Annotated in this window: 51 protein-coding genes and 2 tRNA genes (1 of these 53 running past the window's edge); 42 read left to right on the forward strand and 11 right to left on the reverse strand. The window is 60.1% G+C overall.

Annotation, left to right across the window (positions count from 1 at the left end):
• Positions 1 to 181: 181 nt before the first annotated feature.
• The 13 genes from DW233_RS00005 to DW233_RS00065 all read left to right on the forward strand — a co-directional run bounded on the left by DW233_RS00005 (position 182) and on the right by DW233_RS00065 (position 15,165).
• Positions 182 to 259 (forward strand) — tRNA-Asp (locus tag DW233_RS00005).
• Positions 260 to 618: 359 nt separating this feature from the next.
• Entirely contained in the window at positions 619 to 1,104 is a 486-nt protein-coding gene (locus DW233_RS00010) for an Rrf2 family transcriptional regulator (protein ID WP_022094514.1), read from the forward strand.
• A 21-nt stretch (positions 1,105 to 1,125) separates the two neighbouring features.
• On the forward strand, positions 1,126 to 2,031 hold the full coding sequence (locus DW233_RS00015) for an adenine glycosylase (RefSeq protein WP_118266109.1): 906 nt from the start codon (positions 1,126 to 1,128) through the stop codon (positions 2,029 to 2,031).
• Positions 2,032 to 2,145: 114 nt separating this feature from the next.
• Positions 2,146 to 2,685, forward strand: coding sequence for a rubrerythrin (gene rbr, locus DW233_RS00020; RefSeq protein WP_117806049.1), 540 nt, complete (start codon positions 2,146 to 2,148; stop codon positions 2,683 to 2,685).
• A 274-nt stretch (positions 2,686 to 2,959) separates the two neighbouring features.
• The gene (locus DW233_RS00025) at positions 2,960 to 3,589 is read left to right on the forward strand and encodes a hypothetical protein (RefSeq protein ID WP_147346251.1); all 630 of its coding nucleotides are present in this window, start codon (positions 2,960 to 2,962) and stop codon (positions 3,587 to 3,589) included.
• A gap of 459 nt (positions 3,590 to 4,048) precedes the next feature.
• Positions 4,049 to 4,483 (forward strand): hypothetical protein, encoded by a 435-nt coding sequence (locus tag DW233_RS00030; RefSeq protein WP_118266110.1) that lies wholly within the window; start codon positions 4,049 to 4,051, stop codon positions 4,481 to 4,483.
• A gap of 123 nt (positions 4,484 to 4,606) precedes the next feature.
• Positions 4,607 to 5,962, forward strand: a complete 1,356-nt coding sequence (locus DW233_RS00035) for a DNA recombination protein RmuC (RefSeq protein WP_118266111.1) — start codon at positions 4,607 to 4,609, stop codon at positions 5,960 to 5,962.
• A gap of 123 nt (positions 5,963 to 6,085) precedes the next feature.
• Positions 6,086 to 7,888, forward strand: coding sequence for an ABC transporter ATP-binding protein (locus DW233_RS00040; protein ID WP_118266112.1), 1,803 nt, complete (start codon positions 6,086 to 6,088; stop codon positions 7,886 to 7,888).
• Positions 7,889 to 7,951: 63 nt separating this feature from the next.
• Entirely contained in the window at positions 7,952 to 8,617 is a 666-nt protein-coding gene (gene nth / locus DW233_RS00045) for an endonuclease III (RefSeq protein WP_117806045.1), read from the forward strand.
• A 157-nt stretch (positions 8,618 to 8,774) separates the two neighbouring features.
• Positions 8,775 to 12,407 (forward strand): transcription-repair coupling factor, encoded by a 3,633-nt coding sequence (gene mfd, locus DW233_RS00050; RefSeq protein ID WP_118266113.1) that lies wholly within the window; start codon positions 8,775 to 8,777, stop codon positions 12,405 to 12,407.
• Positions 12,408 to 12,562: 155 nt separating this feature from the next.
• Positions 12,563 to 13,426 (forward strand): phosphatase PAP2 family protein, encoded by an 864-nt coding sequence (locus tag DW233_RS00055; RefSeq protein ID WP_118266114.1) that lies wholly within the window; start codon positions 12,563 to 12,565, stop codon positions 13,424 to 13,426.
• 45 nt (positions 13,427 to 13,471) lie between these two features.
• On the forward strand, positions 13,472 to 14,497 hold the full coding sequence (locus DW233_RS00060; protein ID WP_118266115.1) for a low specificity L-threonine aldolase: 1,026 nt from the start codon (positions 13,472 to 13,474) through the stop codon (positions 14,495 to 14,497).
• Positions 14,498 to 14,574: 77 nt separating this feature from the next.
• Positions 14,575 to 15,165: a GNAT family N-acetyltransferase gene (locus DW233_RS00065; RefSeq protein ID WP_118266116.1), complete on the forward strand. Its 591-nt coding sequence runs from the start codon at positions 14,575 to 14,577 to the stop codon at positions 15,163 to 15,165.
• 388 nt (positions 15,166 to 15,553) lie between these two features.
• Here the strand turns inward: DW233_RS00065 and DW233_RS00070 are convergent, their stop codons facing one another.
• On the reverse strand, positions 15,554 to 16,276 hold the full coding sequence (locus DW233_RS00070) for a GntR family transcriptional regulator (protein ID WP_118266117.1): 723 nt from the start codon (positions 16,274 to 16,276) through the stop codon (positions 15,554 to 15,556).
• A gap of 205 nt (positions 16,277 to 16,481) precedes the next feature.
• On the opposite strand from DW233_RS00070, the gene DW233_RS00075 reads away from it, so the two are divergent.
• The 12 genes from DW233_RS00075 (at position 16,482) to DW233_RS00130 (ending at position 30,024) form a co-directional block, all read left to right on the forward strand.
• Positions 16,482 to 17,474 (forward strand): SIS domain-containing protein, encoded by a 993-nt coding sequence (locus DW233_RS00075; RefSeq protein WP_118266118.1) that lies wholly within the window; start codon positions 16,482 to 16,484, stop codon positions 17,472 to 17,474.
• Positions 17,475 to 17,761: 287 nt separating this feature from the next.
• Positions 17,762 to 18,844, forward strand: a complete 1,083-nt coding sequence (locus DW233_RS00080; RefSeq protein WP_158567764.1) for a DMT family transporter — start codon at positions 17,762 to 17,764, stop codon at positions 18,842 to 18,844.
• A gap of 183 nt (positions 18,845 to 19,027) precedes the next feature.
• Complete coding sequence (locus DW233_RS00085; RefSeq protein ID WP_118266120.1) at positions 19,028 to 19,951, forward strand: PTS mannose/fructose/sorbose transporter subunit IIAB; 924 nt, start codon at positions 19,028 to 19,030, stop codon at positions 19,949 to 19,951.
• A gap of 36 nt (positions 19,952 to 19,987) precedes the next feature.
• On the forward strand, positions 19,988 to 20,782 hold the full coding sequence (locus tag DW233_RS00090; RefSeq protein WP_118266121.1) for a PTS sugar transporter subunit IIC: 795 nt from the start codon (positions 19,988 to 19,990) through the stop codon (positions 20,780 to 20,782).
• Between the two features lie 13 nt (positions 20,783 to 20,795).
• Positions 20,796 to 21,629 carry a PTS system mannose/fructose/sorbose family transporter subunit IID gene (locus DW233_RS00095; protein ID WP_118266122.1) on the forward strand — a complete coding sequence of 278 codons (834 nt, stop codon included), beginning with the start codon at positions 20,796 to 20,798 and terminating at the stop codon, positions 21,627 to 21,629.
• A gap of 191 nt (positions 21,630 to 21,820) precedes the next feature.
• Entirely contained in the window at positions 21,821 to 22,804 is a 984-nt protein-coding gene (locus DW233_RS00100; RefSeq protein ID WP_233505639.1) for an SIS domain-containing protein, read from the forward strand.
• Between the two features lie 160 nt (positions 22,805 to 22,964).
• Positions 22,965 to 23,594, forward strand: a complete 630-nt coding sequence (locus DW233_RS00105; protein ID WP_158567765.1) for an HAD family phosphatase — start codon at positions 22,965 to 22,967, stop codon at positions 23,592 to 23,594.
• A 362-nt stretch (positions 23,595 to 23,956) separates the two neighbouring features.
• Positions 23,957 to 24,964, forward strand: coding sequence for a YitT family protein (locus tag DW233_RS00110; RefSeq protein WP_118266124.1), 1,008 nt, complete (start codon positions 23,957 to 23,959; stop codon positions 24,962 to 24,964).
• Positions 24,965 to 25,068: 104 nt separating this feature from the next.
• The gene (locus tag DW233_RS00115) at positions 25,069 to 25,788 is read left to right on the forward strand and encodes a GntR family transcriptional regulator (RefSeq protein WP_118266125.1); all 720 of its coding nucleotides are present in this window, start codon (positions 25,069 to 25,071) and stop codon (positions 25,786 to 25,788) included.
• 373 nt (positions 25,789 to 26,161) lie between these two features.
• Positions 26,162 to 28,144 carry an ATP-dependent DNA helicase RecQ gene (locus DW233_RS00120; RefSeq protein ID WP_118266126.1) on the forward strand — a complete coding sequence of 661 codons (1,983 nt, stop codon included), beginning with the start codon at positions 26,162 to 26,164 and terminating at the stop codon, positions 28,142 to 28,144.
• Positions 28,145 to 28,146: 2 nt separating this feature from the next.
• Entirely contained in the window at positions 28,147 to 28,911 is a 765-nt protein-coding gene (locus DW233_RS00125; protein ID WP_118266230.1) for a GntR family transcriptional regulator, read from the forward strand.
• Between the two features lie 144 nt (positions 28,912 to 29,055).
• Positions 29,056 to 30,024, forward strand: coding sequence for an SIS domain-containing protein (locus DW233_RS00130; RefSeq protein ID WP_118266127.1), 969 nt, complete (start codon positions 29,056 to 29,058; stop codon positions 30,022 to 30,024).
• Between the two features lie 133 nt (positions 30,025 to 30,157).
• On the opposite strand, the gene DW233_RS00135 is transcribed toward DW233_RS00130, so the two are convergent.
• Positions 30,158 to 31,135: an L-lactate dehydrogenase gene (locus tag DW233_RS00135; protein ID WP_118266128.1), complete on the reverse strand. Its 978-nt coding sequence runs from the start codon at positions 31,133 to 31,135 to the stop codon at positions 30,158 to 30,160.
• 211 nt (positions 31,136 to 31,346) lie between these two features.
• On the opposite strand from DW233_RS00135, the gene metA reads away from it, so the two are divergent.
• Entirely contained in the window at positions 31,347 to 32,273 is a 927-nt protein-coding gene (gene metA / locus DW233_RS00140) for a homoserine O-succinyltransferase (protein ID WP_006235124.1), read from the forward strand.
• 42 nt (positions 32,274 to 32,315) lie between these two features.
• On the opposite strand, the gene DW233_RS00145 is transcribed toward metA, so the two are convergent.
• From DW233_RS00145 to DW233_RS00160, 4 genes are all read right to left on the reverse strand, one after another.
• A complete protein-coding gene (locus DW233_RS00145) occupies positions 32,316 to 32,912 on the reverse strand; it encodes a 5-formyltetrahydrofolate cyclo-ligase (protein WP_118266129.1) in 597 nt (198 codons plus the stop codon).
• A 109-nt stretch (positions 32,913 to 33,021) separates the two neighbouring features.
• Positions 33,022 to 33,351, reverse strand: coding sequence for a type II toxin-antitoxin system HicB family antitoxin (locus DW233_RS00150; protein WP_118266130.1), 330 nt, complete (start codon positions 33,349 to 33,351; stop codon positions 33,022 to 33,024).
• A complete protein-coding gene (locus DW233_RS10580) occupies positions 33,344 to 33,607 on the reverse strand; it encodes a type II toxin-antitoxin system HicA family toxin (protein ID WP_118266131.1) in 264 nt (87 codons plus the stop codon). Before DW233_RS10580 ends, DW233_RS00150 begins: the two co-directional genes overlap by 8 nt.
• 146 nt (positions 33,608 to 33,753) lie before the next feature.
• Positions 33,754 to 36,792 (reverse strand): insulinase family protein, encoded by a 3,039-nt coding sequence (locus DW233_RS00160; RefSeq protein ID WP_118266132.1) that lies wholly within the window; start codon positions 36,790 to 36,792, stop codon positions 33,754 to 33,756.
• A 481-nt stretch (positions 36,793 to 37,273) separates the two neighbouring features.
• Here DW233_RS00160 and DW233_RS00165 point away from each other — a divergent pair, with 481 nt between their 5' ends.
• The 8 genes from DW233_RS00165 to DW233_RS00200 all read left to right on the forward strand — a co-directional run bounded on the left by DW233_RS00165 (position 37,274) and on the right by DW233_RS00200 (position 44,437).
• Positions 37,274 to 37,978, forward strand: coding sequence for a GntR family transcriptional regulator (locus DW233_RS00165; protein ID WP_117563729.1), 705 nt, complete (start codon positions 37,274 to 37,276; stop codon positions 37,976 to 37,978).
• Between the two features lie 134 nt (positions 37,979 to 38,112).
• Positions 38,113 to 38,532 (forward strand): PTS sugar transporter subunit IIA, encoded by a 420-nt coding sequence (locus DW233_RS00170; RefSeq protein ID WP_117629024.1) that lies wholly within the window; start codon positions 38,113 to 38,115, stop codon positions 38,530 to 38,532.
• Between the two features lie 71 nt (positions 38,533 to 38,603).
• A complete protein-coding gene (locus DW233_RS00175) occupies positions 38,604 to 39,077 on the forward strand; it encodes a PTS sugar transporter subunit IIB (protein ID WP_117634363.1) in 474 nt (157 codons plus the stop codon).
• Between the two features lie 194 nt (positions 39,078 to 39,271).
• Positions 39,272 to 40,306, forward strand: coding sequence for an SIS domain-containing protein (locus tag DW233_RS00180; RefSeq protein WP_117640663.1), 1,035 nt, complete (start codon positions 39,272 to 39,274; stop codon positions 40,304 to 40,306).
• Positions 40,307 to 40,387: 81 nt separating this feature from the next.
• Positions 40,388 to 41,161 carry a PTS sugar transporter subunit IIC gene (locus tag DW233_RS00185; protein WP_118266133.1) on the forward strand — a complete coding sequence of 258 codons (774 nt, stop codon included), beginning with the start codon at positions 40,388 to 40,390 and terminating at the stop codon, positions 41,159 to 41,161.
• Entirely contained in the window at positions 41,161 to 42,009 is an 849-nt protein-coding gene (locus DW233_RS00190; protein ID WP_192924133.1) for a PTS system mannose/fructose/sorbose family transporter subunit IID, read from the forward strand. The genes DW233_RS00185 and DW233_RS00190 overlap by 1 nt, the downstream gene beginning before the upstream one ends.
• A 551-nt stretch (positions 42,010 to 42,560) precedes the next feature.
• Positions 42,561 to 43,226: a PilZ domain-containing protein gene (locus DW233_RS00195; protein WP_158565259.1), complete on the forward strand. Its 666-nt coding sequence runs from the start codon at positions 42,561 to 42,563 to the stop codon at positions 43,224 to 43,226.
• Positions 43,227 to 43,231: 5 nt separating this feature from the next.
• Positions 43,232 to 44,437: a hypothetical protein gene (locus DW233_RS00200; protein WP_118266135.1), complete on the forward strand. Its 1,206-nt coding sequence runs from the start codon at positions 43,232 to 43,234 to the stop codon at positions 44,435 to 44,437.
• A 48-nt stretch (positions 44,438 to 44,485) separates the two neighbouring features.
• On the opposite strand, the gene DW233_RS00205 is transcribed toward DW233_RS00200, so the two are convergent.
• Positions 44,486 to 44,998 (reverse strand): hypothetical protein, encoded by a 513-nt coding sequence (locus tag DW233_RS00205; protein WP_118266136.1) that lies wholly within the window; start codon positions 44,996 to 44,998, stop codon positions 44,486 to 44,488.
• A gap of 400 nt (positions 44,999 to 45,398) precedes the next feature.
• On the opposite strand from DW233_RS00205, the gene DW233_RS00210 reads away from it, so the two are divergent.
• Positions 45,399 to 46,199: a hypothetical protein gene (locus DW233_RS00210; protein WP_118266137.1), complete on the forward strand. Its 801-nt coding sequence runs from the start codon at positions 45,399 to 45,401 to the stop codon at positions 46,197 to 46,199.
• Between the two features lie 84 nt (positions 46,200 to 46,283).
• Positions 46,284 to 47,228, forward strand: a complete 945-nt coding sequence (locus tag DW233_RS00215; protein ID WP_118266138.1) for a hypothetical protein — start codon at positions 46,284 to 46,286, stop codon at positions 47,226 to 47,228.
• Positions 47,229 to 47,316: 88 nt separating this feature from the next.
• Here the strand turns inward: DW233_RS00215 and dcm are convergent, their stop codons facing one another.
• Complete coding sequence (gene dcm, locus DW233_RS00220) at positions 47,317 to 48,579, reverse strand: DNA (cytosine-5-)-methyltransferase (protein WP_233547880.1); 1,263 nt, start codon at positions 48,577 to 48,579, stop codon at positions 47,317 to 47,319.
• Positions 48,580 to 48,720: 141 nt separating this feature from the next.
• On the opposite strand from dcm, the gene DW233_RS00225 reads away from it, so the two are divergent.
• Positions 48,721 to 50,226 carry a Sau3AI family type II restriction endonuclease gene (locus tag DW233_RS00225; protein WP_158567768.1) on the forward strand — a complete coding sequence of 502 codons (1,506 nt, stop codon included), beginning with the start codon at positions 48,721 to 48,723 and terminating at the stop codon, positions 50,224 to 50,226.
• Positions 50,227 to 50,378: 152 nt separating this feature from the next.
• Here DW233_RS00225 and DW233_RS00230 read toward each other — a convergent pair whose 3' ends face one another.
• Positions 50,379 to 51,728 carry an ATP-binding protein gene (locus DW233_RS00230; RefSeq protein ID WP_118266141.1) on the reverse strand — a complete coding sequence of 450 codons (1,350 nt, stop codon included), beginning with the start codon at positions 51,726 to 51,728 and terminating at the stop codon, positions 50,379 to 50,381.
• Positions 51,729 to 51,795: 67 nt separating this feature from the next.
• Entirely contained in the window at positions 51,796 to 52,494 is a 699-nt protein-coding gene (locus DW233_RS00235) for a DUF5710 domain-containing protein (RefSeq protein WP_118266142.1), read from the reverse strand.
• A gap of 317 nt (positions 52,495 to 52,811) precedes the next feature.
• Between DW233_RS00235 and DW233_RS00240 the strand changes: the two genes are divergently transcribed.
• Positions 52,812 to 53,915 (forward strand): hypothetical protein, encoded by a 1,104-nt coding sequence (locus DW233_RS00240; RefSeq protein ID WP_118266143.1) that lies wholly within the window; start codon positions 52,812 to 52,814, stop codon positions 53,913 to 53,915.
• A gap of 417 nt (positions 53,916 to 54,332) precedes the next feature.
• Here DW233_RS00240 and DW233_RS00245 read toward each other — a convergent pair.
• Positions 54,333 to 54,407, reverse strand: a tRNA-Val gene (locus DW233_RS00245).
• A 230-nt stretch (positions 54,408 to 54,637) separates the two neighbouring features.
• Between DW233_RS00245 and DW233_RS00250 the strand changes: the two genes are divergently transcribed.
• The 4 genes in view from DW233_RS00250 to DW233_RS00265 are tightly spaced (at most 13 nt apart) and all read left to right on the forward strand, a layout consistent with a single transcriptional unit that may run on beyond the window.
• Positions 54,638 to 55,522 (forward strand): hypothetical protein, encoded by an 885-nt coding sequence (locus tag DW233_RS00250; protein ID WP_117655668.1) that lies wholly within the window; start codon positions 54,638 to 54,640, stop codon positions 55,520 to 55,522.
• A gap of 11 nt (positions 55,523 to 55,533) precedes the next feature.
• Positions 55,534 to 56,370, forward strand: coding sequence for a hypothetical protein (locus DW233_RS00255; RefSeq protein ID WP_118266144.1), 837 nt, complete (start codon positions 55,534 to 55,536; stop codon positions 56,368 to 56,370).
• A gap of 13 nt (positions 56,371 to 56,383) precedes the next feature.
• Positions 56,384 to 57,370: a hypothetical protein gene (locus DW233_RS00260; protein ID WP_117655670.1), complete on the forward strand. Its 987-nt coding sequence runs from the start codon at positions 56,384 to 56,386 to the stop codon at positions 57,368 to 57,370.
• 2 nt (positions 57,371 to 57,372) lie between these two features.
• Positions 57,373 to 57,671: the 5' portion of a hypothetical protein gene (locus DW233_RS00265; protein WP_118258596.1), read on the forward strand. The gene runs 505 nt beyond the window's last position; only the first 299 of its 804 coding nucleotides appear in the window; the start codon lies at positions 57,373 to 57,375; its stop codon lies off the right edge, out of view.

A 57,671-nucleotide genomic window follows, 5' to 3' on the forward strand; every position in this document is an offset into this window, starting at 1 on the left:
ATGTGCTTTCCGTCTTGCGCAGGACTGTAGAGCAGCAAACTTAACCCCCGCCCTCAGCCCCGGAAGCCCTCCCGGATGGCCCCAAAAAATTTTTCAAAAAAGTTGTTGCGCGCCGGACAGACTTCTGTGTATACTAATCCCCGCAGCGCACGCGAGCGGAAACAAACGCGAACGTCTGCCTGGGGAGTTAGCTCAGTTTGGTTAGAGCGCCGGCCTGTCACGTCGGAGGTCGCGGGTTCGAGCCCCGTACTTCCCGCCAACGCAATTAAAGCCACGTCTTCGGACGTGGCTTTTTGCGTTTGATGCACTTTGTTTCGATAGAACGATCGCCTTGGCGCATCTTCGCCCAGAATCCCCGCGCCTTCGGGAACGCAAGTAAAATCTAATAAGTATATTTGTCTGAACAACAGCTTTGTTGCGCAACACCTGTTCAACGAGACAGGGGGTTAGGCTATACTAAATTGCACTGTAGGCCGCATCTGATGCATTTCGCTCCGAGCGCGGCGTTCAGTGGATATCCGATTTACCATTTGGATGTCCTAGCGGTCATTTAGCGTCTCGACACAAGCTCGGCCCCGGAGCTCGTTCGAGCTGTTCGTATTCCTTGAAAGGGGAAAAATGGACATATCGAGGAAGACTGATTACGCCCTTCGTATGCTGGCGATGCTTGCCGAGGATCCGGAGTGTTTGCTTTCTGTTCGCACCGCTGCCGAAGAGGTTAATGTCCCGTATTCTTTTGCCCGCTCGATTCAGCACGGTTTGGTCCAGGCCGGTATTGTGGAGAGCTTGCGTGGCGTCCACGGTGGCATGCGTCTCAAGGTCAGTCCGGACGACGTCACTATCCGCCAGGTCGTCGAGGCCGTTCAGGGTCCTATGGTTATGAACGATTGCACCGCGCCCGATGGTGACTGTGCGCGCATGGGCGCGTGCTGCTATCATCCCCTGTGGGCCGGAGCTCAGGCGTTGATGCGCGACTACCTCGATTCCGTTTCGCTCGGCGACATCGTCGCTCACCGCCAGTTCCCGGCCGTCGATCCCAAGTTCGCCGACCGCGAAGCGTTTCCCGAGTACGCCACCTGCGCGTGCGCTTACCGGGAGGAATAGCGCCGCATAAGGAGTATAGCCATGATTCAGGACCCCTTTCGTTCGATGATTCGTTCGGAAGGGGTCCTGCGTTATCGCGACCTTCCGTGGCGCCGCACGCGCGATCCGTACATCATTTGGCTTTCTGAGGTCATGCTGCAGCAAACGCAGGTGCCGCGTGTGGAGGCGCGCATGCCGGTGTGGCTCGATCGTTTTCCGACTGTGCAGGCGCTTGCCCAGGCCGCGCCTTCCGATGTTTTGGACGCTTGGCAGGGCATGGGCTACAACCGACGCGCTCTGGCGCTCCACAAGGCCGCTCAGCGCGTTGTGGAGGACTGGGACGGTGAGTTTCCGCGTGAGACGCGTGACTTGGTCGCTCTGCCTGGTATTGGCCCGGCAACGGCGCAAGGTATCCGGTCGTTTGCGTTTGACCTTCCAGGCGTGTATCTGGAGACCAACGTGCGCACGGTCTTTCTGCATCACTTCTTTCCCGATGTACCGGCTGTTCCCGACCGCGAGCTGGTGCCGCTGATTCAGGCGGCCTGTCCGGCGGTCCCCGGTGCGGCGACCGACGAGATCGCTCCCTTTGCCGTGCCGCTCGATGATGCCGACACGCCGCGCGCGTGGTATTACGCGTTGCTGGATTACGGCGCATATCTAAAAAAGACGTTGCCCAATCCGTCCAGGCGCTCGGCGGGCTATAGCCGTCAATCAAAGTTTGAGGGCTCACGTCGCCAAAAGCGCGCGCATATCGTGCGCATGTTGCTGGCAGCGCGCGATGGCCAACCGGCGGGGATTACGCTTGCTGATGCCGTGGTGGGCGTTAACGATATGGAAGCGGCGGCTGGGCGCGGGCCGGTCGAGCGCGAGCTTGTCGCGGGCATTCTGGCCGACCTGGAGCGTGAGGGCTTTTGCCGAGCCGAGGGCGATCGCTGGCTGAGCATCTAGCCCGTGCAAATCTGAAGAACAGGATTGTAAGGTTTAGATTTCCGACATGAGGGCATCCTAAAGACGAGGCCGCTCGAAGCCTACGGGCGGCATGCGTTGAAGGGAAGTACACCTATGGATTTTGAGAATTCCCAAACCAAGAAGAACCTCGAGACCGCTTTTGCCGGTGAGTCCCAGGCACACACCAAGTATCGCTACTATGCCTCCAAGGCAAAGAAGGACGGCTACGTTCAGATCTCGAACATCTTTGCCGAGACGGCTGGCAACGAGTCCGAGCACGCCAAACTGTGGTTTAAGTATCTGCACGATGGCGCCGTTCCCGGCACTCTGGATAACCTGCGCGATGCCGCCGCGGGCGAGAACTACGAGTGGACCGAGATGTACGACGAGTTTGCCAAGACCGCCGATAAGGAGGGCTTTGCCGAGATCGCCGCGAAGTTCCGCGGCGTCGCTGCCGTCGAGAAGGCTCACGAGGAGCGCTACAACAAGCTCGTCGAGCGCATTGAGTCGGGTGAGGTGTTTGAGCGCGAGGGCGTAAAGGTGTGGAAGTGCCTGAACTGCGGGCACCTGCACGTTGGTGCCGAGGCGCCCGAGGTGTGCCCGGTGTGCAACCACCCGAAGGCGTACTTTGAGGAGCAGGTGGTGAACTACTAGCGCTTGGCGCTGGCTGCTGCGGAGCGCAGGGCGGGGAGATACCTTTCCCTCTCGCTCACGGCTCCGCAGGGTCGCGCGAGGGAAAGGTATCTCCCCGCCCCGCGCCCCGGCGTTGGGTCGTCACGTGCTCGCTACTGAAAAGCTGATTAGAAGTTTGTGTGCCGCCCCTTTTGGGGCGGCACGTTTTTGTATGGGGCCAGTTGGGGCGGTGACGTTGCTTAGGGGGTACACTGGGTAGCGTTGGCTATTCGTTTCCTCTTGTGAGGTGTTGGTTATGGGTAAGAAATCTCGGGCTCGGGTGGCTGCTGCTGGGACTCGTAAGGATCCTGAGCGTCGGGTTGTTGAGGGCGGCAAGGCAGAGCGTGCCGATAAGAAGAAAGCCGGCGCGCATGCTCATCCTGAGTGGGCGCCTCATTTGAATACGGCGAGCGAAGACCTGACTGCCAAGCTGTTTACGATGGTCGAGGTCATCTTGGGCGTGGTGCCCGTGGTGGTCATTGGCCTGTTCCTGGCCTCTAAGGATGCCACGAGCGTGGATAAGCTCACCGATGTCTTTTCTCAGGACCCCTCGATGGTGGTCACGTTTATCTCTGCGTGCTTGCAGCCGTTTGTAGCGTACATGCTGTACATGATTTATCGCAAATACTGCGAGGGCGATGCGGGCTTTGCCGCCGGCAACTTGATCGGCCTCTTGTGCTCCGAGATTTTGCTGCTCAATATTCCCGGCGTCATCGGCATGGGCATCTTGTTGTGGCGTGTCTGGCGCAATGTTGCTCCGCACTTTGAGAGCTGGTTGTTTGAGCGCCGTGCAATGGGCGTGCTGGTTGATATCGCGGGTTCGCTCGTGATCCTAGTCCTGGCGTTTATGTGTGCCACCGCAGCTCGAGGTCTCGCGGGCATGTGATCTGCTTTCACCGACTGCGGAGCGCGGGGCAACTGCTGGCTTTACCGCTCCGGGCGTCAGACCCGCGGCGCATCCCTCTCGCTCACGGCTTCGCAGAGTCGCGCGAGGCAAAGGCATACGCCGCGGGTCTGACGGCGCGAGCTTGCCAACGAGTTTTGGCTAATGGATTGGTTTGTGTGCCGCCCCTTTTGGGACGGCACGTTTTTGTGTGGGGTCCCTGTCTTCACAATTTCCGTCAAGCTTTTGGTTAGATTTTGGTCAGTTGGCGTAAGGGTGGAAGGCCAAAAGATTGCTGGCGAAAAAAGCTCAGAGAAAGTGCTGGTAGGGGAGTTGTTGAGCTTTTCGACAGCTTTTGAGCAAAAGAAACTTTGTGGCTATTGCCAGCGATTGCGTTGTCGCGGTCATGGCGGTGCGGGATGCTGGTCGTAAGCGTCGAATGCTCCGATTTTGGAGGCCAGCATGGATCTGTTTCTTGAGACTCCGCAGCGACAAGCTGAGCGCATGCTGCGTCAGCAGCAACGACTCATGGAGATGCAAATGCAAGGGGCGGCAGCCCAGCCCTTTGCGCAAAATGTCGTGCCCGCTGCTGTACCTGCAGCTGTGCCCGGGTGTGAATCGGCGCCAGAGGCCTATTCCGTACAGCAGGATTCATATGCGCAGGAGCTCGCGTTCGATAAACGTCGTGCGCGTCACCGTCGCTGGGCCCAGCGCCTGCGTACGCTGGCGATGATCGTGCTGATCCCGCTGGGGCTCGCGGTAATCTTCTTGGCCTCATATGCCCTCACGTGCATTCTCAACGGCGCCTCGCCCAATGAGGTACTTCAGCACTTGGCAGCTCTCGGTCAGCGCTTGGGGGATGTCGCAGCAACCATCCGCGCCAGCTGGGAGAGCTAGCGGACCAGCACCCATAGCGCAAAGGTAACTTGTCTGCGCTCGATTGGACATGAGCTGCGTTTGACAGGGTAAGATTGATCGCGGTTTTGATTGGTGCTCGATTGGGTTTGTTGGGCGGAGTTTATGTCTGCTATTGATATTGTGCTTGTTGTGATCGCCTTGGTGGCGGTGGGGGTTGCTGTGGCTTGCGCCCTCCAGCTCAAGAGCCTGCGTGCCGAGTTGCGGGAGCGTGGCGACAGTAGCGCGGAAACGCTGGCAGCGCTCGAGCAGGCCAACAGCACGCTCGACACCCTGAACGTCGCGTTGGACGAAACCCGCCGCACGGCAAATGCCATCGCGCAGCAGCAGACGACCGACGCCGCCGTAGAGCAGCAGCGCTACCTGACCATTGTGCGCGAGTTCTCGCAGGCCGGCGACCGTATGGATGACCTGCGCCGCGAGACGGCCCAACAGCTTGGCGCCAACCGCGAAGGCATCGAGCATCGCCTGGACAAGGTGCGCGAGACGGTCGATGCCCAGCTGGGCGCCATCCGCAAAGACAACAACGTGCAGCTCGATCAGATGCGTGCGACGGTGGACGAGAAACTCTCCCGTACGCTCAACGATCGCCTGTCGGCATCGTTTAAGCAGGTGAGCGACCAGCTCGAGGCCGTGTACAAGGGCCTGGGCGACATGCAGTCTATCGCCACCGGCGTGGGCGACCTTAAGCGCGTGCTGGGCAACGTCAAAGCGCGTGGCATTTTGGGCGAGGTGCAGCTGGGCGCGATCCTGGCGGACATCCTCACGCCCGACCAGTATCTGGAAAACGTCGCCACCAAGCCCGGCGCCTCGGAACGCGTTGAGTTTGCCGTCAAGCTGCCGGTGGACGAGGGCGACCCCGTGCTGTTGCCGATTGACTCCAAGTTTCCGGGCGACGCGTACGAGCACCTGCTCGACGCGCAAGAGTCGGGCGACGCGGAGGCCGTTGCCGCTGCGCGCAAGGCGCTCGATATGATGGTGAAGCGCGAGGCAAAGGACATCTGCGAAAAGTACCTGAGCGTACCCGCGACCACCAACTTTGGCATTATGTTCGTGCCGTTTGAGGGCCTGTATGCCGAGGTCGTCAGTCGCCCCGGGCTTATCGAGACCCTGGGCCGCGACTATCACGTCAACGTTGCCGGCCCCAGCACCATGGCCGCCATTCTCAACAGCCTGCAGATGAGCTACCAGACGTTTAGGCTGCAAAAACGTACCGACGACGTACTGCGCGTGCTCTCCGCCGTCAAGGCCGAGCTGCCGCGTTATCAGGCGGCGCTGCGCCGCGCCCAGCAGCAGATCGAGACCGCGGGCAAAACGGTCGAGGGCATCATCACCACGCGCACCAACGTCATGGAGCGCAAACTCAAGGACATCGACGCGCTGGAAGACGCGCGGGAGGCCGACGCGATTTTGGGCTTGGAGTCCGCAGACCTGCCCGCAGACCAAAAAGACGAGGACTAGCTGCATCTGACGGCGGGGCGCCGGCGCAAGCACGGCGCGGGCGCTTTTCGCATCGCGCTTGCCTGAAGTGCGCTTCAATGTGCAACAATGGCGTTTCGCCCTATCAGATGCGAAAGGAAGCCCATGTCTCAGAGAAGCACCAGCCCGCTCAGCCGCTCCACCGTGCGCCGCACGTTGCAGCGGTTTTGGGGTGTCACGCGCACGCAGCCGCTGATTGTCTTTCTCTCGGTGCTCTCGTCGGCGGGCTACATCTTTTTGCTGACGTTTGCCAATACCTATGTGATGGCCCTCATTGTCGACCGCATTCAAGCCGGTCCCGTGGCGGGTGACCAGGTGTTTGAGGTCTTCGGCCCCTATATCCTGGCGCTCGTGCTCGTTAACCTGGTGGGTCAGATCCTCTCCAAGCTGCAGGACTACACCGTCTACAAGCTCGAGATTGCGGGCAACTATCACCTGGCGCGTCTGTGCTTCGACACGCTCTCCAACCAATCCATGACATTCCATACCAGCCGCTTTGGCGGATCGCTTGTGAGCCAGACAAGCCGTTTTATGAGCGGCTACACGGGTCTGGTCGACGTGACGGTGTATTCGCTCATCCCCACCATCACCTCGGTAATCTGCACCGTGGCCGCACTTGCCCCGGTGGTGCCGACGTTTACCGTGATCCTGGTGGGCATCATGGTCGTCTACATCGCGTTTGTCTGGCTTATGTACAAGCGCATCATGCCGCTTTCGGCCGCGACGTCCGCTGCGCAGAACAAGCTCTCGGGCGTGCTCTCCGACGCGGTCACGAACATCTTGGCCGTCAAGACCTGCGGGCGCGAGGACTTCGAACGTGATCTGTTCGACGCCGCCGACCGCGCCGCGCGCGACGCCGAGACGGTCTCGATGCACGCCATGATGCAGCGCAACTTTACGACCTCGGGCCTTATCGTCATCACCATGGCCGTGGTGAGTGTGTTCGTGGCGGGCGGCAATGCGTGGTTTGGCATCTCGGCCGGCTCGCTTGTCATGATCTTTACCTACACCTATAACCTCACCATGCGCCTGAACTACGTGAGTTCCATGATGCAGCGCATCAACCGCGCTTTGGGCGATGCGGCCGAGATGACGCGCGCGCTGGACGAGCCGCGTTTGGTGGCAGACGACCCGGACGCCTCTGAGCTCAAAGTAACCGAGGGCGCGATTGACTTTGAGCACCTGAGCTTTGCGTACCGTGACGCTGCGGCGGGCGAGAACGTGTTCGATGACCTGACACTTCATGTGGCGGCGGGCCAGCGCGTGGGCCTGGTGGGCAAATCGGGCTCGGGCAAGACGACGCTCACCAAGCTGCTGCTGCGCCTGGACGATGTTCAGGGCGGCCGCGTACTCGTGGACGGTCAGGATGTCTCGCGCTGCACACAGCAGAGCCTGCGCCGCCAGGTTGCCTACGTGCCGCAGGAGGCGCTGCTGTTCCACCGCTCCATTCGCGAGAATATCGCCTACGGCCGCCCCGACGCCACCGACGAGCAAATTCGTGAGGCGGCGCGCCTGGCCAATGCCCTGGAGTTTATCGACCGCCTGCCCCATGGCTTTGACACCATGGTGGGCGAGCGCGGCGTCAAGCTTTCGGGCGGCCAGCGCCAGCGCGTGGCCATTGCCCGTGCCATCCTCACCGACGCGCCGATTCTGGTACTCGACGAGGCGACGTCTGCCCTCGATAGCGAGTCCGAGGCGTTGGTGCAGGAAGCTCTCGAGAACCTGATGCGCGGCCGCACCTCCATTGTGGTGGCGCATCGCCTGTCCACCGTGGCGGCGCTCGACCGCATCGTGGTACTGGCGGATGGCGAGATCGTCGAGGACGGCACGCATGTGCAGCTCGTCGAGGCGGGCGGCGAGTACGCGAGCCTGTGGAGCCGTCAGACCGGCGCATTCTTGGAGGCGTAAACGTCTCGGACGTGGGACAATTGTGCCCATAAGTTTATTGTGCCGTTGAGCCGAGGAGTCGTTATGCCACGCGAGACCAATGCCGCCAAGCGCGAGCGCGCCATCGAGGTGTGTGAGCGCCTCAACCGTCGCTATGGCCCGGTCGAGTGCTTTTTGGACCACGAGAATCCCTTCCGCCTGCTGATCGCGGTGCTGCTTTCGGCGCAAACGACCGATGCGCAGGTCAACAAAGTGACGCCGCGGCTGTTTGCCCAGTGGCCCACGCCCGAGGCCATGGCCGGGGCGAGCGTAGCTGACGTGGCAGACACCATCAAGTCGCTCGGCTTCTACAAGAGCAAAGCCAAGCATGCCGTCGAGGCCGCGCAGATGATCGTCGCCGACTACGGCGGCGAGGTACCGGCCGACATGAAGGAGCTTGTAAAGCTGCCGGGCGTGGGGCGCAAGACGGCGAACATCGTGCTCAACGTGGGGTACGGCATCGTGGAAGGCATCGCAGTGGATACGCACGTCAACCGCATTGCGCACCGCCTGATGCTGAGTCCCAAGACGCATGCCAAGGAGCCGCTCAAGACCGAGCAGGATCTGCTTAAGATTTTGCCGCACGAGTATTGGGAGTCGGTCAACCATCAGTGGATCACCTTCGGTCGCGAGATCTGCGATGCCCGCAAACCCAAGTGTGGCGAGTGTCCGCTGGCAGATTTGTGCCCCAGCGTGCGCGTGACGGGGTAGGGCGGAACGCATCTTCGTCTGGCGTTTTTTGCAGGGCCGGGTTTGCCCTTGAGCAGGAGTCCTCTCCATGCGCTACCATGACAGACAATGTATTTGACGTACGACCCGCCGAGCTTGCCCCGGTGGGCTTTTGGCGTTGCGATGCCGGAGGAACAGCATGCTCATTCACCGTATAGCCGCGCAGCTCTACACTGCCGAGGCCTTGCAGACCGTCGAGGCCGGGCTCGATGCCGGCGAAGACGTGACGTTGGCCGTGTCACAGTCGGGTCGCACGCTTATGGCGGCCGCCCAGTTTGCGCGCCGTCCGCGGCCGACAGTCTACATTGTGAGCGGCGAGGACGCGGCCGATCGTGCCGCCCGCAGCCTTGCCGCCTATGTGGGGCTGGCGCACGTGTGCCGCTTCCCCGAGCGCAAGGACTATCCGTGGCGCGAGCAGGCGCCCGACGACGCTGTGGTGGCGCAGCGCTGCGAGGCCCTGGGCCGCATCGTGCGCGGCGACAACTGCATTATGGTCGCCTCGGCCCGCGCACTGCTGCGCTGCGTGCCGCCGGTCGAGAGCCGCTATTGGGAGTCCACCACCTTTGCGGTGGGCGAGGAGATTCCTTTTGACGAGGTGCCGCAGCGCCTGGTGGGCATGGGCTATACCAATGCCGGTGCCGCCGACGCGCCCGGCCTGTTCCGCGTGCACGGTGATACCGTCGAGGTGTTCCCCGCGCAGGAGAAGGCACCCGTGCGCATTGAGTTCTTTGGCGACGAGATTGATCGCATCCGCCGCATGGTGAGTTCCACGGGGCAGACCATCGGCAACGAGGACAGCATCGAAATCTTCCCCTGCCGCGAGCTGGCGCTTACCGACGAGGCCGTTCACAACATGCACGTGGCGCTCTACCGTGCCAGCCAGGACGACAGTAAGCTGGCGGCGCTGCTCGAGATGGTGGATGCACGCATCGTCACGCCCGAGCTCGACCGCTTTTTGCCGGTGATGTACGGCCAGACCGTGAGCCCGCTGGCGCACGTGAGCGGCAAGGCGCTCGTGGTGCTGTCCGAGCCGCGCTCGCTGTTCGACGATTGCCTGCGTGCCTACGAGGATATCGAGGCGCGTGCCGGCGAGGCGGGGATCGACCGTCTGGATGGCCTGTACGTGCGTGCCCAGCAGCTCGATTTTGGTGCCCAGCAGCGCCTGAACTACGTAAGCCTCATCCGTGCCGGCGGTGCGGTGACGGCAGAGCTCAAGATTGAGCAGCCTGCCATCGCGGGCTCGGACAATCGCTTTATGACGCGCATTCAGGAAGTCGTGGGCAAGCGCTATGCCTGCGTGTTTGCCATTCCCGACCGCGGTGCGCGCGAGTCGATGGAGCTCACCTTTGGCGACGAGGGCATTACCTTTGAGGAGTCGTTGACGGCCGCGCCCGAAAACGCCGGCGTTATCGGCGATCGTGTGCGCGTGGCGGCGGCGGATTCTGCCGGCCGTGCCGCCCGCCAGGAGGCCCATGCTTCCATTCGCGAGCGCCGCGTCGACGCGCTCAACGACCGCTCGCTCGAGGCGGGTGCTGCCCAAGCTGCCGCCGGTGCCGCCGTGCCCACCATCTCGCGCGGACGCGTGACCTTTGTGGATGCCGCTCTGCCGCAGGGCGTGGTGGTGCCCGATGCCAACCTGGCCGTGTTCTCGATCGCCGACCTTAACGCCCGCATGGACGCCAACCGCGCGCGCAGCCGCCGCAAGGTGGACATTACGCAGATCACGTTCCCGTTTAAGCCGGGCGACTACGTGGTGCACGCCACTCACGGCATCGCGCTCTTTAGCGAGATCGCGCGCCAGGAAGTGGGCGGCAAGGAGCGCGACTACTTTTTGCTGGAATATGCCGACGGCGACAAGCTCTACGTGCCGCTGGAGCAGGTTGACCGCATTACGCGCTACGTTGGTCCCGACGGCGACAAGCCGCGCCTGACCAGGCTCAACACCGCCGACTGGACGCGTGCCACCAACAAGGCGCGCAAGAACGCCAAAAAGCTGGCGTTTGACCTGGTCGATCTGTATACGCGCCGCTCTTCGATTACCGGTATCGCTTGCCCGCCCGACACGCCCGAGCAGATCGAGATGGAGCAGAGCTTCCCCTACGACGAGACGCGCGATCAGCTGGAGGCCATCGCCGATATTAAGGCCGATATGGAGGCGCCCAAGCCCATGGACCGCCTGCTGTGCGGAGACGTGGGCTTTGGCAAGACCGAGGTCGCCCTGCGCGCGGCGTTTAAGTGCGTGGACTCCGGTCGCCAGGTCATGGTGCTCTGCCCCACGACCATTCTGGCCCAGCAGCACTACGAGACGTTCTTCGAACGCTTTGCCCCGTTTGGCCTTGAGGTCGAGGTGCTCAGCCGCTTTCGCACGCCGGCGCAGCAAAAGCGCGCACTCAAGGCGTTTGCCGAGGGCACGATTGATGTGCTCATCGGCACGCATCGCCTGCTTTCGGCCGATGTGAACCCCAAGAACCTGGGCCTGGTGATCATTGACGAGGAGCAGCGCTTTGGCGTGCAGCACAAGGAGCAGCTCAAGAACCTGCGCGAGCAGATTGACGTGCTCACGCTTTCGGCCACGCCCATCCCGCGTACCATGCAGATGGCCACGAGCGGCGTGCGCGATATGAGCCTGATTACCACGCCGCCGACTGGGCGCCGCCCCGTGATCGTGCACGTGGGGGAGTACGACCCCGACGTGGTGAGCGCGGCGATTCGCCTGGAGGTGGGTCGCGGCGGACAGGTGTACTACGTGTCCAACCGCGTCAAGACCATCGATGACGCTGTGGCGCGCGTGCACGAGGCCGCGCCCGAGGCGCGCGTGGGCGTGGCGCACGGCAAGATGAGCCCGCGCGAGGTCGAGGACGTGATGATCGAGTTCGCGACCAAAAAGATCGATGTGCTCATCGCCACGACTATCGTGGAGAGCGGCATCGACAACGCGTGCGCCAACACGCTCATCATCGAGGACTCGCAGCGCCTGGGTCTGGCACAGCTCTACCAGCTCAAGGGCCGTGTGGGTCGCTCGGCCACGCAGGCCTACGCGTACTTTATGTTCCCGGGCGAGCTGCCGCTCACCGAGGAGGCCACGGCGCGCCTGACTGCACTTTCCGAGTTCCAGGACCTGGGCAGCGGCATGCGTATCGCCATGCGCGATCTGGAGATTCGCGGCGCCGGTTCGCTGATGGGCGCTGAGCAGCACGGCAACCTGTCGAGCGTGGGCTTTGACCTGTTTACGCAGATGTTGGGCCAGGCCGTGGCCGAGGCGCGCGGCGATGACGACGCCGGCGTGGAGGCGGCGAGCGTGGGCATTAACCTGCCGGCCGATTACTTCTTGTCCGAGGAGTACCTGCCGGCGGTGGACCAGCGCGTGCTCGTGTACCGCAAGCTCGCGGCGGCCGAGGACCTGGAGAGCATCGACGAGGTGCAGAAAGAGACCGAGGCCGCGCATGGCGAGCTGCCGTTGGCGGGACTCAATCTGTTCAACCGCGCACGAATTCGCATTCGCGGCGAGCGCCTGGGGCTCGAGAGCGTCACGCTCAGCGGCGGACGCATCACGTTTTTGGGCGTCGACGTGCCCAAGAAAGTGGCCTTTGAACTTAAGACCCGCTATGGCGCGGTGAACTTCCCCAAGAGCCGCAAGCTGTCGGTGCCCTACAAGGCGGGCGCCGGCGCGGGCAGCGGCCTGGGTCGCGGCCTCGACGCCAACGACGGCACCGGCCCCGTGGCCGCGGCGCTCATGCTGCTGCAGCAATTGGGTGCCAGTGACGACGACTAACAAGTAAGTCGGTGGGACAAAGTTATCAGTAGTTTTTGTCCCAGGTGCGATAGTCGCATCGAGCCTGTCAACGCAAGCGACCCTGGGACAAAAACTACTGATAACTTTGTCCCACCACGTTGCGGGTCGACCCTTCACCCCATCGAAAGGAAAGCATGTTCGGATATATCTATAAGAAAGATGTCGCCATTATCGCGGTTGTCCTGTGCCTTTGTCTGGGCGTGGGCAGTTTCTTCGATTATCAGATCTCGAGCGCGCTGTTCAACATCGGCAGTATGTACGGTCGCTTTATCGAGGCCGCCGGCGAGCTGCCGTTTGAGCTGACGGCGAGCGTCGCGGGCGTTATGCTCGTGCGCGCGGTGCGTCCCGACTCCAGGGGGAGCAAATGGCTTGCCGTGCTCGGCATCCTCGTCAACGTTGGCCTGGCCGGCTACGAGATCGTCTCGTCCCTGAAGGTTGGCGGCAAACTCATCGCTGTCCAGTTGGTGCTGACGTTTGTGCTGGTCATCGCCGCCAACCTCATTGTCTATCGCCTCACGCGCGACACCGAGCCCAAAGAGCTCACACGCTGGGCATTGATGGTGCTTGCCGTGTGGGTCGCTCAGGCCATTATCCTCAACGTGATCGTCAAGCCGCTGTGGTCGCGTCCGCGCATGCGCGTGATCGAGGTGACGCAGGGACTCAATTTTCAGCCGTGGTGGGTGATCGGTAACCCCGATAAGTGGTCATATATCGCCGCCGGCGTGATCAAGGACGGCTTCAAGTCGTTTGCGAGCGGACACACGGCGCACGCGGCGATCGGCCTTATGCTCGCCGGGCTTCCTGCGGCGTCCTTTAAGGAAAAGCCGTCGCGACGCCGCGTGGTCTTTTGGGTCGCGGCCGTGGTCGCGGCGCTCGTCGCCTTTGGCCGTATCGTGATCGGTGCACACTTTTTGACTGACGTGAGCTGCGGCTTTGCCCTGGTGTTGGCGCTTGAATGCCTCGCCGCGCGCATTGCCTATCCCAACGGCGTACAATAGCCCCACCTGAATCATCTGGACGATACCTGGTAAGAGAGGATTGTCATGCTCGCGTTTAACAACGACTATTCCCACGGCGCACATCCGGCGGTGCTGCAGGCGCTCGTCGACACCAACATGGAGCCGCAGCCTGGCTACGGCACCGATGCGCACACCGAGCGTGCCAAGCAGCTTATTCGCGAGGCCTGCCAGGCCCCCGATGTCGACGTGTTTTTTCTGGTGGGCGGCACGCAAGCCAACGCGACGGTGATCGACATGCTGCTCGCGCCGTACGAGGGCGTGGTTGCCGCCGAGACTGGCCACGTCGCCTGCCACGAGGCAGGAGCCATCGAGTTTGGCGGCCACAAGGTGCTCACCATCCCCGGCTACGAGGGCAAGATGCACGCCGAGGATCTCGAGAACTATATCCAGGTGTTCTACGAAAACGAGAGCTACGAGCACACGGTGTTCCCGGGCGCCGTGTACGTGAGTCTATCGACCGAGTACGGCACGCTGTACTCCAAGGCCGAGCTCGCGGCGATTCACGCGGTGTGCCAGAAGCGCGAGATTCCGCTGTTTGTGGACGGTGCTCGTCTGGCCTATGCACTGGCGGCCGATGAGTGCGACATTACCCTGCCCGAGCTGGCGCAGCTGTGCGACGTGTTCTACATCGGCGGCACCAAGTGCGGCGCGCTTTGCGGCGAGGCTGTGGTGTTCTGCGGCATGCACGCTCCGGCGCATCCCATTCCGCGTATTAAGCAGCACGGCGCGCTGTTGGCCAAGGGCCGCCTGACGGGCGTGCAGTTTGAGGCGCTCTTTACCGATGGCCTGTATTTTGAGATTGGCCGTCAGGCGATCGAAACCGCGCAGGCGCTTCGTCGCGTGCTGCACGAGCACGGCTACCGGTTCTTCTTGGAGACGCCCACAAACCAGCAGTTCGTGATTCTGCCCAACGAGGACATGGCCCGCATTCGCGAGCATGCGGCGATCGAGTACTGGGAAAAGTACGACGATATCCACACGGTGGTGCGCTTTTGCACCAGCTGGGCCACGACGCAGGAGGACATCGACGCGCTGGCGGCTGTCCTGTAGCCTGATGTAATGACGAGGGGCCGCCTTGCGCTGGGTTTGGCGCAAGGCGGCCTTTGTTATTGAGAGAGAAGGGTTGTATGACCGAGATGTCCGAGCCGACGATTCGCCTGGCGACGCCCGAAGACGCGCCGGCGTTGCTTGCCATCTATGAGCCGTATGTGCGTCAGACGGCGATTACCTGCGAATACGAGGTGCCGAGCGTTGAGGAGTTCGCCGGGCGAATCGAGCGTACGCTCAGGCGCTATCCGTATCTGGTGATGGAGTTGGACGGGCGTCCGGTAGGCTATGCCTATGTGAGTCCGCTTAACAGCCGCGAGGCATACGACTGGTCGGTCGAGACATCGATCTACCTGGCGCGCGACGTGCGCCACGGCGGGCTGGGCCGCAAGCTGCACGATGCGCTCAAGCAGTGCCTGATCGCGATGGGCATCACCAGCATGTGCGCGCTCATCGCCGTGCCGCACGACAAGGACGACGAGTATCTAACGCACAACAGTCAGGACTTCCATGCCCATATGGGATATCGCTTGGTGGGTGCTTTCGACCGCTGTGCCCAAAAGTTCGGCCGCTGGTACGACATGTGCTGGATGGAGTTGGTCCTGGCCGAGCGCACGCCCAACCAACCCAAGCCAACCTGGTTCCCCGACCTTCCTAAACCTACCATTTAGGGACAGGTTTATTTTGGCAGGTTTTTGGCTGTCTTGTGGTATCAAATCGCCGCAAGAAGCGTGGCGTTTGTACGCTATTTTGACCTGGATTGTCCCCTCGGGACGCCTTGCGGGCTAAGTGAGTAGACTTTTTGGCGCAGGCCGAGCACAAAGCGTATCTGCCTTAGTAAAACCGCAGGTCACGGAGGTGGCTGTTTTGAATGTGCTCGGCAGGTCGCGAAAAGTCTACTCACTTAGATTTACGGTGCTGGATATTTTGGGCAGGAACAGTTGAGCTTGGGCGGCGAGTGTTGCCAGGCGATGTTGGCATTTGCGCCATGCCGGCTTGAGATTTAATAAAAACCGCAGGTAAAACGTTTATTAGGTACATTTTGCCTCGTTTGGTGCGCTAGCCGATGGGCTCGGTGTATTTGGCGCGGTCGGTGCGTTGGATGCGCTTGGAGACATGGAGCGGACGGCCGTCGGTGTCGTAGACGTAGTCGGTGATCAGGATCAGCGCCTGCCCGCGCTCGACGTTGAGCAAAAATGCCTCGTTTTGCGACGCATAGCACACCTCAAAGGTCTTATGCCCCTGCGCCGGCGCGCGATGGAACTCCTGGCGCAGCGTGGCGTAGAGCGAACCGTTGATATCGCGATCGATGAGCGACCCAAAGCTTGGCGGCAAATAGGTGGTCTCCAGGCACAGTGGCGCATCGTCCAGGTAACGCAGGCGGACAAGTTTGACAAGCTTGCTGCCCACGCTAGCGTCAAAGAACTTGGCCACGCTGCCCATTGCTTTGGCAAAGCCCGAGTCCACCGTGCGCGTGGTGGGCTTCATACCCTGGCCTTCGACCTGCTTGGTATAGCTCGAAAACACCAGGTTGTTCTCGTGGAGCGCCGGCGTGTCGGCCACAAAGGCACCGCGCCCGCGCTCGGTGCGGACCAGGCCCTCATCGACGAGCACCTTAAGGGCGTGGCGTACGGTGCTGCGCGACAGCCCCGATTCGTCCATGAGCTCCATCTCGGACGGCAGCTTGTCTCCGCGCGCGTAGATGCCGGCGGCGATGCGGTCACGCAGCGTACCCGCCAGACGCTCGTATTGGGCCAAGTTCTTTTTTGACGAAGTGCTCATGCGAACAACCTGTATCTAACCTGTATGATTACTGAACCAAGCATGTATCCAACATGACAACAAAACCGCTGATAATGGATTGCCGATAACTTTACCAGCAAAATATCTAAGACAAATATAGCATACAACTAGTCGACATAACCAAAACATGTATGTAACTTGTATGCCATCAAGAGCATCAAACGAGAAGAAAGACTGATGCACGATGACTACTCAGGAACAGGTTAAGGATGTCGTCTCCCAGGTTTTGGCTGACAAGGCAGACAAGGGCGGCATCAGGCGCGTTGTGTGGATCGGCGCCGGCGGATCTAACGGTGGTAACTATCCTGCCCAGTACTTTATGGAGCACGAGGCCACGCAGGTCGTGAGCTCCAGCTACACCAGCAACGAGTTTGTGCACGCCACCCCGGCCTACGTCAACGAGAACACCCTGGCCGTCGTCGTGTCCATGCGCGGCACCAAGGAGACCATCGTCGCCGCCCAGGTCGCCAAGGATCACGGCGCCAGCACCATCGCCATCTATGTTGACGAGTCCGGCCTCACCGAGGTCTGCGACTACAAGATCCAGTACGACAGCCTTGCCATCGACGAGTCCTGCATGGGCCGCACCAACTCCGCCGTCGTGACCATGATCGCCATGGAGCTCACGCAGCAGACCGAGGGCTATGCCGAGTACGAGACCGCTATGGCCGCGTTCGACTTGGTCGACCCCATCTATCGCAAGGCCGTCGAGTACACCCGTCCGCTCGCTGCTAAGTGGGCCGAGCAGAACGCCGACAAGCCCTGCATCAACGTCATGGCCCAGGGCCCGCTCTTTGGTGCCGCCTACGTCTTTAGCATCTGCAACGTGCAGGAGATGCTGCAGATCGACTCCTGCACCATCAACACCTGCGACTTCTTCCACGGCCCCTTCGAGATTCTGGACAAGCGCACCTCGCTGTTCCAGCTCATCAGTGTCGGCCGCAGCCGCTGCAACGACGAGCGCGGCATTCGCTTTGTCAACCAGTACGGTGGCGAGCGCGTCTATCAGCTCGACGCCAAGGAGCTCGGCCTCAACGACATCAAGGACAGCGTGAGTGAGTACTTCAACCACCTGATCTTTGCCCCGATCCTCAACAACGTCTACATGCGTGCGCTCTCCGCCGTCACCCACAAGGACTACATGACGCGCCGTTACATGTGGAAGCTGGATTACTAAGGGATAGAGCGGCCTAACAGCCCAATACCCCTCATGAGTTGCGGTGGAATAGTTCCTGTTTGGGAGTGTGAAGCCTCTGTTTGAGAACTATTTCACCGCAACTGCTAGAGCGGCACTTGGGGACGTTCCCTTTCTGCCGGCAGTTAGGGACGTTCCTTTTGTGCCGGCAGTTGGGGACACTCCTTGTGTCGAGAGATTTCCCATTCGCCGATTTGTGCCTTGAAAAATGTATATAACGACTATAACGTAGCATGAAACATATTGGAAATAATACTGAGGAGGCTGCGTTGAAGAGGAGCAATCTGGGCTATGTGCTGGTGCTGATCGCCGCGCTTATGTGGGGCAGCATCGGAATCTTTGTAAACGGCATCTCGGCCATGGGCGTTTCGTCCCAGAGCATGGCTGCCTTTCGCTTGTTGGTCGGAGCGCTTATCTTGGCGCCGGTCCTGATGTTTATGGGCTGCCGTCCGGGTGAGGGGTCTACCGTGGCTCAGGGTCCGCTGACCCTGTTCAAGGCAAGCCCTAAAGAGCTTGTTTCCTGCGCGCTTGTCGGTATCGTCGGTTTGGCTGCCGCCAACACCTGCTATTACGAGTGCATGCGCGAGGTGGGCATGTCCACGGCATCGGTGCTGCTCTACACGTCGCCGGTGTTTGGCGTCGCGCTCGGCCGCGTACTCTATCGCGAGGGCGTGACCCTCAACAAACTCATCGCCATTGTCTTTAACATCGTTGGCTGCGTGCTTGCGGTGACCAATGGCGACCTTTCCGGTTTCCATTTTTCGGTTTGGGGCGTCACGTCGGGCGTGATTGCAGGCCTTTGTGGTGCGTCGCTCGCGGTGTTTAGCCGGATAGCAACCAAGACGGTCCACCCGCTGGCTGTCACGTTTTGGGGCTTTGTTTTTGGCGGTGCGGTTATGGCAGCTATCGCGGCTCCGTGGCCGGATGTCGCCGCGGCAATGTCGCCACAGCTGCTGCTGCTGTTCCTTGGCTTTGGACTCATCCCCACAGCTGTGGCTTACATCTTATATATGCAGGGTCTGTCCATGGGGCTCGAGACGTCGAAAGTTCCCGTCGTAATGTCATTCGAGACAGTCGTCACCGTACTGCTGGGCATTGGTGTCTACGCCGAGCCCGCCGGCGCGATCAAAGTTCTGGGCATCGTTTTGGTGCTCGCGTCCATCGTGATTATGAACACCGACTTTTCCAAGCTGCGCAACAGTGTGTTTGTCGGTCATGTCGTTGAGAGCATGACCTTTAAGCCCAACGCGTGGTGGACGGAGAAATCGCAGGACATGGATCTCTTCCGCGAGCGCACGGGCATTGCGCTGGAGCCCACCGTGCAGGAAAGCCCCTGGCACTTCGTGCGATAGGGGGTTGCGCGCGGCGTCCGACCTGGGGTTATCCAGCCAGCGCCGGCCTACCCAAGACCATCGTTTCGATTGCGTTAAACCCGCCAACGGTCGTTTTTCACCCGCGAACGGTTTATATACTAATTATCAATATCCGCAACGTATAAGACGTTATAATGACCATAACGAAAAGGAGGAGGCAAGATGAATCAGATCATTCTCGCATCTCATGGCGGCCTGGCCGCAGGCGCCAAAGACACGCTCGAGATGGTTCTCGGCGACGTGTCGAACGTCCACGTCGTGTCGCTTGCTCGTGACGACAAGGAGCCCATCACCAATAAGGTTGAGGCTATGATCGCCACGTTCAACGCGGACGACACCGTGTATGTGCTAACCGATATGCTCGGTAGCTCGGTCAACAACAACATGGTCGAGCTTTCCAAGAACGGCACGAAGTTCACGGTTGTCAGCGGTTTCAACATCCCGCTGGCGCTCACGCTTGCTATGAGCCCCGCCCCCGTCAAGGGCACCGAGCTCGCGGCCCTCATCAACGAGGCCCGCACCGGTCTGACCAACCCCAACGCACCGGTCGAGGTCGCCGCGGCTCCCGCCAAGAAGGCCAAGGCGTCCCGTCACAGCTCCGGTCCCGCCAAGATCGTCCTCGCACGTCTTGACTACCGTCTGCTGCACGGCCAGGTCGTCTTTACCTGGACCACCAAGGTTCAGGCCGAGCGCATCATCGTCGTCGACAACGCTGCCGCCAACGATGACATCAAGAAGGGCGCCCTTAAGCTGGCCAAGCCCCAGGGCGTGCGCCTGAACGTCTTCACCGTTGAGCGTGCCCTTGCCAAGATGGACAAGCTCAACACCCTCGGCGAGCGCGTCATGTTCGTCTTTGGCAACACTGCCGAGATGCTGCAGTTCTGCCAGGGCTACAAGCTCGACGCCATCAACCTGGGCGCCACCGCCAACCACGACGGTGCCGAGCAGGTCGGCGGCAAGGACAGCTCCGTCTTCTTCGACGCCACCCAGAAGGCCGACGTCAACCAGCTGCTCGACATGGGCATTAAGCTCTACGTCCAGCAGACCCCTACGTATCAGAGCGTCGACATCGACGCCAAGCTGTAATCAACCAGGCGTTTGCCTGACTGAAAGGAGAAGGGTATGAATACGTTCATCAGTGCGGTGCTCGTCGGCCTCGTCGGCGTGTTCTGCATGTGGGACTCCCGCCTGCTCGGTCGTCTTAACTTCGAGCAGCCCCTCGTTGGCGCTACGCTCGTCGGTCTGCTGCTGGGCGATGTGCCCACCGGCCTTGCCGTCGGTGCCGCCGTCGAGCTCGTGTCCATGGGCCTGGTGCAGGTCGGCGCCGCCGTTCCGCCCGATATGGTCCTGGGCGGCATCGTGGCCGCTGCCTTCGCATGCCTGACCGATGCTTCCGCCGAGACCGCCATGACGATCGCCATCCCGGTCGCCGTCCTGGGTCAGCTCCTCGGCATCGTGTTCCGTTCCATCATCGCCGCCCTCACCCATGTGGCAGATAACGCGATCGATAACGGAAAGTTCAAGACCGCCTACCGTATGCACATCTGCGCCGGCTCCGGTCTGTACGCCGTCATGTACTTCCTGCCGATCTTCCTCGCCGTCTTTGTTGGCACCGACCTGGTTCAGGCCATCGTCAACATGGTTCCCGAGTGGCTGTCCACTGGTCTTAACGTTTCGACCAAGATCATGACCGCCTACGGTCTGGCCCTGCTGCTCACCATGATGATCAAGAAGGGTATGACCCCGTTCCTGTTCATCGGTTTCCTGCTCGCCGCCTACCTCAACCTGTCCGTCATCGCGGTCGCTCTGATCGGTGTGTGCCTGGCTATCGTCTTCATGGGCTTCAAGTTCAATGGCTCCCATGCAACCGCCGGTGTCGATTCCGACTACGATCCGCTCGAAGACGACGAAGACTAAGGAGGAACACACTATGGCAACCGCAACCAAGGACGTGTCCCTGAACAAGAAGGTCAGCCAGTTCTTCTGGCGCTCCTGGGCCATCCAGGCCTCTTGGAACTACGAGCGTCAGATGAACATGGGCTTCCTCTACGGCATGGTTCCCACGCTCGATCGCCTCTATCCGGATGAGTCCGACCCCAAGCAGCTCGCTGCTAAGAAAGAGGCTTACCACCGTCACATGGCGTTCTACAACTGCACCCCGCAGACGAGCGCTTTTGTCCTAGGCCTCGCCGCCTCCATGGAGGAGGAGTACGCCAAGGATCCCGAGAACTTCGACCCCGATTCGATCAACGCGGTCAAGACCTCCCTCATGGGTCCGCTTTCCGGCATCGGTGACTCCTTCTTCCAGGGCACCATCCGCGTTATCGCCTTTGGCCTGGGCGTTCAGCTGGCTCAACAGGGCTCCATCATGGGCCCGATCCTGGCCATGCTCATCTCCATCGTCCCCTCTGTGCTGATCACTTGGTTCGCAGCCAAGATCGGCTACCAGGGTGGCCACGAGTACCTGAGCAAGCTCCAGGGCGGCGACCTCATGGAAAAGCTCATGTATGTCTGCGGTATCGTGGGTCTTATGTCCGTGGGCGGCATGATCGCTACGCTGATCGGCGCCACTACCCCGCTGCAGTTCGCTGAGGGCACCGTCGTTATCCAGGACATCCTGGACGGCATGATGCCCCAGATGATCTCCCTTGGCCTCACCGGCCTTATGTACTGGCTCATCAAGAAGAACGTCAACACCGGTTGGCTTCTCGTGATCGCCATCGTGGGCGGCATCGTCCTCTCCGCGGCCGGCATCCTGGCCTAGTCGCGACCCAGCGCTTCCCCCGGGGGCCTGCCTGGCATCCCATACCCCAGGCAGGCTTCCATCCCTAACATGTGACAAAGGGATAGTCCCTTTGTTACATCCTCAACGGGCCGGCGACTCGGTCCTAACTACGGTAACCCTGCGAGCGTCCGGCAATGTGACGCCGCAACAAATCGAAAGGAATGTGTCAGATGTACGAGATCGACCTTAACCTCCCTAAGCAGATCGTCGCTGACGTCCTGTCCAACCACGAGATCCACAGCGTCGCTTTCGTCGGCTGCGGTGCTTCCATGTCCGACCTCTACCCCGCCAAGTACTTCCTGGCCAACAACACGGACAAGCTGAACGTTCAGATCTTCACCGCTAACGAGTTCAACTACGACACGCCTTCCTGGGTCAACGAGCACACCTTCGTGATCACCTGCTCCCTGGGTGGCTCCACGCCCGAGACCGTCGAGGCCAACAAGACCGCCAAGAAGCACAACTGCCCGGTCGTCTCCCTCACCAACAAGGCTGGCTCCGCTCTGACCGTCGACGCCGACCACGTCATCGTTCACGGCTTCCACGCCAACTACGCTGCCAAGTGCGAGAAGCCCGGCTATGCCATCGCTCTTGCTCTCGAGATCCTTCAGCAGACCGAGGGCTATGACCACTACGAGGACATGATCACCGGCCTCACCAATGTCTTCGAGCTCTGCGAGAACGCCGCTCAGTCCGCCAAGGGTCTTGCCAAGCAGTTCGCCCAGGACTTCAAGGACGACGAGATGATCTACTTCATGGCCTCCGGTGCCTCCGAGAAGATGGCTTATTCTCACGCCGCCTTCCTGTTCACCGAGATGCAGTGGATCGACGCCGCCGCCTACAACACCGGCGAGTACTTCCACGGCCCGTTCGAGGTTTCCACCGAGGGTAAGCCCTACGTCTTCTTCATGTCTGATGGTGCCACCCGTCCGATGGACGCCCGCGCCCTCACCTTCCTTAAGCGCATGGGCGCCAAGGTCGCTCTGATCGACTCCAAGGACTACGGTCTGGCCGACGCCGTGCCGGCAAGCGTCGTCACCTACTTCAACCCGCTGCTGCACCTCGCCGTTATGCGCGAGTACGGCAACCAGATCGCCGAGGCCCGTCAGCACCCGCTGACCATGCGTCGCTACATGTGGAAGCTTTCCTACTAATCACAAGTAAGTAGACCTTACAGGTTGATTGAGAGGGGATGGGGTTTGCGCCCCGTCCCCTTTTTTGCTCTGGGGAGGGCGCGCCCGTCGCGCCGCAAAACCCCAGATAAAACCTACCAAAATAAACCTGTCCCATTTTGGCAGGTGGGAGGAGATGCGTATGATCAAGGCAGTGCTGTTTGATATGGACGGCGTGCTGGTCGATACCGAGTGGTTCTATAACCGTCGCCGCGTGGCGTTTATGGAGGAGAAGGGGTTCCACTTTGACGAGATCCCCGATCTTTCGGGGTCTAACGAGCCCGCCATTTGGGAGACGCTGGTTCCCGACGATATTGAGCTGCGCGAGCGCCTGCGCGTGGAGTACAAGCAAGTCTACAGCCCGGACCACCCCGTTCCGTATGCCGAGCTGCTCAACGAGCAGACGGAGCCGGTGATGCGTGAGCTGCACAAGCGCGGCGTGAAGTGTGCCATCGCGAGCTCGTCCTATCGTGAGCTGATTGACGAGCTGGTGGAGATTGCCGGCATCGCCGACGTGCTGGACTACACCATCAGCGGTCACGAGTGCAGTGCGTTTAAGCCCGACCCCGAGATCTACCTGCGTGCCATGGAGGCGCTGGGTGTTGATCCGGCCGAGTGCCTGGTTATCGAGGATTCGCCTTTGGGCATCGAGGCTGGCAAGCGCTCCGGCGCCCGCGTCCTGGCACTGCGTCCGCACGAGGGTGTCAACCTGGATCAGTCTGTCGCCGACGCCATCATCGACAACCTCGCCGACATTTTGGCCGCTTTGTAGCGTCAATTCGCCGCAAGAAGTGCGGATTCACACGTCTTTTGCGGTGGATTGGCTCATTTTGGCTTTGATTGGATCCGTTCGGCTTCGGCTCGGACTAAGTGAGTAGACTTTTTGGCGCAGGCCAAGCACAAAGCGTATCTGCCTTAGTAAAACCGCAGGTCACAGAGGTGACTTTTTTGGGTATGCTCGGTGGGTCGCGAAAAGTCTACTCACTTAGAATTTGAGTCTTTGGTTGGGGGGTTGCTGGCTCGTTTTGGCTCGTTTTGGTTGTCGAGAGCGGGTGAATTGAAGCGCCCTTTCGCGCTCCATGCTACAATCGCCGACATGCCCCACAACTACATCTGCCTTCGAAAGGAGCCTACGTGGCGAACGCCATCGATCAGCTCACGGACCGCGTGCTCGTGCTCGGCCGCCTCACCATCGTTCGTCGCGCCATTACTGCCGTGGCGGTCACGATTTCCGCCGTTCTCCAGACATTTTTGATCCAGGCGTTCATTCGCCCCGCCGACCTGCTTCCGAGCGGCCTCACCGGCGTCGCGGTCCTGCTCGATCGCGTTACCTCGCTTGGCGGCGTTCATATTGACATCTCGCTCGGCATGCTCGCGCTCAACATCCCCGTGGCGCTTCTGTGCTGGAGCGGCATCAGCAGGCGCTTCGTCATCTTCTCGATGATGCAGGTCGTGCTTTCGTCGCTGTTTCTCAATATCTTTCACTTCGCCCCGTTTTTGGGCGACAAGATCATGCTCATCATTTTTGGCGGCGTGGTCTCGGGTCTGGGCGCCGCCATTGCGCTTAAGTCCGGCGCATCCACCGGCGGTACCGACTTTATCGCGCTGTGGGTTTCCAACCACACGGGCAAGACCATCTGGGGCGTCATCTTTGGCTTTAACTGTTTTATCCTGGCGATCTTCGGCTTTATGTTTGGCTGGGACAATGCGGCGTATTCTATCGTGTTCCAGTTTATTTCGACCAAGACCATCGACAGCTTCTACCGCCGCTATGACCGCGTAACGCTGCAGATCACGACGCGCAAGGCCGACGAGGTCATGACCGCCTATGTTGACCATTTTCAGCACGGCATTAGCTGCGCCGAGGTCGTTGGCGGATACAGCCGCGAAAAGATGTACCTGCTGCACACCGTTGTCTCGACCTACGAGAGCCAGGACATCATCAAGTTGGTGTGCGACATTGATCCCGGCGCCGTGATCAATGTGTTCCACACGCTTAACTTTGTGGGCGGCTGGTGGGGCGGCCATGTCGACGAGCCCATGCCCACGGCCGTTCCCGATCCCGACAAGCCCGCGCGCATGGCCAGCAGGCAGGCCCGTCTGCACGATCAGGAAAGCTTGCAGCAGGACGACGGCAAGTAAAGATTTGCTGTATGCGGTGTATCGTTTTATCAAACTAAGGTAACATATAAAAAGACGTTATATACGTATTAGTTATTTCGATATTTTGATAAGAGTGATCAGATATGCCAGCGCCCAAAAATGCACCGCTTTACCAGCAGATTTACGACGAGATCAAGGAAGCGATCGAGAAAGGTGTTTATGCACCTAAGGAGCGCATCCCGTCCGAGCTTGAGCTTGCCGAGCAGTATGAGGTGAGCCGCATTACGGTGCGTCGCGCCGTCGAGGAGCTGTGCTCCGATGGCTACCTGGTTAAGCAGCAGGGCCGCGGCACCTTTGTCTCTACGCCGCACATCAATCGCCAGTTCCATGCTTCGACGCTGCAGACGTTTACTGCGTTGTGTGCCGACAATGGCATGAAGGCCGGCGCGCACGTGGTCGATCGCCAGATTGTGCCGGCGCGCCAAAACGAGATGGAGTTCTTTGGTCTGCAGAAGGATGCGCTGCTGCTGCATATTAAGCGCGTGCGCACGGCCGACGGCGAGCCCATCTTTGAGGAAAACATCTTTGTGCCGTTTGATGCATACCGCGAGCTGTTGACGGCCGATCTTGAGGACAAGTCGATTTTTGCCGAGGTCGAGCGTGTTGGCGGAACACCGATCGTCTCGGTTGGCTACCGTACGGTCGAGGCCGTTCGCGCTAACGCCGAGCAGGCGGCCGAGTTGGGCATTGCTCCGCACGATCCACTGCTCAATCTGCGTGCCGGCTTTATCGGCCCCAATGGCGAGCCGGTCCTGATGGGTAAGCAGTACTACGTGGGATCGCGCTACGTTATGGTGATGTAGCTCTAGTTGCGCGGTTTTCCAAACCGCGCAACGGCTCGACGCTGCAAGCCCGCCAGAGCGGCAATCTGCCTTTCAACTTCGGCGGCATGATCAGAAGATCAATGCCGCCTTGTTTCAAGGCACCTTGCTCGCTCTGGCGGGCTTTCGCTGACATTGCCAAAACATCGACTACCCATAGAATGAGCGTGGATAATCTCCCATTTTTGGCTTGGTGACGGGTTCAAAGTGGGAGATTATCCACTCTCATTCTGAAAGTGTCCAAAAATCTACTCTCGTTCGCCTTGGATCACGTTGCCCGTGGCCGGCAGCCGTGCGGCACCGGTCCGCGTGGCGGCGTATAATCGGCGGCAGATGACTTGGACGTTAGGAAACCATGACCGATAGCATGCAGCAGATGGCGCTCGACACGCTCGGCGCCTATTTTGGCTACACCTCGTTTCGCCCGGGGCAGGACCGCATGGTCGATGCGATCCTTGCCGGCCGCGACGCGCTGGGCGTTATGCCCACGGGCGCCGGCAAGTCCATTTGCTACCAGGTGCCTGCGCTCATGCTGCCCGGCATCACCTTTGTGGTGAGTCCGCTGCTGTCGCTTATGGAGGACCAGACCCGCGCACTGCTCGCGGCGGGCGCGCGCCCCAGCTATCTCAACTCCAGCCTTACGCCGGCTCAGCAAAATACCGTGCTCAAGCGGGCGCGCGAGGGTCGCTACCAGCTTATGTATGTGGCACCTGAGCGCCTGCTCGAGCCGCGTTTTCTGGCCTTTGCGCAGGAAGCTGCGGCCGAAGGCGGCATCGGCGTTCCGCTCGTGGCCATTGACGAGGCCCACTGCGTGAGCCAATGGGGTCAGGATTTCCGCCCCGCCTACCTGCAGATTCGCGAGTTTATCGATTCCCTGCCGCAGCGCCCCATCGTGGCGGCCTTTACCGCTACAGCGACTGAGCGCGTGCGTGCGGACATTCAGCAGATGCTCGGCCTGCAAAACCCGGCGACGGTGGTGACGGGCTTCGATCGCAAGAACCTCTACTTTGGCTGCGAGGAGATGGGCGACAAGGCTAAGACCGCGTGGGTGCGCGACTACGTGATCGCGCATTCGAGCGAGAGCGGCATCGTGTATTGCTCGACCCGCAAGACCGTCGATGTGCTGGCAGGCGAGCTTGCTGAGGCGTTGGGCCCCAGCGGCATTCGCGTGGGCCGCTACCATGCCGGCATGGGCAACGACGCCCGTCGTCAGAGCCAGCGTGCCTTTATCGACGACGATATCCAGGTGATGGTTGCCACCAACGCCTTTGGCATGGGTATCGACAAGCCCAACGTGCGCTACGTCATCCATAACAACGTGCCCGAGAGCATCGAGGCCTACTACCAGGAGGCGGGCCGCGCCGGCCGCGATGGCGATCCGGCCAGCTGCCACTTACTGTGGAACGGCAACGATTTTCGCATGCGCCGCTTTTTAATCGACCGCGGCGATGCGGCCGACGAGGCGCTCGACGACGAGCAACGCGCGTGGGCGCTCCAAAATCGATATCGTCTGCTCAGCCAGATGGAGGGCTACTGCAATACCACCGGCTGCCTGCGCGAATATATGCTGCGCTACTTTGGCGACGAGGCCGCGGCCGAGCATGCTGCTGCGGCTGGTGCGGGCGCCACCGCCACGGACGACGCCGAGGGCTGCGGCAACTGCAGCAACTGCCTCACTCAGTTCGAGGTCGAGGACGTCACCGATATGGCCCGCGCTGCCGTGCGCTATGTGGCCACGCGTCCCATGCGTTTTGGCAAGTCGCTGATCGCCGACGTGCTCCACGGCGGCAACACCGAGCGCATTCGCCAGATGCATCTGGACGAGGACCGCGGCTACGGTGAGCTGTCGAGCGAATCGGTCGGGCGCATCAAGGACATCATCGGCCAGCTGTGCGGCCGCGGTTATCTGGCCACCTCGCAGGGGCAGTACCCGGTCGTTGGGCTGGGCCCGCGTGCCGGCGAGGTCGAGGATGAGGCGTTCGCCTTTACCGTTAAGCGTCGCGCGTCCAAGCGCAAGGCCTCGGCCCGCGCCCGCCGCGCGGTGGATCTGCTGCGCGAGGAGGCTGAGCTGGATCAGCGCCCGCGCGTGGGCGACGATGCCGAGCTGTTCGAGCGCCTGCGTGCCTTGCGCAAGGAGATCTCGACCGAGCTGGAGATGGCGCCGTATATGGTCTTTTCCGACAAGGCTCTGCGCGGCCTGTGCCGCCTGCGCCCTCAAACGCGCGAGGAGCTGATCCGGGTCAACGGCATTGGCGAGAAAAAGGCCGACGCCTTTGGCGAGCAGTTTATGGCGGCGATTGAAGAATTTGAGTCCGAGCATGCGCGGGATGGAGCGTAATGATGGCAGCCGATAGCAAGACCGAACGTTCCGAGCGCGCCGAGGTGTCCGCCGTGCCGCTGTACCAGCAGGTTATGGACGACCTAAAGGGCGAGATCGCGCGCGGCGTGTACGCGGCCGGCTCGCGTATTCCTTCCGAGATGGAGCTCGCGAAGTCCTACGGCGTGGGACGCATCACCGTGCGCCGCGCCATCGAGGAGCTGTCGCGCGCGGGGTATCTCAGCCGCCAGCAGGGGAGGGGCACGTTTGTGTGCGCGCCCAAGCTCAAGCGCAAGATTCGCCAGAAGGGTGACGTCCAGAGTTTTACTGAGGGTTGTGCTGCCAACGATATGGTGGCCGGAGCGCGCCTGGTGTCGCGCACGGTGGTTGCGGCGACGCGCGAGGACGCGGCGTTTTTTGGCGTGGAGCCCGGCAGTGAGCTTATCGTGGTCGAGCGCGTGCGCACGGCCGACGGCATCCCCGTCATGCTCGAGAACAACGCCTTTGTGCTCGCCGACCATCCCTACCTGCAGACGCTGGCCGCCGAGGACCTCACCGATAACTCGATCTTTGCGCTCGTTGCCGACCACTCGGGCCGCGCGCCGCTCAAGTCCGACCCCTGTACCGTGGAGATCGCGCTTGCCGATGCCCAGGTGGCCCCGCTGCTGGAGGTGCCGGTCGGCGAGCCTCTCTTTTATATGGAGGCGTATTTTACCGATGCAGACGAGCGCCCCCTGCTGCTCGGGCGCCAAAAGATCGTGGGCTCGCGCTACGTGTTCGACATCTAACATCCACGAATAGAACAATATGGAACAAATTTGCCGCAATGACTTCACCTGCGACAGCTTGCGTGCTATAAATAGGACAACATAGAACGACCGCAGGTACGAGCTGTCGTCGCTCAAAGCCGCCCCACAAGGAGGAACATCAGGATGAACGCACATGATCTGGTTCAGGAAATTATCGAGCGCAAGGGCAAGATTGAGAACGTTTTTTGGATTGCCTGCGGCGGTTCGATGATCGACCTGATGCCGGCCAACGAGCTGCTCAAGCGCGAGGCGACCACGTTTACCTCGACGGTTTACACGGCGCGCGAGTTTTGCCTGATGGCCCCCAAGAGTCTTGGCGAGAAGTCACTCGTCATCGCCTGCAGCCACAGCGGCAATACGCAGGAGGTCGTCGACGGTTGCGAGATGGCGCTGGCAGCCGGTGCCGAGGTCGTGGCCATGACCGACTGCGAGGGCTCCAAGATTGATAACGGCAAGTGGACCACCTGGGTCTACCCTTGGGGCGAGGGCGTGTCGCAGGCCGAGGTGCCGCAGGGCATCGGCGCTCTGATCGCCGCCGAACTGCTCCACCAGCAGGAGGGTTACGAGGCGCTTGCCGACATGTACGCCGGCCTTAAGCAGATGGATGCGCTGCTGCCCGCTGCCCGCGAGAAGGTCAACGCCGAGCTGGGCGATCGCTTTGCCGAGCTCTGCCAGCAGCACGAGTTCTTCTACATCCTGGGATCCGGCCCCAACTTTAGCCAGACCTACGCCATGGCCATCTGCTCGCTCATGGAGATGCAGTGGCAGCACTGCTGCTACATCCACTCCGGCGAGTACTTCCACGGCCCGTTCGAGGCTACCGAGCCCGGCGTGTTCTACTTTGTACAGCTCGGATCGGGCGAGTGCCGCCCCATGGAGGAGCGCGCGCTGGCGTTCCTCAACACGCACACCGATACGGTCATGGTGCTCGACGCACTCGAGTACGGCGTGGGCGACGTGCCTGCCAGCGTGCGTTCGTACCTGGAGCCGATCTTCTTCTACAACATGAGCTGCGAGCTGCGCGCCGCCCGCGGCAAGGTGTTCGACCACAGCCCCGAGGTTCGTCGCTACATGGGCATCGAGCAGTACTAAGTAACGGGAAAACCATTCCACCTTCGATTCGCAAGGGCACTGCGTGAGTCAAAAAAGCGGGCCGCGCCGGGGATTTCCGGCGCGGCCCGCTTAGTATCGCGCTTAGAATCGCAAGGTTGCGGCAGGCAGCGGACTACTTGGCGTCGAAGGCCTCGGCGTCCCACCAGTCGAGCTGGGCGATGTTGTCGCGGATGTGCTGGCAGCTCTTGTGGAAGCCCTCGAGCTCGTACTCGGACAGGTCGAGCGTGTAGACCTCCTCGACGCCCTCGGCACCGATCACGCACGGCAGGGAGGTAAAGATACCCTCCTCGCCATACTGGCCGGTCATGAGCGTGGAAGCGGAAAGCACGGCGTGCTCGTTGTGCAGCACGGCGGCGCAGACGCGCGCGGCGGAGTTGGCGACGGCGTATTCGGTGCACTGCTTGCCGGCATAGGTCACATAGCCGCCCTTGCGCGCGAGCTCCTCGACCTCCATGTGGTCGAAGGCGTACTTGTCGGGGTTCTCGGCCTGAAGCTCGGTCAAGCTCTTACCGGCGATGGTTGCGGCCTTAAAGGCGGCCAGCTGGCTAAAGCCGTGCTCGCCGATCATGTAGGCGTCGACGGACTTGGGGCTCACGCCAACTTTCTTGGAGATCTCGGTGCGCAGGCGGGCCGAATCCAGGCCGCAGCCCGAGCCGATGATCTTCTTGGGATCGTAGCCGGTCAGGTGCCACAGCTCGGTGCACACGACGTCGCAGGGGTTGGAGATGGAGACAAAGATGCCGTCGAAGCCGGCGTCGACGATGCGCTTGGCAAAGGTGCGCGCGGCGTCGGTGGTAAAGAACAGCTCGCCGTCGCGGCTGCCGGCGGCCAGCACAACCTTGCCGGCGGCGTTGACGATGACGTCGCAGCAGGCCAGCTCCTCGTAGTGGTCGTAGCAGTTGACGATCTTGGTGTTGTACGGGACAAACGAAAGGGAGTCGCGCAGGTCCTGGACCTCGGACGTCACCTTGGCCTCGTTGATATCGCACAGGTACAGCTCATCGGCAATGCCCTGCATGAGCAGGCTGTTGGCGACATGTGCTCCTACGTGGCCCTGGCCGACCACACCGATCTTACGCGTCTGGTACATATATGTATCCTTTCGGCCGAGTTTCTCGCGTCGAACCATTGTAGCCTCCTGCCGTCACTTTGCTAGGCTAAAGCGTCGTAGATTTTTGGGACATGTTTTAATCTCTACTTTTGGAGTGATTTGGGCCGCTGGTGACATCGCCGGGCGATGTGCTCGCGCGGATGGGGCCGCTCGTTGTACCATAACTGCAACTGACTCGTAAGGAGCATCCATGCCCATTCGCATTCCCGACGCCCTCCCTGCTGCCGCGCAGCTCGAGAGCGAGAACATCTTTGTCATGACCGAGTACCGCGCACTGCACCAGGACATCCGTCCGCTGCGCGTGCTCATCCTCAACCTCATGCCCACCAAAATCGCCACCGAGACGCAGATCATGCGCAAGCTCTCCAACACGCCGCTGCAGGTGGAGGTGGACCTGCTGCGTACCAAGACGCACGAGGCCACGCACGTGAGCGCCGGTCACCTGGAGACGTTCTACCGCACGTTCGACGACATCCGCGACATCCACTACGACGGCCTGATCATCACGGGCGCGCCGGTGGAGCAGATGCCGTTCGAGGAGGTCGACTACTGGCCCGAGCTCTGCCAGATCATGGATTGGTCCACCACGCACGTGCACTCTACGCTGCACATTTGTTGGGGCGCGCAGGCCGGTCTGTACCATCATTACGGCATTCAGAAGTATGACCTGCCGGCAAAGGCGAGCGGCGTGTTCGAGCATTATTTGGTGAAGCCGCAAAGCCCGCTGGTCCGCGGCTTCGACGACCGCTTCTATGCCGTGCATTCGCGCAACACCGATGTGCGCCGCGAGGACGTGGAGGCCGAGCCGCAGCTTGAGGTCGTGGCCGTGTCCGACGAGGTGGGGCTGTACATTGTCAAGTCGACGGACAGTCGTCGCTTCTTTGTCTTTGGCCATCCCGAGTACGATACCGACACGCTGCGCCTGGAGTACGAGCGCGACGTGAAGCGCGGGCTCAACCCTCAGGTGCCGGCGCATTACTTCCCGGGCGACGACCCTACCGCCGAGCCGCGCAACGTCTGGCGCAGCCAGGCTCAGCTGTTCTACACCAACTGGCTCAACTACTACGTCTACCAGACCACGCCCTACGACCTGGCCCGCGCCGGCGAGGAGCACTAGACTGCGATGGTGCTGCTGTAGCCGTGGCTGATGTGGCGGCGATTAGGCGCTGATGATGTTGGGCAGCGACAGGTCGTGGGCATCGGTGGGGATGTGGTCGACGCGCTGTTCGTCAAAGGCGATGCCGACGATTTGACATACGGGCGAGAGCATGGGCAGGTAGCGGTCATAGCAGCCGCCGCCGTAGCCCAGGCGTGCGCCGGCGCGGTCGAAGGCTACGAGCGGCACGACGATCATGTCGAGAGCTTCGGCAGGCACGATAGGGAAGCGGCTGCTATCGATGTCCGTGGCTGCGAAGGCCCGCGTGGGGTGGGCAATAAACGGGGCCGCGGATGCGTCGCCAGCAGCGGCCGCACGCATGCACATACGCTGGCCGCAGGCAGCAGCTTCGGTTGCCGAGAGCAAGCACGGATAGGCCACGCGCCAGCCGCGTTTGGCGGTCGCGGCGGCAAAGGCGGCAGGGTCTGCCTCGGAACCCATGGCGGCATAGACGGCAACGGTGTGTGGTGCCGCGGGATCTGAGCTGCCCAGCAGCTCAACAAGCCGCGCACAGATAGCGGCAGACTTCGCCGCCCGCAAGTCCAAATCAAGAGCATCACGCCGAGCAATCACCGCCCGCCGCAACTCGGCCTTATCCATCCATCACTCCTCTAGCAAGCCTGCCAAAAAGGGACAGGTTTATTTTGGCAGGTTTTATCATGGCAAACGTCAAAACCACCACAAAGGTGCCTGTCCCCTTTGTGGTGGTTTATAACGCCGCGGCGATTGCTTCGGTCACAAACTTATTGAGTGACTCGCCCTTCCTTGCCGCTGCCAGCGCCGCTTGCTTGTGGAGCTCAGAGCCCGTTCTTACGTTGAACGAGCCTTTGAAAGCCCGCTCGGGCTCCTTGCCCTTCTCGGCGCAAAACTCAAGGTAATCGTCGACGGCGTCGTGGAAGCATTGCTCCACTTCTTCAGCCGTGGAGCCTTCAAATATGATTGCGTCTCTAATGCCGGCGACCATACCTGTTAGCACGCGCTGCTCGGCATCGAACTCGACTGGGGCGAAATAGCCCTTGTATGCCAAAACGTTACTCATGAATGCCTCCGACATCCTGCAGAAATCGAACGATGTTTCGAATGGTCCCCGCTGTCAATTCGTCAGATGGATGGGGTGCGTGCATCACGAACATCCTGCCATCTGATGGCCTGTAAAAGCGAACGCGCGATCCGGATGTCTTGCCCTTGCTGTCCATTTCAAAGCCATATGAGGCCATGACTTTTAAAAAATCGGCATACCGATACGTCGAGGGGCAGCTAAACAGTTGGGCGATGAGTTTATGGGCTCGAGTCATCCCGCCTCACATTCTGCAACTACATTCTAGTTGCAATTTAGATCCGATGCAATCACCCATACTATAGAACATGTGTACGTATAGAACAAGTGTTCGAACCACTGCAAAGGGGCCTGTCCCCTTTGTAGTGGTTTTGCTTGCTGTGGTTAGCCCATCAGGTCGACTACGTTAAAGCCGGCGTTGCTCTTGGCGATGACGTCTCGGCCGCCAAAGACGCAGGTCGGCGACTCGGCTGCGATGCGCGTTACGTCGGTGCCGAGCGAGCGCAACTCACCGGGCGTGGCGGCGAGCATCTGGGCGCGGCGCTTTTCGCGCGCGTTGGGATCGAGTCCGGCCAGGTAGGTCGTGTTGCGGCGCTTGGTGAGCGCGTAGGGCTTCACCGGCGCGTCCATGCCGCTCACGCAGCTCACGATAAATCCCTCAAAGGCGGCCTCGTCGGGCTCAAAGCTGCCGAGCCATTCGCCTGCGCGCGCCACGCGCTCAATCGAGGGATCGATCGCCGGGTCGCGGTAGGTGTAGAACGCCGTTTGACGCTCGCCAGCCGCGCGGAATCCGCAACCGTATGCGCCGCCCTTCACACGGATCTCGTTCCACAGGTAGTCGTAGGAGAGCGCGTTGGCGGCAACCGCCCAGGCGCCCGTCACGTCGAGTCCCAAGCGACGCGGGTCGCACGCGCTTGCCGCAAAGCAAATGTCGCTGGGGATGACGAAAGCCTCGTGACGGTCGCGCGGCGTCGGCACCACGAGCGCGTTGCGGCCGGCATCGGCGCCGTCGCCTGCGCCAAGCCCCAGGTCGCCCGCGGCATCCCAGTACGCGTCAAAGTCCTCATCGCTGCCGGTAAAGCTCGCCATGCAGCCGTCGGCCACAAAGATGCGGTCTGCCAGCTCGGCAAGCTTGGCACGCAGGCCGTCCAGGCGCTCGTCAAAGTGCTCGAGCAAATCGCGCAGGAACAGGTAGAAGTCCACGCCCGAGAGCTGTTCGCGCACCACGGCCGAAGGCGAGGTGTAGCTCATCGCGCGGCCGAGTGCCGCCGAGTGTCCGTTGTTGATAAAGCCTTGCTCAAGCCCAATGCGAATCTGCGTGAGCACGTCGCGCACGCGGTCGGCGTCAGCATCGAGCAACAGCGTGCTCGACCACACCTCGCGCGGCAGGCTCGCCAGCGCATCGATCTTCTCGGACAGGGCGCCGGCGCTCACCAGCAGATAAGGGCGCACGCCGTCCACGTCGGTCTGTGTCATGACCTCGGTCGTAAAGCTCAAAAAGCCCAGCTTGCCGGCGAGCAGATTGTCGAGTTCCTCGGCCGAGTGCTCGCTCGTGGGCAGCTGTTTGAGCAGGCGGCAGAGCAGCGTCACATAGGGCAGGTCCTCAAATGCGACGCAGCTCAGGTCGAAATACTGCATGGCGTAGGCCAGGCGGTTGGTGGGGATGCCGTGGCGCAGGCAGGGGATGGGCGCGGTCGTGTCTACGACCAGCGGCGGCTCGGGGCGCGCCTCGCCAATGTCGGACACGCGCAGGCGCGGCAGCGTGGCCTTGTCCTCGGGCGTGTCCTCGGCCTCCTGCGCGGCACGCAGCGCAGCCGTGCGCTCGACCACGTCGGCCAGCTCGGCATCGGTCATGGCGTCGCGCTTGGCTGCCAGCTCGGCAGCTTCGGCGCCCTCCGAACCCTCAGCGGCGTCCACCGGAACCAGCTCGACCAGCGCCATGTGGTCGTTCTCCAGCACGAGCTCGCGCAGAAGGTCCTCAAAGTAGCTGCCTTCCAGCTCGCCGCGCAGCTCCTTGTACACCGGGCCATACTTGAGTGCCAGCGTCGCGGCGTCGTCATCGTAGAGCCACGTGCTCAGCGCGTCGCACGCAATGGCCACGCCGTCGGCGATACCGTAGTCGCGCTGGCGCAGGTCGTATTCGTTGCTGCTGATGATAGCTTCTAGGCGCTCGCGCGGAACGCCGTGCTCACACAGGTCGCGGCAGGCGTCCTGGAACACGCGGCGCAGCTCGCGCGCCACGCCGGGCTGCGCGTTTTGCAGCATGATGAGCTCGTAGGGCTGCAGGCACTCGGCCGCGGTGTAGCTCACCACGTTGCCGCCCAGGCCTGCCGCCAGGATAGCCTTCTTAACCGGCGCCTCGTTGGAGCCCAGCAGCGCCTCGAACAGGATGTCCGCGGCGATCGTGCGCTTGCGGTCGAGTGCGCTGCCCAGCACAAGGCCCAGGCCCACCAGGGCGTTTTCGGGCGTGGTGGCCATCTCGACGCGCTTGTACTCGCAGGTCACGGGTGTCTGCACGACCAGCGGATTGGGCGCCAGCGCGGACGGGTCCTCGCCGGCGGCGACGGCTGCGTCCATGCGGCGGCTCGCGGCGCTCGACTGCGACAGATAGCGCTCGTCCAAAAAGGCCAGCGCGCGGTCCACGTCCAGGTCGCCGTAGAGCGTGATGTAGGAGTTGGAGGGGTTGTAATGGCGCGCGTGCGTGTCCAGGAACTGCTCGTAGGTGAGCGCGGGAATCGCGCGCGGATCGCCGCCGCTCTCGTGCGCATAGGCCGTGTCGGGGTAGAGCGCGGCGTTGACGGCGTCGTCCAGCACGCTCATGGGGTCGGACAGCGCGCCCTTCATCTCGTTGAACACTACACCGTTATAGCGCAGCGTGCCCTCGCGCAGGCTGGCGGCGCTGCCGTCGCCGCCAGCGCCCTCCGGCAGGTCCAGCTCGTAGTGCCAGCCCTCCTGCTCAAAAATGGTGGGCTTGGTATAGATGGCCGGGTTGAACACCGCGTCCAGGTACACGTCCATCAGGTTGTACAGGTCCTGCTCGTTGGTGGTGGCAACGGGGTAGATGGTCTTGTCGGGGTAGGTCATGGCGTTGAGGAACGTCTGCATGGAGCTCTTGATCAGATCGACAAATGGCTCCTTGACGGGGAACTTGGCCGACCCGCACAGCACCGAGTGCTCAAGAATATGGAACACGCCGGTAGAATCGTCCGGCGGCGTCTTAAAGCCAATGGCAAAGGCCTTGTTTTCGTCGTCGCACGCCAGGTACAGCAGGCGCGCGCCCGAGGTGGTATGGCGCAGTACGTAAGCGTCCGAGTCGAGCTCGGGCACGGTCTCGCAGCGCTCGACGGTAAAGCCGTGGCAGGTAGTGCCGGGCACCAGCAGCGCGGCAGCAGCGGCGCGCGGGTCGGTTGAGGTAGTGGACATATGCAGTCTCCTTTGACGCCCCAACGGGGGCGAATCGAGTCGAATCCCCGAGAGTATACCCATATGGGGCCTTCGACCAATCTGCCGGATGAGCGTGGATTTTCTGGCACACGAGCGTGGAAATTCGGACGTCTGCCGCATGAGCGTGGATTTTCGGACGAAATCGGCCGCCAAAAGCCCAAAAACCGTCCAAATATCCACGCTCGCGCGTCAAGTACGTATCTCTCACCTCACATTCATCTCTACGACGAGGGATGAATGTGAGACAGGTAGAAGATAAAAATCAATCGGCTTATCGGATGCATATACCGCCATCAGATTGAAGCTGTATGCGGAAATGGATGGACTCTACACCGCTTACGCAAAATAACCCCTCGTTTGCTAAAACATTATAGGAAATGGCGTGGAGTGCTAAAAAGTTCTAATACAATATAAGTCATTTATCTATAGGCTGCTGATTCCTTGTAAAGGTATGGTTGATATGGTTGAGGCAAATAGCGTTATCCCCCTGTACAAACAGATTGTTCGTGCGCTTTCTGATTCAATCGCCAACGGCACGTACCGCCCGGGAGATAAGCTTCCGACCGAGGCGGAGCTTATCGAGCAATTTGGCGTGAGCCGAATAACGGTTCGCTCCGCAATTAAAGAAATGGAAGATGCTGGGCTTGTTGAGAGGGCCCGCGGCAAGGGCACGTTCGTTTCGTCGGACACGCAGATGTATGCCGCGGACGACCGTGAGAGCTTTACCCATTCGTGCCAGCTTGCGGGCAAACAGGCGTCTACCAGGGTTCTCGAAATGGGCTGGGACTTCCCAAGTCTGCGAGACGCGAAGTTCCTGGGCGTAGACGATACCCAAAAGGTATTGCGTAGCCGTCGTCTGCGCCTTGTGGATGGCAAGCCCACGATGCTGGAAACCAATAGCTATTCCGCTGCGCTTTCTTTTTTGGAGCATGAGTCCCTCGATGATTCGCTGATGGCGGTACTCGATCGCCAGGGGATCAAGATGGGTCCCAACACGCGTACGCTCGAGGTCTGCTATGCGAGCGAGCTCGAGGCGGCATACCTTAACGTGGAGCTGGACTCTTCGCTGCTTCTGTTTGTCGATAGACGTTATGCCCCAAGTGGCGAGCCGCTTTTCATCTCCCGTCAGGTGTACTGCACCGAGCGACTGAAGTTCTATTTGTAAATTAGCGATAGATTGGTCGATTTACCGACCAATTGTTACCGTTCGCGGATTTGGAAAATAGACACACCACGTAGGGTAGATTGCTAATATACTTTGTTATGACAATATAGTACGTCCTATTGGTATTGAGAACTATGAATAAGATATTGCTAGCGAGTCATGGTTATCTCGCCCAAGGCATGAAAAGCTCTCTGGAGATTCTGATGGGCACCAACGACCGAATCGAGTGCCTGTGCGCCTATGTCGATGACGATTCAAGGGACGTCGCGGCGTTGATTGATGCATGGATGGAGACGAGGGACCCTGCCGACTCTTGGTTTGTCGTGACTGACATCTTTGGCGGCTCTGTAAACAACGAATTCATTCAGAGGCAGACCGACGGATCGTTTACGTTAATCGCTGGAATGAACTTGCCGCTGCTGGTGGAAATGGTTACACAGCTGGACTCCCTGGATGCGGACAAGGCCAAAGCCGCGGTCGAGGGATCGCGTTCGTTTATTCAGCTTTGCGAGGCGGCGGACATGCTTGCCGGCGCCGAGGAAGAAGAGTTCTAGTTAGTTCTGGTTCGAGCCCTAGCTAGGGGCCACACCTGTCATTCCCTTTATCACGTGCGGAGATGATAACGATGATTAAGCTTACGAGAGTTGATTACCGACTGATTCACGGCCAAGTTGCCATGTCCTGGACTCACGCTTTGGATGTAGATTGCATCTTGCTTGCCAGCGATGCTGTGGCAAAAGACGACATGAGGAAGGCGGCCTTGAGGCTCGCCCGCCCCAACGGCGTTAAACTCGTCATCAAGGATGTTGACGCTGCTATCGAGGCGCTCAACAGCGGCGTTACCGACAAGTATTCGCTGTTTATCATCACTGAGACGATTGAAGATGTCTATCGTCTCGCTAAGGGTTGCAAAGACATCAAAGAGATCAATCTGGGCGGAACCCGAAAGACCCCTGAGACCACGCTTCATCCGACCCCTGCGATCTTTGCGACCGAGAAAGATGCCGAGCATATCCAAGAGCTCCTGGGCGATGGCGTGGCCATCGAAATCCGTCAGGTTCCCAATGATGCTAAGGTGTTTGCCAAGGACGTTTTTTAGCCGAAAACATGCTGGTGTTCGGTATTTATTGAACCGATACTCTATGTCTAAGCCCGTCGATTATTTGATCGGCGGGCTTTTTATTAAAGAAAAATCGAAAAATTCTGAAATAGTTCTTGCATAGTTAGTTATATAAAGTATTATAACGTCATGGGATGAATGAAGGGTTCATCCAAGTGAGTTAGGAGTAAGGGATGTTCAATTTCGATGAGCCTCGTTACGAGAAGGTTGTGAGCGATGCCCTCGCTCTCCGTCCTCAGATTGAGGCTGCCGTGGACGAGGTCTGCGAGCAGGGTTATTCCAACATCTTCTTCATCGGCTGCGGCGGCACCTGGGCCCACACGCTCCCGATGAAGTATTGGGTCGAGACCACCACGGCCGACGTCGACGTCCACTGCGAGATCGCCGCTGAGTTCCTCGCGTGCCCGCCCAAGACCTTCAACAAGGATTCGGTCTGCGTCTTCTCCACCCGTACCGGCACCACCCCCGAGATCATTGAGGCTGCCAAGTTCTGCCAGGAGCAGGGCGCCCGCACGCTGATGTATGTCTCCAACGACAACACTCCGGCCACCGAGTACGCCGATTACAAGTTCTTCAGCTTCGCCGAGGACGACGTTCTGTGCGAGGCCATCTACACCTACCAGATCACGCTGGTCGCCCGCTTCCTCAAGAACGCCGGCGCCTTCCCCAAATACGATACCTTCATGGAGGAGTTCGGCAACATCGCTCCGTACCTCATCAAGGCCAAGGACGCTCAGGACGAGCGCTGCGCCGCCATGGCCGAGGACTTCAAGGACACCGATTACCACATGGTGATTGGCTCCGGCATGCTCTGGGGTGAGGCCTACGACTACGCCATGTGCATCCTCGAGGAGATGCAGTGGATCAAGACCAAGTCCATCCACGCCGCCGAGTTCTTCCACGGCACCATCGAGCTGTGCGAGGAAGGCACGAGCCTCATCATGCTCTACGGCGAGGACGACACCCGTAAGCTCATGGACCGCGTGGACAACTTCACTCACATGCTCGCCGACGAGAAGGGCGTCAACGTCCGCGTGAACAAGTTTGACACCGCCGAGGTCGAGCTGCCGTTCAGCGACCCCGAGTTCCGCAAGATCGTCTCCCCGATGGTCACCTACACCATCACCGAGCGTCTGAGCTGCCATCTCGAGCACGTCCGTAACCACCCGCTCACCACGCGTCGTTACTATCACCAGATGAACTACTAATCCTCTCAAATTGCTGCGGTTGTCTGCAGGCGAGCTGCGCAGAATGCCTCGCCTGCAGACCTGTTTCTGGGGTTGATCGAAATGGTTGTCTATTATCTTCTAGTTGCACTGGTCGCATTTATTGCGTCCATGGACGAGCAATTATTTGGCATTACGATGCTTGGTCGTCCGCTGTTTACGAGCCTGTTTGTCGGCTTGATCCTTGGCGATGTCCAGCAGGGCGTTATCGTCGGCGCTGCTTTGGAGTCCATGTTCATGGGCGCCATCATGGTCGGCGCGGCGGTTCCTCCCGAGGTCTATGCCTCCGGCGTGCTTGGCTGCGCGTTTGCCGTCATTACGGGTACGGGCACGGCAACTGCCGTCGCGCTCGCCCTTCCCGTCTCCGTCTTCCTTCAGGTGTGGCGCAACTTCTGCTACGCCGTTCCGGGTGCCTTTGCCTGCAAGAAGATTGAGACCGCTCTGGCAAATCGCGATCTTGCCAAGGCGAATCTGTACCATCTGACCATCGTGCCGCTGTCGATTGGCATTCCGTCTGCACTGCTGGTGTTTGGCTCGCTGTTCTTTGGTGCCGACCTTATCAACAATGCGCTCAACGCGATTCCGCAGTTTGTGATGGACGGCCTCAACGTTGCGTCCGGCGTCATGGTCTGCATCGGCTTCGCTCTTCTTATCAGGACCATGGGCGATAACAAGCTCCTTCCCTGGCTGTTCCTGGGCTTCATTATGGTCATCTACCTCAAGATGGACGTGGTCGGCGTCGCCGCAGCTGCCATTTGCGTCGCGCTGCTCCTGGCCTTCCGCGAGGGCTCGTCCGGTCCGCAGACGGTTGCTGCAGATGAAGAGGAGGACTTCTAATGGCTATCCAGAACACCGACCTCAAAGAGGCCAAGAAGGACGCGATTATGACTCCCGATATGTATCGGAGCATGTTCCTTCGCCAGTTTACGAGCCAGTGCTCGCAGTCGTACGACAAGATGATGGCAATGGGCTTCATGTACACCATTCAGAAGCCCCTGCGAAAGATCTATCCCAACGACGACGATTACTATGCGGCGCTCGATCGCCATACCGAGTTCTTTAACATCACGCCTCATGTGCTTCCGTTTGTAGCCGGCCTAACGGTTTCGATGGAAGAGCAGGCGGCTGCCGATAAGAACTTCGACACGTCCTCGATTAACGCCATGAAGGTCGGCCTTATGGGACCGCTTTCCGGCATCGGCGATTCGTTCTACTGGGGTACGTTCCGCGTGGTTGCCGCCGGCATTGGTATTGGCATCGCTTCGACGGGCAACCCGCTCGGCCCCATCGTGTACGCGCTCATCTACTCCGTGATTAACTTTGCAACGCGTATCGTCGCCGCCCATCTGGGTTACGACTTGGGAACCAAGTTTTTGCAGCAGTCCGAAGAGAGCAACCTTATGTCTCGCATGACGCATGCTGCCGGTGTTCTCGGAATGACCGTTATCGGCGCCATGATTGCGGCACAGGTCTCGCTGTCCACGGCTTTGACCTTTGACGTGGGTGGTTCGGAGATTGTCCTGCAGGATCTGTTCGATTCGATCTTCCCCGGTCTGCTGCCCTTGCTGGCAACGTTCGCTTGCGTTGCCCTCTATAAAAAGGGCGTCAAGACCATTTGGATCATCTTGGGCATCTTCGCAATCTGCATCATCGGAACGGGCTTGGGAGTGTTCGCGGCGGCGTAATGTTGACTGCTATGCTCGCGCGTTGGATAACTAACTGACCGTTTGAAAACGGGGCTCGGCGTAAGGCCGGCCCCGTTTTTTATTTGAGGGATTTTCCGACCGTCCAAAAAATCACACTCGTCCATCACTCACGCATCTCTCATCTCTCATTCGTCACTAATGCGAGAGATAACAGAAAGACGAGAGATAAATATGAGAGATAACAATGCTGCAAGGTGGCTAGGGGATCGAGTCAAAGTTCCCGTATACATGAGTTTACCTGCGCGAACGTGATTTGCTTGAACCGATAACGGTAATTTTGTCTCTCATCTCTCACTCATCTCTAAGCTGAGAGATAAATGAGAGATGGCTGAGAGATAGACAGACGGCCTGTCGGGGACATGCATCGCTGTTAGATTGATGCCGCGCACAGAGCGGCTGCGCGTTCACCCGTGCCCCACATCCCGCCATTTCGCGCGCCGCCCATGGAAACCCGCAGCAAAGCAGGTACAATAGCCCAATGTGCATCGCGCACGACGATGATATCGGCGCCCGCGACTGGGGGAGACAACATGGCAGAGCAACAGATAACGCCGGGGACCAAGCTTCAGGTGGCATTCGACGTGCCCATGGGCCAAAAAACCGACTTCAACATGCTCGCCACGTACAAAGAGAACCTGGACGACGCGTACTTTCTTATGAGCGCGCCCATGCTCGCCGGCAAGCCGCTGCTCATGGACGAAAACCAAAAGCTGCTGCTGCAATACAAAGTGGGCGAGGAAACGTTCGTGCTCGCCGGCTACCCCGAGTCAGTCGAGAAAAAGGGCATCCGCACCTACTGGAAAATGCGCAAAGTCGCCGAGCAGCGCACCTTTGTCAAGCGCCGCGACGAGCGTTTTAAGGTCGCCATGCGCCTGACCTACCAGCGCGACAACGAGCCGACCCCCGAGCCCGAGGACGCCATGACCATCGACGTCTCGGCCGGCGGCCTGGCCGTCTACCTCAACGATTATCCCGATGTGGGCGAGGCCCTGGCCGTGCAAATGCCCACGATCCGCCTGCAGGGCGAGCGCCACGAGCTGCCCGAGCAGCTGGGCATCGTGTGTTGGGTGCGCCGCGCGCCCAAGGGCAGCCTGTACCGCAACGTCTGCGGCCTGCAGTTTCGCTACGCCGACGACATGGAGCGCGAGCTCGTCAAAGAATACGTCGGCTACATTCGCACCAAATATAAGATCTGATCGCCATGGCACTGTTCAAGCGTAACGACAACAAAGATCAAACTGCCGAGGATTTGGCCGAGGATTTGGCGCAGGACCAAGCCGAGGGCGTGGCCGATAATTTGGCCGAGCGCCAGGCCGAGCGCCAGACCGTGGACACGTCGGCAGACGCGCCCGCCGCCAATGCCGAGAACGCGCCCGGCGAGGACTCCGCCCTCGATCAGCCTCCCACCTCCCGCAAGCGCTTCGGCAAGCCCAAGCCCAAGCGCAAGCCCAAACCCAAGCGCGACTTGCGCGGCGTGGTGCGCATCGAGGAGCTGGAGCAGGCGCTGGCCGACCAGGACCTCGACGACATCGACCCCGACGCGGTCGTGTCCATGTACATGCCCAAGCGTCGCATGGAGCGCATCGGCACGGCGCTGCTGCGCATGGACAAGTTGCAAAAGGCCCTCGTGGTGCTGGCGCTTGCCTTTGGCGTGCTGTTCGCCCTGTCGTTTATGCAGGAAAACATGGGCAACTTCACCATCAACCTCAACCGCCTGGAGCTGTTCCGCCGCGGCGTGGCCATTGCCGACAACGGCGACTTTAACAACGCCACCGCGCGCCTGGCGGCCGACGCCGTGGACAACGGCACCAATATCGCCGCCGACGACTTGCCCGACAACCTGGATAGCGTCGACGGCAGCCACAACGGCAAGAACTACGTGGCGTACACCTTCTATATCCGCAACGCCGGCAAGACCGATTTGGGCTACAGCGCCAAGCTCAAGGTGGTCAGCGCCAGCAAGGGCGTGGAGAAGGCGGCGCGCGTGCGGGTGTATCGCAACGGCAAGCCCATCACCTACGCGGCTGCCGCGGCCGACGGCAATCCCGAGCCCAACACCGAGCCGTTTGCGTCCAAAGACGTGGTGACGACCATTAGCCACGCGAACTTCCGCGTGGGCGACGTGGACAAGTACACCGTGGTCATTTGGCTGGACGGCGACGACCCGGAGTGCGTGGACAAGATCATCGGCGGCGCGGTGGAGTTCGGTTTCGATTTCGATTCGTCTGAGACCGACGATTCGAGCCTGTTCGTTAAGTTCGTGCAGGATATTGCCGACACCCTGACTGGCAACGACCCCATTAGCGCGAGCGGCAACGAGGCGCCCGATTACTACAAGGAGCACAACGTGACGTGGAGCAACCGTCGCAACCAAAAGAACTCACCCGCAGGGGACGGGGACAAGTAGAACGAACAAGCGCCGGGCCGGGATTGAATTCCCGGCCCGGCGCTTTTGCTATACAGAGTCGTTGTCGTTAGAGGTGCCGCCGTTGCCCGCGGCGGCATCCAGCAGGAACAGTCGCAGCGCGAGATTGATCGCGTAGCCCGGTTTGACCTGCGCGGCGTCACCCATGCGTTCGCCCAGGTCGCCACAGTAGGCGTAAACATCGCGGATGAGGTCCGCGCCCGAGAGGGTAAACATGTAGCCCGCGTCCGAAAGCGCGTTGGGTGCTGCGGGCAGTCCCGCGGCCGCACAAAAGCTCGCAAGGTCGGGACCCATGACGGCCTCGTAGTCGATTGCGTGGCCGTCGTCCTGGGCGGCCCGCTCCTGCTCGCGGGTGTACGACAACGCCGCCGCCAGCACAAAACTGGGCGTGGGGGCGTTGACGTCATCGGTGGTGGCGACGAGCTTGCCGGCCGCCTGCGTGACCAACCAGGCGACTTCGCGCTGGCAGCGAACGGCTTTGCGCGTCACCGGCTTGATCGATCCGGCAGAAACGCTTCCCTTGGGTTGATTGGCGGCAGCCATGGGGCCCTCCCAACAAATAGCCCGCTAAGCAGGCAAAAATACACGTTCTGCACCAGTATAGCGAGTGGGGAAGGGCTAAGGGCAAAGCTCGGTGAGGGGTGTAGGTATGTGCTGGCATGGCGCTGCGGCGGCAAGCCTTAAGAGGGACTTATGACCCAGCGGGAGAGCGTGGCCAAATAGAGTGAACGGCGTTTGCGCAGTTCCATACCTAGCCCAAGGTAGGCCTATGAATCTGACGGATCGTAGGCCCCCGAAAACTCATAAGGAAATCGTAAGAAATATGGTATTCTCAAATCCAAATTTTAAGGATGGGCAAGCAACATCCAACACGAAAGCACGGGCTCCCCTTCCGGGCTTCTCGAGGGTCATCTGGGACGAATGGGGAAAGAAAGGGGTCCGTATGGATACCAAGGCATTAAAGAAGCAGATGGGCGCCGCCATCGCCATGGTGCTGGTGGCAGCCGTAGCCCTCGGCTCCGCCACCTTCGCATGGTTTGTGACGAACAGCAAAGTCGACGCCACCACGAGCACGATCTCCGCTCAGTCGAACGCAGCATACATGACGATTGCAAATGGCACGACGGGCGCCAATGCGGTCGATACCACCTCGGTCAAAACTGAGGTCACAACCAAGCCTCTTTATCCTGCTACATACGGTGAGCAAGATGCTACAAAGAAGGGCACTTGGATGACTGGCTTTGGCACTACGCTTGATGATGGCACCCTTAGCGGCTCCCTTGTCGAGTGCAAGGATCCGACTGGGACCGCAAACGCTGGCTCCACTGCCGCTGCGCTCGCAGGTGACTACATTCTTCAGCAGGACTACAACATCAGCTCTAAGGGCCAGAATCTTACTGGCCTTCAGGTCGAGAAGGTCACGGTCGCGAAGGACTCTACGTCGAACTCCGAGCTTGCTAAGGCACTTCGCGTGCTCGTCACTAATGCTGACGGCACCGCTTGGGTTGTTTACGGGCAGAAGGCCGATAGCGCAGATTACGAGTGCAAGCTTTCCTCTGATACCAGCAACGCCGCAACCGTATCTCTTGGCGACGTTACCGCAAAGCTGGACACCGCAGTTCACGTGTACCTCTACTACGAGGGCAAGGATGCCAGGGTCACCACGAGGAACCTGCAGGATAACAAGCTGACCGCCACTGCAAAGGCGACAGTGTTCTTCACCGCAACTGCGGACAACAAGTAATCGCAGCTACGATTTATGGCTTGCGAAGGGCAGGTTCCCAGCCCGGGATCCTGCCCTTTTCCTTAACGAAGGGAGGCGACGGGTATGCACGATTCAGTAAAGAAGCTTAAGGTTCAGCTTGTTGGGGCGGCGTTGACCGTCGTCGTCTCGGCGGTGGCGCTTTCTGCGACTACCTACGCATGGTTTGCTGCGAACAATAGAGTTCACGCCAATACGAGTACCATCTCCGCTCAGGCGAACGGTATGGTTCTTCAGATCGCTAAGGGTAATGACGTTACCCATGACGGTTCGGACAAGCAGACCACTGCAAGCTCCACGGGTCACGAAATCAGCCCTTCATCGACGAACGATGCAAAGTCTTGGTTTGTTCCCAAGTCCTGGCAGGGCACCGATGTCTCCAGCTACCAGAAGGCCAACACGGACGCTAGCGGCAAGTACGCGCTGGCGGGCGGTACCGATTCCTATTATGCCTACGTTGCCGCTGACTACACCCTCTACACCGTGACGAACACGGGCATCGCGGATGTTTATCTAGACGGCACGAATCCTGTCACCATCAAGCCTACCGACAATGCAACGCAGGAGTGGTTTGACAAGATCGAAGGCAGCCTGCGCGTCGGCATTGTTATCAATGACGAACTTAAAGTCGTTTATGCTCCCGTTGAACCTTCGACTACTGAGCATGGCAACGACGCCTCCTCAACGACCGGTTGGAGCTGCGTCGCAGCTGAAGGAACGACGACCCAAGCGCCGTCGTACGCGCATGTTGCCGGCGCGACCCTAATTGACCAGAACGGCGGCGATTGGGCCGCCACTGGATCGGGCGGCTCTTATTCCAAACCTGCTGGAGCAAATCCGCGAGCCATCGCAAAGGGTGTTGGCTACAACGGCACGAACATGAAGATTGTCATCTGGATGGAAGGCACCGACTCCGACTGTCAAAACTGGTCCGAGCAGGACAAGAACACCGCTGCTCCGACCTTTGACGTCACCGTAAGCTTGGTCGGCATCGTTCCTGATTCCAAGTAGTACAAGCGCTACAGTAGTTTGAATAGAAAACGAGGGCCAGTTCAGTCTTGAACTGGCCCTCGTTTGTTTATGCCAAAAAGCGGTTTGGCTACAACCCGTACACCTCAGCCATGGCCTCGCCGATGCGATGGGGGACACCCGTGACCAGGGCGTTACCCATGCAAAAGGCTCGATGGCCATCGGTCATGCCGGTGTCGGTCCAGCCCTTCGGGAATCCCTGGAGCTGATCGAGCTCGTCGGGGACAAGGCGACGGAAACGACCGTCGGGGCACTCGATGACATGCTTGAAACGGCTGGCTCCCGTCCCGCCTTCGCCCGTGAGAATCGTGCGGCTCGGTTTATCGATGGCATCCGGGAAACTCATGGCTCCCTCGGAATACGTGTACGTAAAGCCCGTCTTCTTATTGGTGCGCTCTTCGCGCTTACTGCCCTTAAGGTAGCGCCAGTCGGGAAGCTTTTCGTCAGAGATGTAGAACTGCTCTGGAACAAGTGCCTCATCGACAAGCACATCGCCAAGCACGCGGCGCTCGCCGTGATAGTCCTCAGTGAAGTCGCACGTCAGAACATGACAGCCCTGCATGACGCCAGCGTTTTTGAACTGCGATGTCTTTTGACCAACGCCAAAGCGAGTCGAGTTCTCGTAAGGATCAGGTAGGACATCGAGCTCGGCCATTTCGTTAGGATAGATAGCGGGGAAGGCCTTTGCCATAACGCCGTTACGCATGCGATCGGCAAGATCGACCTTGCTGGCGTTCTTCTCGCAGAAGATGTAAACGCGCTTGCGGCGCTGGGGAAAGCCGTATTCCGCAGAGTTGACCACACGCCATTCGACGGTGTAATCGAGATCGGCGAGGCAGCTCAAGATGATGGCGAAGTCGCGACCGCGCTGAGATGCGGGCGACTTGAGCAAACGGTCAACATTCTCAAAGAGACCGAAGCGGGGTTTTTTCATCTCGAGAAAGTGATAGATGTCCCACCAAAGGACACCCTTCTTGCCTTCGATACCGTGCGCTTGATTGAGCGGACGTGCAACAGAGTAGTCCTGGCAGGGGAAGCCGCCGACGACCATTTGTACGTCGGGGATTTCAATCTCGCCGGCCTCAGCCTGCTCCAATACCTTATTGATATCTTCGTTGACAACGGAATCTTCGCCAAAGCGGTCCATGTAGCAACGGGCTGCGAACTGACGGGACTTGGTTCCGGGCGGCTCCCACTGGTTGGCCCAAATGGTATGGAAGGGGCCGGCGGGCTTCATGTAAAACTCGGGATGACGCGGGTCGGCATAGCCTTCGAGGCCCAGCCGAAATCCGCCGACGCCCGCAAAAAGCTCGGCAATGTTAATCTCAGACACGTTTCTCCAATCGCTGCTGTGTCCGTTTATGGTGCTCACAACAATAACCGATCGAGCGGACAAGATCAAGCCCTCAATTTCATGGAGGAAAATGCTGCTCTGAACTACCATGGGGCTAACGGCGACTTTCGGAGGTACACCATGTCAAAGAAGCACCTCGATTTCAAGCGCATGCTTGACGATACTGATTTTTCTGACCCCTCAAGCATTGAACGCTATGCTGCTAATCTTGACGGCATGACGTTTCGCGATATTCTTGAGCTTGGCATTGCGCCGGAGGGGGAGAGTGCGCCCAAGGACTTCGGGTCCAAGAAGTACAAGGGTGGCATGGGAACCCTTATCGAGGAGCGTTACTTTGGCTACAAGGCCAACAGCGATGATCGGCCGGATTTTCCCGAGGCAGGCGTCGAACTCAAGGCAACGTGCTTCGATGTGCTCAAGAACGGTCGCAAATCTGCCGGCGAGCGCCTCGTTCTGACGATGATTCCTTACGATTGCCCGGTGTCACTCGATTACGATAGTTCGCATCTTAAGACCAAGCTCAGCAATATCCTGCTTATCTACTACGGCCGCGACCGCTCGATCGACAAATACGACCAGCGCATTGAGCGTGCAGTTATGGTTCATCTGCCCGAAGAGGACATGAAAATCATTCGCGCCGACTACGAGAAGATCATTTCGTACATTCAGGATGGTCGCGCGGATGAGCTGTCGGAGGGTATGACGACCTACTTGGGCGCCTGCACAAAGGGCGCAACCGAAGCGACGATGTGGGTTGACCAGTATTACGAGCATCTCAATACCGATACAGGCGAGATTGAACGCCGCCGCGCAAAGCGTCGCGCCTTTTCACTCAAGCGCTCGTATATGGACTACGTGCTTCATACCTACGTGCTCGGTGCCCCGCGTGTTGGCGAGAGCATCGTTCGGGCTGCGGACGAGTCCACGGATTTCGAAAGCTGCGTAACTGGTCTTATCGAGCGTCACTATGGCGAAACCGATCGCCAAATTGCGGAGCAGTACGGGTTGGAGTACACGGGCAATAAAGCGCAATGGACAACGCTCGTTTATCGTATGCTCGGTATTAAAAGCAATGCCGCCGAGGAGTTCGTTAAGGCGGGGATTTCCGTTCGAACTGTTCGCGTTAATAAAAATGGCCACATCGAGCAGGCAATGTCCTTCCCTCCGTTTGAGTTTAAGCAGCTAATCAACGAGGATTGGGAAACGTCTTCCTTCCGTGCGCGCCTTGAGACCAACCGTTTCTTCTTTGTCGTGTTCCGTGAGGACCACGAGGGGGAGTGGCGCCTTGACCGCTGCCTATTCTGGGCAATGCCGGCAAACGAAATCGAGGGTCCCGCAAAGGCTTGCTGGGATGAGACGCGAAAGGTCATTAGCAAGGGTGTTGAGCTCAATCCGTATCGGGATGCAAGCGGAAAGCTCAAGGTGACCAACAATCTGCCCGGTATGGCGGACAACCCGATCGTTCACGTTCGCCCGCATACGTCGAAAGCTGCGTACAGATTCGCCGATGGAACTGAAATCGGCGATATCGCAAAGAACGCCTACGAGCTGCCGGATGGGCGCTGGATGACCAGGCAATCGTTCTGGTTCAACAAGAGCTATCTGGAGCACATCCTGGGGTTGTAGCAATTTCGCATTGCATTCTCGGTAGCGTTCCGTTTATGGCGTTGATATTGCAGATTGCGGCTCCGCCCCGCCATCACCTATGACGAGGCGGAGCCGTAGCTTCGATGGTCCAATCGCCAGTCAAGAAAGCAACTGGCCCGACATGCGGCGCGCTATGCCCGCAGCGCTCCAATGGGGAACACGTAGACGTCGTGTTCGGCATCGTAGCGGCAGAAGGGCGAGGTCGCGGTGACGACGGCGCAGAACTCCGGCTGTGGGTTGCGTGCGGCAGGGTTCAGGGCGACCTTGCGACGTAGGCGTTCGATGTTGTGGATTCCGTCGCTTACCTTGGATTCGCCGAGCTTGATTTCTATTGCCGCCCAGCGGCCATCGTTCAGCTCGATGATGGCATCGACTTCAAGCCCGTCGGAGTCGCCATAGTAGTGGAGTGAGCCCGGATACGAGCCGGGCAGGCACGAGGTGTAGACGCTCAGATCGTGAATGCACAGAGACTCAAAAAGCAGGCCAAATGTTTGGCCGTCTGCAAGGAGCCTCTCGGGGTTCATTCCGAGTGCGGCTGCGGGAATGGAGGGGTCGACGAAATAACGTTTTGGCTTGGTGCGCAGGCGAGACTTGGCGCGGACGGGCGCATCCCAACCGGGCAGATTTACGATCGCATACATGCTCTCCAACATGTCGAGGTAAAACGCTACGGTTGAAGTTGCCGGCTGGGCATCGCTGTCGCCCAACGAGGCGTCTGCCGCAATGGTGTTGAGCGTGGCAGATGTCGCAACGTTGCGCGCGAGCGAGGACACGATGTGTCGCGCCGTAGACCCCACGCCCCCTTTTTGCGGAACGCTGACTTCGTACATGGCATCGAGATACTGGTTAACGACCTCTGCGGCCATCTGGGGGCTCGCTCCGACAAGCGCCGGCCATCCCCCGCAACAAATTGCGTTGGCCAGCATCGAGAGCGAACCTGTATAGGCGGAAGGTTCGAATGATCCATCGAATAGGTTTTTCAGCGAAACGGACCCCGTCGAAAGTCCGCGTTCCCAAAGCGTCATGGTGCTCATGTCGAGACGCGCTATGCGACCGGCGCCGCTGTGGGTAACAGAATTCTTAGCCGGCGTTGACGATCCAGTGAGGATAAAGAGGCCCTTCTCGCCGCCGGATGCATCTACGGCGCGGCGCGTGGCATCCCATGTTGCGGGGGTCTCCTGCCATTCGTCGATGACGTGCGGCTTATTGCCCTGAAGGGCGAGCGAAGGATCGGCTTCGACCAACGACTTTACGTTTGGGTCGTCAAGATGGATGACACTCTCGCCGAATGCAAGCGCGGTCCATGATTTTCCGCACCATTTGGTGCCCCGAATCTCGACAGCCCCAAATATCTGGAGCAGTGTTTGCAACCGCTCGTCCAAAAGGCGAGGACGGTAGGATTTAGGTCGTTCCGAACCATAAGAAATCATAACTAGATAAACCTCGCTATCTGGGCATACTCGATTTTCGAGGATAATCATACTCGATTTTCGAGGATTTTCACACTCGATTTTCGAGGATAACTGGACTCGATTTTCGAGTTTTGCCCTACAGGTAAATCCCCTCGCACAGGGTCTTGTGGAACTGGGTGTGGTGGTCGCGGGCCCAGGTGAAGAGCGCCTGGTCAAAGTTTTCCTGACTGTCGGGGATGCCGTAGACGCCGGCGACTTCCACGCGCACGAACTCCAGTGCGGGCAGCTTGTTGATGGCTGTGAGTGCAAACGGCGACGTGGGCTCCTCGAACAGGTAATGGCTGCCTTGCAGCGCGCCGCAGCCGGTGCAGGTGCTGGCGAGCGATACGGTCTTAGTGGTGCGCGACGTTGTGGGCTTGTAGCCGCAGCGCTCGCGCAGGTAGTCGCGGAGCTCGGCCGGCACGCAGCCCAGCGCGGGGACGATGGCTATGGCGTTGGCGTGGGCGGTGTCGATCGCAATGTGACCCGCGTCGTCCATGGCGCGCGCATCGCCGGGCGCAGCCTCGCTGCCCGAGTCTTCGGTCGCCCAATACGGAATGCCAAAGGCCGCGACCGTCGTCTGCTCGTGGCACTTCCAACACTCGCGCTTGCCCAGCACCAGGTAGATGTAGGGCGCGCTGGGGTCGGAGCGATCAACGCCGGGCAGCCACGCGGCAAAGGGCTCGGGGTTGACGCCATCGGGCACGTACCAGATCTTCTTGACCCGGTCCCACTTGGCGCCCAGGGCCTTGGCCTTGTCTTTGTGCGAAAAGGGAACATCGAGCTCGGTGCGCATGGCGGCTCCTTTGTGCGGCTTGCGGTGCATGTGCTCCAAGGATACCCCAGCAGTGGGTGTGTGGTCGCTAAACGAGCACTTCGACCGCCTGAGAAGTCGCGGAGCATTTTGGCGAGGGCGCGCCGTCAAGCAAATGGGCAAGCAAATGGTCAGATTTTGGTCAGTTGAGCGGCAACCTTGCCAAAAGCTTGACGGATTTGCAGCTAGACGTCGACGAATGAGCACTTTGGACGCGTCGCGGCAAAAATCCGCCGGTCGTTTGCCGATAACTTGGCAGGACCGCTAACGGCCGCCGACGCGCGTGCTACCTTTGCGCCATGAGCTACTTTATCGTTTCACATAACGCTGCGCTGGCGCTCTTGGCGCACATCCCGAACCCGCGCTTTGGGGATTCGGAGCCAGAGGTCGTGTCGATCGCGGGTGCCTGCGCGCTCTGTGACCAAGAGGCGCAGGAGTTTATCGATCGCTATGACCTGGGGATCCAAACGCTGGATTTGCTGGTGCCGTCGCGCGCCGACCGTCGGCGGAGCAAGCATGTTAAGACGCACCTGTGCACCAACGAGCTCCCGGCGGGTTCGTTTATCTCGCTGGGCCACTGGATGGGCGACCTGGATGCGTACGTGTGCTCTCCCGAGCTGGCGTTTTTGCAGGCCGCGCACGATGGCGATGCGGCGGCGGCCATCTACGCCGGCTATGCCATGACATCGGACTACCGGCTGGATAACCTTGCTCCCGGTGGGGTAACAAGCAGGGATGCGGGCATGCGCGATGGCAGGCTCACGACTAAGGAGCTCATCGCGGCGTACCTTGACCGGGCATCAAAGGTGAGAGGCGCCGCTAAGGCGAAGGCGTTGCTTCCGTACGTGGAAGAGGGCTCACGGTCTCCAAGGGAGTCGGGGCTTTGCATGTTTATGTCGCTGCCTGCGCATTACGGCGGGCTTGCACTGGGCAAGGCCGAGCTGAACAAGAAGTACTTCATTCGCGACGGCTACAACGATGGGCGCAACCGCAAACTGCGCGTGTTGGAGCGCACGCCCGACATCACGCTTACGGCGAAAGCTGAGTTGGGCCTGGATAAAGTAAGGGCTGGCTTGCTGCCCGAGGTGCTTACCGCGCTGGTTGATTACGACAGCGACGCCATCCATGATGGAAGCGAGAAAATCCACAAGGATACCGAGCGCCGCAACGAGCTGCAGATGCTCAATGGGGTCGCGTACTTTACGGTGACGACTGACCAGGCGAGCGACTACGAAAAGCTCGTTCGCCTGTGCGAACGCGTCCGACGGAAGCTGCATCGTCGCAAGCGGCCCATATTTAACAAGCCCATGACCGAGGAAGCGCGATATTTGGCACGGGCGCGCGTCGAGACAAAGCGGTTTAAGCTCTGGCAGACCGTTATTGAGGCGCGTCAGCATTGGTAAGTGGGCCTTTGACGGCGAAGGGGTGCTGCCGTTTTGAAGGTGAATGGTTTCCCGTAAAGTGAACGAGTGTTTTTGGACCCCCGAAGCATCCACACTTTTTTGCGCCAAAATCGCAGGATTCTAACGACAAAGCTGCAGGAAATGAACCGCCAAAAGTGTCGATGTTCCGGGGGTTTGTTTTGGCTCGTTCACTTCGCGGGAAACCATTCACCTTCGATTTGCGGGGGTCGCCCGGATATGGCTGCGAGGCCCATTCAGGCCTGATCGGGGCGCTCGCTGGGGTTGTTTGGGCGGCTTTGGGCTTGGTTGGGGTGGTTGCTGGCGTTGTTGAGGCGGCTTTGGGCGCCGCGGCGTCCGTTTGACTTGGTGGCGTAAAACAAAACAGCTCAGAGGCGAAGCCTCTGAGCTGCGAACATTTGGTGGGCGTTAGAAGATTTGAACTTCTGACCTCTTCCGTGTCAGGGAAGCGCTCTCCCCCTGAGCTAAACGCCCGATCAAGGGTGCGCGAGTGCGCAGGAAATAATATAACGGAGCTCCCGCCCAGTGGCAAGAACTATTTTTTAAAAAGCGGCGATTTGCGACCCTATCCGCCCCGATGCAGCGCGAAGGGCACGCGAAATATTCCGTTTGTACCCCCGATGAACTGCACGTTCGCGTAAAATAACTCCATTATGGGCAAATGATGTCCAGGCGGTTTACAACACGGCATCTGGGGGAGGGGCATGTCGGACGCACGCTCGCTGCGAAAACAGTTCAATCGCATGCTCGCCACGTTGCTGGTGGCCCTTGCTGCTGCCGGAGCCGTAACATATGCCTGGTACATCTACAACGCCAACCGCCACATCACCGACGTCAAGATGGCCGCGGGCACGGGCGTGACCTTCCTCATCTCCAACGAGTACGACGGCGAATACAAAACCAACGCCGGCCTGAGCTTTTCGGGCCTGCTCGATCCCGTCTCGACCGACAACGTGCTCAACGGCTTCCAAAAGGTAACGGGCTTTACCGGCGAAACCACCCAGGACTCGCTCTTTGCCAGCATGTTTGGCGCCGCCGAGCATTCCGACTACTACAAGACTTCCCTGTACCTGGCCACCAACTCGGCCGCGACCGACGTGTACCTGTCGGGCATCGACTTTACCGAGCAGGACACGGCAAACCCCATCTCTACCGCTCTGCGGGTGGGCCTGGTTACCTATGCGCCGGGGCAGGGCGATACCGTTACGGGCCAGTACATCTTTGAGGTCTCGGGCGAGCGCAATCCCCAGGCGCGCTACAACACGCTCGACGGCAAGGATGCCGGCGAGAACGAGCAGAATCACCTGGTGCTCGACAGCACCCGCTCCGATGGAACAACGGTTCATTTTGATCAGCTTACCAGCGCAAACTTTTGCGACTACAACGAAGACACCGGCGTAGTGAGCCTTAAGCAGGCCACGACCAAGATCTGCAGCCTGCCCGCCGCGGCCGAGGGCACCAACCGCAGCACGCCCGTGCGCGTGGATGTGTACGTGTGGCTGGAAGGCTGCGACCCCGACTGCACCAACAACCTGGCCACCACCAGCCTGCAATCGCTGGCGCTGCGCTTTGCCGGCAAGCGTTCGTAAGGGGGCCAGGGATGAGTGCATCGAACATCAAAGATGTCCTAAGCTCGCGCCGTCGCATGGTTGCTGCGGCCGCATGGATGCTGGTGCTGGTGGCCGCCCTGAGCGCCGCCACCTACGCCTGGTTTAGCAATTCGCGCTACACCAACGTGACGCCCGTGGCGCACACGGTAAGCGACGAGGGCTCCGACTTGCAGATTGGCCTTTCGGCCAACGGGCCCTGGGACACAACGGCAACGCTTGCCGCCGCCGACAAAACGCTCTATCCCATCTCGACGGCAGACCTTTCCCGTTTTTGGCGCGGCACCTTCCAAAATGCCGCGGGTATCACGACCGACTATGCCGACTGCACTGCGCAGCTGGACGACTACGTCCTTTCGGGCACGCTGTACCTTAAGGGCAGCGATAGCGCGCTCAACGTGTACCTGTACCAGGGCCAGATGGGCATGACGAGCGACCCGCAGCTGCTGGCCGCACTGCGCCTGGGCTTGGTGATCACGACTGCGTCGGGCACGCAAACGCATATCTTTACCTGTGACGACTTGGGCAATACCGCAGGCGCCACCAACAGGCGCACCACGGCGCAGGACGGCGCGGTCGTAGCGGGTGCCGCCTCGGGCTGGAGCTACACCGCCGACCCGGCCCGCGCTATTAGTTCTTACAGCCTGGATGGCACCGGTGACACGCCCACGCCGCGCGCGGGCGCCACGCCCATCTGCACGCTGGCCGCCAACGAGGTGGCAAGCGTTCGCTACGTTGTATACATGGAAGGCTGCGACGCCAATTGCATCGACGAGGCCCAGGCCCGCGATGTGGTGCTGCAGCTTGCCTTTGCTGCGGCCAAGGCGTAAGGGGGCGAGCGACGTGAAAGATCAGAAGCGCATGCCAGCAGATAGCTGCGAGGCCAAAACCCAGAGCGAGAGCCCCGCGGTTCCCTCCAGCGTAGCCGCCGAGTGCCAGGTCCTCGAGGGCGCTGCCGCCCGCCGCCACGCTCGCCACGCGCGTGCCTACATCGCGCTCGTTATGGTGGCGCTCGCCGCCACCTTGGGCGCCGCGACCTACGCCTGGTTTACCAACAACATGAAGGTCAACACCAATTCGGTGAGCGTGCACAGCGACACGTCCAAGCTGGTGCTGGAGCTGGGCGACGCCGATCGCGGCAGCTGGTCGCAGCAGGGTGATGTTTCCCTGACTTCCAATGCGACTGGCGCCGTGACGCTCTATCCGGTCTCGACCTTCGATCTCAACGGCTTTGCTGCCTGCGCGCAAAACAACTCCGCCGGCGATGCCACGGTGTTTGAGCAGGCAAAAGACAACGGCTCCGCGTTCTACCACGGCTGGATCAATCTGCGCCCCACCATTACCGGAACGGGCGCCAGCAAAGTAAAGGGTAAGGTCAGCTTGTATCTGGCCGAGTCGTTGGTTCCCCAGGGTGTCGATGCCGAGCTGCTGCGCGCGGCTCGCGTGGGCATAAAGATCTCGAGCGGCAACCAGGTGCTTGCCACCAACATCTTTGAACTCGACGGCTCCGATAGTGGTCACCGCGCCGAGCACCCGGCGACTGTCCCTGCAGGCCTGGCGGGCTACACCGAGGGCATGCTCCTGGGCTGGCAAAACGGCCAGCTCGCTTGCGGTGCCAACGTGACACAGGACCCGGCCGCCTTTACGCTGGACACGAGCGAGACGGCCGAGCGCCCACAAAACACGCTCGCCACACTGGGGCTTGGCCAGACCTATCGCCTGGACATCTATTACTACATCGAGGGCACCGACCCCGATAGCGCCGACTACCTGCATCAAGACCCGGGCACCCTGCACCTGGCCCTCTTTGCGACCCTGGACGGTGAGTAGCCATGACGCGTAAGCAACCCGCCGCCAACTGCACGCCCGCCACCGGCAAGCCCAACGCCGCCGCGCCCGCCGACACCGACCTGCGCCGCAAGCTCACCACCACCGTGGTACTGGTACTGTTTGCCCTGGTGGCGATAGCTATGGCAACCTTTGCCTGGTTTTCCATCGCCGATAGCGCCAAAACCCGCATGCTCATGATCGACGCCAACGCCGACGGTTCGCTGCGCTTTGACCTGGACGAGCATGCCACGTTCGACGAATACGTCCACAGCCTGGGCTTCGACCAGATCTCGGCACGCAT

Source organism: Collinsella sp. AM20-15AC, assembly GCF_003471405.1.
GTDB lineage: Bacteria > Actinomycetota > Coriobacteriia > Coriobacteriales > Coriobacteriaceae > Collinsella.

Excerpts from the sequence above, each read along its gene's own strand:
- DW233_RS00055 (WP_118266114.1), top strand. The coding sequence starts at position 12,563 with ATGTTCGGATATATCTATAAGAAAGATGTCGCCATTATCGCGGTTGTC.
- DW233_RS00040 (WP_118266112.1), top strand. The coding sequence starts at position 6,086 with ATGTCTCAGAGAAGCACCAGCCCGCTCAGCCGCTCCACCGTGCGCCGC.
- mfd (WP_118266113.1), top strand. The coding sequence starts at position 8,775 with ATGCTCATTCACCGTATAGCCGCGCAGCTCTACACTGCCGAGGCCTTG.
- DW233_RS00195 (WP_158565259.1), top strand. The coding sequence starts at position 42,561 with ATGGCAGAGCAACAGATAACGCCGGGGACCAAGCTTCAGGTGGCATTC.
- DW233_RS00205 (WP_118266136.1), bottom strand. The coding sequence starts at position 44,998 with ATGGCTGCCGCCAATCAACCCAAGGGAAGCGTTTCTGCCGGATCGATC.
- DW233_RS00150 (WP_118266130.1), bottom strand. The coding sequence starts at position 33,351 with ATGAGTAACGTTTTGGCATACAAGGGCTATTTCGCCCCAGTCGAGTTC.
- DW233_RS00075 (WP_118266118.1), top strand. The coding sequence starts at position 16,482 with ATGACTACTCAGGAACAGGTTAAGGATGTCGTCTCCCAGGTTTTGGCT.
- DW233_RS00025 (WP_147346251.1), top strand. The coding sequence starts at position 2,960 with ATGGGTAAGAAATCTCGGGCTCGGGTGGCTGCTGCTGGGACTCGTAAG.
- DW233_RS00035 (WP_118266111.1), top strand. The coding sequence starts at position 4,607 with ATGTCTGCTATTGATATTGTGCTTGTTGTGATCGCCTTGGTGGCGGTG.
- DW233_RS00210 (WP_118266137.1), top strand. The coding sequence starts at position 45,399 with ATGGATACCAAGGCATTAAAGAAGCAGATGGGCGCCGCCATCGCCATG.
- DW233_RS00120 (WP_118266126.1), top strand. The coding sequence starts at position 26,162 with ATGACCGATAGCATGCAGCAGATGGCGCTCGACACGCTCGGCGCCTAT.
- DW233_RS00180 (WP_117640663.1), top strand. The coding sequence starts at position 39,272 with ATGTTCAATTTCGATGAGCCTCGTTACGAGAAGGTTGTGAGCGATGCC.
- DW233_RS00090 (WP_118266121.1), top strand. The coding sequence starts at position 19,988 with ATGAATACGTTCATCAGTGCGGTGCTCGTCGGCCTCGTCGGCGTGTTC.
- DW233_RS00170 (WP_117629024.1), top strand. The coding sequence starts at position 38,113 with ATGAATAAGATATTGCTAGCGAGTCATGGTTATCTCGCCCAAGGCATG.
- DW233_RS00015 (WP_118266109.1), top strand. The coding sequence starts at position 1,126 with ATGATTCAGGACCCCTTTCGTTCGATGATTCGTTCGGAAGGGGTCCTG.
- DW233_RS00085 (WP_118266120.1), top strand. The coding sequence starts at position 19,028 with ATGAATCAGATCATTCTCGCATCTCATGGCGGCCTGGCCGCAGGCGCC.
- nth (WP_117806045.1), top strand. The coding sequence starts at position 7,952 with ATGCCACGCGAGACCAATGCCGCCAAGCGCGAGCGCGCCATCGAGGTG.
- DW233_RS00145 (WP_118266129.1), bottom strand. The coding sequence starts at position 32,912 with ATGGATAAGGCCGAGTTGCGGCGGGCGGTGATTGCTCGGCGTGATGCT.
- DW233_RS00215 (WP_118266138.1), top strand. The coding sequence starts at position 46,284 with ATGCACGATTCAGTAAAGAAGCTTAAGGTTCAGCTTGTTGGGGCGGCG.
- DW233_RS00240 (WP_118266143.1), top strand. The coding sequence starts at position 52,812 with ATGAGCTACTTTATCGTTTCACATAACGCTGCGCTGGCGCTCTTGGCG.
- DW233_RS10580 (WP_118266131.1), bottom strand. The coding sequence starts at position 33,607 with ATGACTCGAGCCCATAAACTCATCGCCCAACTGTTTAGCTGCCCCTCG.
- DW233_RS00115 (WP_118266125.1), top strand. The coding sequence starts at position 25,069 with ATGCCAGCGCCCAAAAATGCACCGCTTTACCAGCAGATTTACGACGAG.
- DW233_RS00030 (WP_118266110.1), top strand. The coding sequence starts at position 4,049 with ATGGATCTGTTTCTTGAGACTCCGCAGCGACAAGCTGAGCGCATGCTG.
- DW233_RS00185 (WP_118266133.1), top strand. The coding sequence starts at position 40,388 with ATGGTTGTCTATTATCTTCTAGTTGCACTGGTCGCATTTATTGCGTCC.
- DW233_RS00200 (WP_118266135.1), top strand. The coding sequence starts at position 43,232 with ATGGCACTGTTCAAGCGTAACGACAACAAAGATCAAACTGCCGAGGAT.
- DW233_RS00250 (WP_117655668.1), top strand. The coding sequence starts at position 54,638 with ATGTCGGACGCACGCTCGCTGCGAAAACAGTTCAATCGCATGCTCGCC.
- DW233_RS00160 (WP_118266132.1), bottom strand. The coding sequence starts at position 36,792 with ATGTCCACTACCTCAACCGACCCGCGCGCCGCTGCTGCCGCGCTGCTG.
- DW233_RS00060 (WP_118266115.1), top strand. The coding sequence starts at position 13,472 with ATGCTCGCGTTTAACAACGACTATTCCCACGGCGCACATCCGGCGGTG.
- rbr (WP_117806049.1), top strand. The coding sequence starts at position 2,146 with ATGGATTTTGAGAATTCCCAAACCAAGAAGAACCTCGAGACCGCTTTT.
- DW233_RS00230 (WP_118266141.1), bottom strand. The coding sequence starts at position 51,728 with ATGATTATCCTCGAAAATCGAGTATGCCCAGATAGCGAGGTTTATCTA.
- DW233_RS00175 (WP_117634363.1), top strand. The coding sequence starts at position 38,604 with ATGATTAAGCTTACGAGAGTTGATTACCGACTGATTCACGGCCAAGTT.
- DW233_RS00190 (WP_192924133.1), top strand. The coding sequence starts at position 41,161 with ATGGCTATCCAGAACACCGACCTCAAAGAGGCCAAGAAGGACGCGATT.
- DW233_RS00235 (WP_118266142.1), bottom strand. The coding sequence starts at position 52,494 with ATGCGCACCGAGCTCGATGTTCCCTTTTCGCACAAAGACAAGGCCAAG.
- DW233_RS00010 (WP_022094514.1), top strand. The coding sequence starts at position 619 with ATGGACATATCGAGGAAGACTGATTACGCCCTTCGTATGCTGGCGATG.
- DW233_RS00100 (WP_233505639.1), top strand. The coding sequence starts at position 21,821 with ATGTACGAGATCGACCTTAACCTCCCTAAGCAGATCGTCGCTGACGTC.
- DW233_RS00105 (WP_158567765.1), top strand. The coding sequence starts at position 22,965 with ATGATCAAGGCAGTGCTGTTTGATATGGACGGCGTGCTGGTCGATACC.
- DW233_RS00065 (WP_118266116.1), top strand. The coding sequence starts at position 14,575 with ATGACCGAGATGTCCGAGCCGACGATTCGCCTGGCGACGCCCGAAGAC.
- DW233_RS00135 (WP_118266128.1), bottom strand. The coding sequence starts at position 31,135 with ATGTACCAGACGCGTAAGATCGGTGTGGTCGGCCAGGGCCACGTAGGA.
- metA (WP_006235124.1), top strand. The coding sequence starts at position 31,347 with ATGCCCATTCGCATTCCCGACGCCCTCCCTGCTGCCGCGCAGCTCGAG.
- DW233_RS00125 (WP_118266230.1), top strand. The coding sequence starts at position 28,147 with ATGGCAGCCGATAGCAAGACCGAACGTTCCGAGCGCGCCGAGGTGTCC.
- DW233_RS00255 (WP_118266144.1), top strand. The coding sequence starts at position 55,534 with ATGAGTGCATCGAACATCAAAGATGTCCTAAGCTCGCGCCGTCGCATG.
- DW233_RS00095 (WP_118266122.1), top strand. The coding sequence starts at position 20,796 with ATGGCAACCGCAACCAAGGACGTGTCCCTGAACAAGAAGGTCAGCCAG.
- DW233_RS00165 (WP_117563729.1), top strand. The coding sequence starts at position 37,274 with ATGGTTGAGGCAAATAGCGTTATCCCCCTGTACAAACAGATTGTTCGT.
- DW233_RS00130 (WP_118266127.1), top strand. The coding sequence starts at position 29,056 with ATGAACGCACATGATCTGGTTCAGGAAATTATCGAGCGCAAGGGCAAG.
- DW233_RS00070 (WP_118266117.1), bottom strand. The coding sequence starts at position 16,276 with ATGAGCACTTCGTCAAAAAAGAACTTGGCCCAATACGAGCGTCTGGCG.
- DW233_RS00225 (WP_158567768.1), top strand. The coding sequence starts at position 48,721 with ATGTCAAAGAAGCACCTCGATTTCAAGCGCATGCTTGACGATACTGAT.